This window comes from Frankia sp. BMG5.60, from assembly GCF_059428125.1.
The window spans coordinates 6735667-6792696 of sequence record NZ_CM182091.1 but is presented as its reverse complement, the minus strand read 5'-3'; the positions used below and the strand labels follow the sequence as shown (position 1 = coordinate 6792696).

The 57030-nt window shown below is 72.8% G+C and carries 53 protein-coding genes (1 of these 53 only partly in view); 30 read left to right on the top strand and 23 right to left on the bottom strand.

Annotated features, from left to right (window positions below):
• Window positions 1-137, bottom strand: the beginning of a protein-coding gene (locus AC5R91_RS27875; protein WP_495394246.1) for an NYN domain-containing protein. 1174 nt of this gene lie to the left of the window's left edge; the window shows 137 of its 1311 coding nt (coding positions 1-137); it begins with the start codon at window positions 135-137; its stop codon lies beyond the left edge, outside the window.
• 492 nt (window positions 138-629) lie between these two features.
• Here AC5R91_RS27875 and AC5R91_RS27870 point away from each other — a divergent pair, with 492 nt between their 5' ends.
• Window positions 630-2039, top strand: a complete 1410-nt coding sequence (locus tag AC5R91_RS27870) for a DUF4352 domain-containing protein (RefSeq protein ID WP_495394245.1) — start codon at window positions 630-632, stop codon at window positions 2037-2039.
• Between the two features lie 62 nt (window positions 2040-2101).
• Here the strand turns inward: AC5R91_RS27870 and AC5R91_RS27865 are convergent, their stop codons facing one another.
• The gene (locus AC5R91_RS27865; RefSeq protein ID WP_495394244.1) at window positions 2102-2497 is read right to left on the bottom strand and encodes an HIT family protein; all 396 of its coding nucleotides are present in this window, start codon (window positions 2495-2497) and stop codon (window positions 2102-2104) included.
• Window positions 2498-2576: 79 nt separating this feature from the next.
• Window positions 2577-2990: a VOC family protein gene (locus tag AC5R91_RS27860; RefSeq protein WP_495394243.1), complete on the bottom strand. Its 414-nt coding sequence runs from the start codon at window positions 2988-2990 to the stop codon at window positions 2577-2579.
• Window positions 2991-3328: 338 nt separating this feature from the next.
• Between AC5R91_RS27860 and AC5R91_RS27855 the strand changes: the two genes are divergently transcribed.
• Complete coding sequence (locus AC5R91_RS27855) at window positions 3329-5089, top strand: DEDD exonuclease domain-containing protein (RefSeq protein ID WP_495398077.1); 1761 nt, start codon at window positions 3329-3331, stop codon at window positions 5087-5089.
• Window positions 5090-5231: 142 nt separating this feature from the next.
• Here AC5R91_RS27855 and qcrB read toward each other — a convergent pair whose 3' ends face one another.
• Genes qcrB through ctaE form a run of 4 tightly spaced genes read right to left on the bottom strand, consistent with a single transcriptional unit; the run spans window position 5232 to window position 9701 of the window.
• Window positions 5232-6839, bottom strand: a complete 1608-nt coding sequence (gene qcrB / locus AC5R91_RS27850) for a cytochrome bc1 complex cytochrome b subunit (RefSeq protein ID WP_495394242.1) — start codon at window positions 6837-6839, stop codon at window positions 5232-5234.
• On the bottom strand, window positions 6836-8167 hold the full coding sequence (gene qcrA, locus AC5R91_RS27845; RefSeq protein ID WP_495394241.1) for a cytochrome bc1 complex Rieske iron-sulfur subunit: 1332 nt from the start codon (window positions 8165-8167) through the stop codon (window positions 6836-6838). Before qcrA ends, qcrB begins: the two co-directional genes overlap by 4 nt.
• Complete coding sequence (gene qcrC, locus AC5R91_RS27840) at window positions 8164-9057, bottom strand: cytochrome bc1 complex diheme cytochrome c subunit (protein WP_495394240.1); 894 nt, start codon at window positions 9055-9057, stop codon at window positions 8164-8166. Before qcrC ends, qcrA begins: the two co-directional genes overlap by 4 nt.
• Window positions 9058-9062: 5 nt before the next feature.
• Window positions 9063-9701 (bottom strand): aa3-type cytochrome oxidase subunit III, encoded by a 639-nt coding sequence (gene ctaE, locus AC5R91_RS27835; RefSeq protein WP_041939639.1) that lies wholly within the window; start codon window positions 9699-9701, stop codon window positions 9063-9065.
• Window positions 9702-10340: 639 nt separating this feature from the next.
• On the opposite strand from ctaE, the gene AC5R91_RS27830 reads away from it, so the two are divergent.
• Entirely contained in the window at window positions 10341-10916 is a 576-nt protein-coding gene (locus AC5R91_RS27830; protein WP_495394239.1) for a hypothetical protein, read from the top strand.
• A 155-nt stretch (window positions 10917-11071) separates the two neighbouring features.
• Here the strand turns inward: AC5R91_RS27830 and AC5R91_RS27825 are convergent, their stop codons facing one another.
• From AC5R91_RS27825 to AC5R91_RS27810, 4 genes are all read right to left on the bottom strand, one after another.
• Window positions 11072-11644, bottom strand: coding sequence for an SseB family protein (locus tag AC5R91_RS27825; RefSeq protein WP_495394238.1), 573 nt, complete (start codon window positions 11642-11644; stop codon window positions 11072-11074).
• Window positions 11645-11921: 277 nt separating this feature from the next.
• The gene (locus AC5R91_RS27820; RefSeq protein WP_495394237.1) at window positions 11922-12518 is read right to left on the bottom strand and encodes a DUF3501 family protein; all 597 of its coding nucleotides are present in this window, start codon (window positions 12516-12518) and stop codon (window positions 11922-11924) included.
• A gap of 118 nt (window positions 12519-12636) precedes the next feature.
• A complete protein-coding gene (locus AC5R91_RS27815) occupies window positions 12637-13077 on the bottom strand; it encodes a rubrerythrin family protein (RefSeq protein WP_495394236.1) in 441 nt (146 codons plus the stop codon).
• A complete protein-coding gene (locus AC5R91_RS27810; protein WP_495394235.1) occupies window positions 13064-13543 on the bottom strand; it encodes a Fur family transcriptional regulator in 480 nt (159 codons plus the stop codon). The genes AC5R91_RS27815 and AC5R91_RS27810 overlap by 14 nt, the downstream gene beginning before the upstream one ends.
• Before the next feature lie 388 nt (window positions 13544-13931).
• Between AC5R91_RS27810 and AC5R91_RS27805 the strand changes: the two genes are divergently transcribed.
• Both AC5R91_RS27805 and trpD read left to right on the top strand, forming a co-directional pair.
• Window positions 13932-14360 carry a hypothetical protein gene (locus AC5R91_RS27805; protein ID WP_495398076.1) on the top strand — a complete coding sequence of 143 codons (429 nt, stop codon included), beginning with the start codon at window positions 13932-13934 and terminating at the stop codon, window positions 14358-14360.
• Between the two features lie 74 nt (window positions 14361-14434).
• Window positions 14435-15598: an anthranilate phosphoribosyltransferase gene (trpD, locus tag AC5R91_RS27800; protein ID WP_495398075.1), complete on the top strand. Its 1164-nt coding sequence runs from the start codon at window positions 14435-14437 to the stop codon at window positions 15596-15598.
• Between the two features lie 149 nt (window positions 15599-15747).
• Here the strand turns inward: trpD and ctaF are convergent, their stop codons facing one another.
• The 3 genes from ctaF to ctaC are packed head-to-tail and all read right to left on the bottom strand — an operon-like array spanning window position 15748 to window position 18820.
• Complete coding sequence (ctaF, locus tag AC5R91_RS27795; RefSeq protein WP_495394234.1) at window positions 15748-16149, bottom strand: aa3-type cytochrome oxidase subunit IV; 402 nt, start codon at window positions 16147-16149, stop codon at window positions 15748-15750.
• Between the two features lie 14 nt (window positions 16150-16163).
• The gene (ctaD, locus tag AC5R91_RS27790; RefSeq protein ID WP_495394233.1) at window positions 16164-17846 is read right to left on the bottom strand and encodes an aa3-type cytochrome oxidase subunit I; all 1683 of its coding nucleotides are present in this window, start codon (window positions 17844-17846) and stop codon (window positions 16164-16166) included.
• The gene (gene ctaC / locus AC5R91_RS27785; protein ID WP_495394232.1) at window positions 17843-18820 is read right to left on the bottom strand and encodes an aa3-type cytochrome oxidase subunit II; all 978 of its coding nucleotides are present in this window, start codon (window positions 18818-18820) and stop codon (window positions 17843-17845) included. The genes ctaD and ctaC overlap by 4 nt, the downstream gene beginning before the upstream one ends.
• Window positions 18821-19066: 246 nt before the next feature.
• Between ctaC and AC5R91_RS27780 the strand changes: the two genes are divergently transcribed.
• Both AC5R91_RS27780 and AC5R91_RS27775 read left to right on the top strand, forming a co-directional pair.
• Window positions 19067-20215, top strand: a complete 1149-nt coding sequence (locus tag AC5R91_RS27780) for a cysteine desulfurase family protein (RefSeq protein WP_495394231.1) — start codon at window positions 19067-19069, stop codon at window positions 20213-20215.
• 174 nt (window positions 20216-20389) lie between these two features.
• Window positions 20390-20674: a sulfurtransferase TusA family protein gene (locus tag AC5R91_RS27775; RefSeq protein ID WP_495394230.1), complete on the top strand. Its 285-nt coding sequence runs from the start codon at window positions 20390-20392 to the stop codon at window positions 20672-20674.
• A gap of 79 nt (window positions 20675-20753) precedes the next feature.
• Here AC5R91_RS27775 and AC5R91_RS27770 read toward each other — a convergent pair whose 3' ends face one another.
• Both AC5R91_RS27770 and erpA read right to left on the bottom strand, forming a co-directional pair.
• Window positions 20754-21734, bottom strand: coding sequence for a carbohydrate kinase family protein (locus AC5R91_RS27770; protein WP_495394229.1), 981 nt, complete (start codon window positions 21732-21734; stop codon window positions 20754-20756).
• A gap of 271 nt (window positions 21735-22005) precedes the next feature.
• On the bottom strand, window positions 22006-22368 hold the full coding sequence (erpA, locus tag AC5R91_RS27765) for an iron-sulfur cluster insertion protein ErpA (RefSeq protein WP_495394228.1): 363 nt from the start codon (window positions 22366-22368) through the stop codon (window positions 22006-22008).
• A gap of 478 nt (window positions 22369-22846) precedes the next feature.
• Between erpA and nadA the strand changes: the two genes are divergently transcribed.
• The 4 genes from nadA to AC5R91_RS27745 are packed head-to-tail and all read left to right on the top strand — an operon-like array spanning window position 22847 to window position 26634.
• On the top strand, window positions 22847-24070 hold the full coding sequence (nadA, locus tag AC5R91_RS27760; protein WP_495394227.1) for a quinolinate synthase NadA: 1224 nt from the start codon (window positions 22847-22849) through the stop codon (window positions 24068-24070).
• Window positions 24070-24678, top strand: coding sequence for a DUF3043 domain-containing protein (locus AC5R91_RS27755; RefSeq protein WP_495394226.1), 609 nt, complete (start codon window positions 24070-24072; stop codon window positions 24676-24678). The genes nadA and AC5R91_RS27755 overlap by 1 nt, the downstream gene beginning before the upstream one ends.
• A 60-nt stretch (window positions 24679-24738) precedes the next feature.
• Window positions 24739-25704: an aldo/keto reductase family protein gene (locus tag AC5R91_RS27750; RefSeq protein ID WP_495394225.1), complete on the top strand. Its 966-nt coding sequence runs from the start codon at window positions 24739-24741 to the stop codon at window positions 25702-25704.
• Window positions 25705-25734: 30 nt separating this feature from the next.
• Window positions 25735-26634, top strand: coding sequence for an enoyl-CoA hydratase/isomerase family protein (locus tag AC5R91_RS27745; protein ID WP_495394224.1), 900 nt, complete (start codon window positions 25735-25737; stop codon window positions 26632-26634).
• A gap of 16 nt (window positions 26635-26650) precedes the next feature.
• Here the strand turns inward: AC5R91_RS27745 and AC5R91_RS27740 are convergent, their stop codons facing one another.
• Window positions 26651-27247 carry a TetR/AcrR family transcriptional regulator gene (locus tag AC5R91_RS27740; RefSeq protein ID WP_495394223.1) on the bottom strand — a complete coding sequence of 199 codons (597 nt, stop codon included), beginning with the start codon at window positions 27245-27247 and terminating at the stop codon, window positions 26651-26653.
• Window positions 27248-27291: 44 nt separating this feature from the next.
• On the bottom strand, window positions 27292-27777 hold the full coding sequence (locus tag AC5R91_RS27735; protein WP_495394222.1) for a nitroreductase family deazaflavin-dependent oxidoreductase: 486 nt from the start codon (window positions 27775-27777) through the stop codon (window positions 27292-27294).
• A gap of 729 nt (window positions 27778-28506) precedes the next feature.
• Here AC5R91_RS27735 and AC5R91_RS27730 point away from each other — a divergent pair.
• Entirely contained in the window at window positions 28507-29001 is a 495-nt protein-coding gene (locus AC5R91_RS27730; protein WP_495394221.1) for a hypothetical protein, read from the top strand.
• Between the two features lie 42 nt (window positions 29002-29043).
• On the opposite strand, the gene AC5R91_RS27725 is transcribed toward AC5R91_RS27730, so the two are convergent.
• Window positions 29044-29256, bottom strand: a complete 213-nt coding sequence (locus AC5R91_RS27725; protein WP_495394220.1) for a hypothetical protein — start codon at window positions 29254-29256, stop codon at window positions 29044-29046.
• Between the two features lie 331 nt (window positions 29257-29587).
• On the opposite strand from AC5R91_RS27725, the gene AC5R91_RS27720 reads away from it, so the two are divergent.
• The 6 genes from AC5R91_RS27720 to AC5R91_RS27695 all read left to right on the top strand — a co-directional run bounded on the left by AC5R91_RS27720 (window position 29588) and on the right by AC5R91_RS27695 (window position 34199).
• Window positions 29588-29758 (top strand): hypothetical protein, encoded by a 171-nt coding sequence (locus AC5R91_RS27720; RefSeq protein WP_009742877.1) that lies wholly within the window; start codon window positions 29588-29590, stop codon window positions 29756-29758.
• Window positions 29759-29774: 16 nt separating this feature from the next.
• Entirely contained in the window at window positions 29775-31337 is a 1563-nt protein-coding gene (locus AC5R91_RS27715; RefSeq protein ID WP_495394219.1) for a bifunctional adenosylcobinamide kinase/adenosylcobinamide-phosphate guanylyltransferase, read from the top strand.
• Window positions 31338-31404: 67 nt separating this feature from the next.
• On the top strand, window positions 31405-32169 hold the full coding sequence (locus AC5R91_RS27710) for a nucleotidyltransferase family protein (RefSeq protein WP_495394218.1): 765 nt from the start codon (window positions 31405-31407) through the stop codon (window positions 32167-32169).
• Between the two features lie 260 nt (window positions 32170-32429).
• On the top strand, window positions 32430-32585 hold the full coding sequence (locus AC5R91_RS27705) for a hypothetical protein (RefSeq protein WP_495394217.1): 156 nt from the start codon (window positions 32430-32432) through the stop codon (window positions 32583-32585).
• Complete coding sequence (locus AC5R91_RS27700; RefSeq protein WP_495394216.1) at window positions 32582-33178, top strand: DUF2867 domain-containing protein; 597 nt, start codon at window positions 32582-32584, stop codon at window positions 33176-33178. The genes AC5R91_RS27705 and AC5R91_RS27700 overlap by 4 nt, the downstream gene beginning before the upstream one ends.
• 205 nt (window positions 33179-33383) lie before the next feature.
• Window positions 33384-34199 carry a hypothetical protein gene (locus tag AC5R91_RS27695; protein ID WP_495394215.1) on the top strand — a complete coding sequence of 272 codons (816 nt, stop codon included), beginning with the start codon at window positions 33384-33386 and terminating at the stop codon, window positions 34197-34199.
• Here the strand turns inward: AC5R91_RS27695 and AC5R91_RS27690 are convergent.
• Window positions 34125-38399: a DUF4062 domain-containing protein gene (locus AC5R91_RS27690; protein ID WP_495394214.1), complete on the bottom strand. Its 4275-nt coding sequence runs from the start codon at window positions 38397-38399 to the stop codon at window positions 34125-34127. The two genes, AC5R91_RS27695 and AC5R91_RS27690, sit on opposite strands and share 75 nt — an antisense overlap.
• A gap of 291 nt (window positions 38400-38690) precedes the next feature.
• Here AC5R91_RS27690 and cobT point away from each other — a divergent pair, with 291 nt between their 5' ends.
• Entirely contained in the window at window positions 38691-39827 is a 1137-nt protein-coding gene (gene cobT / locus AC5R91_RS27685) for a nicotinate-nucleotide--dimethylbenzimidazole phosphoribosyltransferase (RefSeq protein ID WP_495394213.1), read from the top strand.
• Window positions 39827-40663 carry an adenosylcobinamide-GDP ribazoletransferase gene (locus AC5R91_RS27680; RefSeq protein WP_495394212.1) on the top strand — a complete coding sequence of 279 codons (837 nt, stop codon included), beginning with the start codon at window positions 39827-39829 and terminating at the stop codon, window positions 40661-40663. Before cobT ends, AC5R91_RS27680 begins: the two co-directional genes overlap by 1 nt.
• Window positions 40664-40679: 16 nt before the next feature.
• Here the strand turns inward: AC5R91_RS27680 and gcvT are convergent, their stop codons facing one another.
• The gene (gene gcvT, locus AC5R91_RS27675) at window positions 40680-41777 is read right to left on the bottom strand and encodes a glycine cleavage system aminomethyltransferase GcvT (RefSeq protein WP_495394211.1); all 1098 of its coding nucleotides are present in this window, start codon (window positions 41775-41777) and stop codon (window positions 40680-40682) included.
• A 141-nt stretch (window positions 41778-41918) separates the two neighbouring features.
• On the opposite strand from gcvT, the gene AC5R91_RS27670 reads away from it, so the two are divergent.
• The 4 genes from AC5R91_RS27670 to AC5R91_RS27655 all read left to right on the top strand — a co-directional run bounded on the left by AC5R91_RS27670 (window position 41919) and on the right by AC5R91_RS27655 (window position 47921).
• Window positions 41919-43520 (top strand): leucyl aminopeptidase, encoded by a 1602-nt coding sequence (locus tag AC5R91_RS27670; RefSeq protein WP_495394210.1) that lies wholly within the window; start codon window positions 41919-41921, stop codon window positions 43518-43520.
• A gap of 413 nt (window positions 43521-43933) precedes the next feature.
• Complete coding sequence (lpdA, locus tag AC5R91_RS27665) at window positions 43934-45316, top strand: dihydrolipoyl dehydrogenase (protein WP_495394209.1); 1383 nt, start codon at window positions 43934-43936, stop codon at window positions 45314-45316.
• A 145-nt stretch (window positions 45317-45461) separates the two neighbouring features.
• Window positions 45462-46907 carry a 2-oxoglutarate dehydrogenase, E2 component, dihydrolipoamide succinyltransferase gene (gene sucB / locus AC5R91_RS27660; RefSeq protein ID WP_495394208.1) on the top strand — a complete coding sequence of 482 codons (1446 nt, stop codon included), beginning with the start codon at window positions 45462-45464 and terminating at the stop codon, window positions 46905-46907.
• Between the two features lie 102 nt (window positions 46908-47009).
• Window positions 47010-47921, top strand: a complete 912-nt coding sequence (locus AC5R91_RS27655) for a TIGR01777 family oxidoreductase (RefSeq protein WP_495394207.1) — start codon at window positions 47010-47012, stop codon at window positions 47919-47921.
• Between the two features lies 1 nt (window position 47922).
• Here AC5R91_RS27655 and AC5R91_RS27650 read toward each other — a convergent pair whose 3' ends face one another.
• A complete protein-coding gene (locus AC5R91_RS27650; protein WP_495394206.1) occupies window positions 47923-49914 on the bottom strand; it encodes a serine/threonine protein kinase in 1992 nt (663 codons plus the stop codon).
• 375 nt (window positions 49915-50289) lie between these two features.
• Between AC5R91_RS27650 and AC5R91_RS27645 the strand changes: the two genes are divergently transcribed.
• From AC5R91_RS27645 to AC5R91_RS27625, 5 genes are all read left to right on the top strand, one after another.
• Window positions 50290-51054 carry a Type 1 glutamine amidotransferase-like domain-containing protein gene (locus AC5R91_RS27645; protein WP_495394205.1) on the top strand — a complete coding sequence of 255 codons (765 nt, stop codon included), beginning with the start codon at window positions 50290-50292 and terminating at the stop codon, window positions 51052-51054.
• A 41-nt stretch (window positions 51055-51095) separates the two neighbouring features.
• Window positions 51096-51827, top strand: coding sequence for a lipoyl(octanoyl) transferase LipB (gene lipB / locus AC5R91_RS27640; protein WP_495394204.1), 732 nt, complete (start codon window positions 51096-51098; stop codon window positions 51825-51827).
• Window positions 51824-52810: a lipoyl synthase gene (gene lipA / locus AC5R91_RS27635; protein ID WP_495394203.1), complete on the top strand. Its 987-nt coding sequence runs from the start codon at window positions 51824-51826 to the stop codon at window positions 52808-52810. Before lipB ends, lipA begins: the two co-directional genes overlap by 4 nt.
• Before the next feature lie 135 nt (window positions 52811-52945).
• A complete protein-coding gene (locus tag AC5R91_RS27630; RefSeq protein WP_495394202.1) occupies window positions 52946-53272 on the top strand; it encodes a hypothetical protein in 327 nt (108 codons plus the stop codon).
• 137 nt (window positions 53273-53409) lie between these two features.
• Window positions 53410-54240, top strand: coding sequence for a DUF4191 domain-containing protein (locus AC5R91_RS27625; protein WP_495394201.1), 831 nt, complete (start codon window positions 53410-53412; stop codon window positions 54238-54240).
• Between the two features lie 347 nt (window positions 54241-54587).
• Here the strand turns inward: AC5R91_RS27625 and AC5R91_RS27620 are convergent, their stop codons facing one another.
• Window positions 54588-55067, bottom strand: coding sequence for an RDD family protein (locus AC5R91_RS27620; RefSeq protein WP_495394200.1), 480 nt, complete (start codon window positions 55065-55067; stop codon window positions 54588-54590).
• A 182-nt stretch (window positions 55068-55249) separates the two neighbouring features.
• Here AC5R91_RS27620 and glnA point away from each other — a divergent pair, with 182 nt between their 5' ends.
• The gene (gene glnA / locus AC5R91_RS27615; protein WP_011606265.1) at window positions 55250-56674 is read left to right on the top strand and encodes a type I glutamate--ammonia ligase; all 1425 of its coding nucleotides are present in this window, start codon (window positions 55250-55252) and stop codon (window positions 56672-56674) included.
• Window positions 56675-57030: the final 356 nt, after the last annotated feature.

Below are 57030 nucleotides of genomic sequence, written 5' to 3'. Positions count from 1 at the left end.
CTCGCCCGCCGGGACGCCTTGAACCGGCGCACCGCGACGAGCGACGGCGGCACGTCGGACTCGGGTAGATCGGCGAGTGTCTGCGCGGCGAGCTCGATGACGTACTCCCGCACGGACGTCGGCAGCGGGCCCGTCACCGCCTGCTCCCAGCAGGGTCGGCCGCCGCGGACACAGTCCGGACGGACGGCGTCGAGGACACGACCGACGCAGCACCGACCATCCCGGCGGCGGGCCGGTGGGAGAGGTCACCCGGCGTGGTCGGAGCACCGACCGGGGCGGTCCGCGGTCCGGACGCGGGCAACGCGGGTTCAGACCGCGCGCGGGAATGTCCGTCAGCGTCCGGATGGCGCGGGAAAGCCGACGGGCCGCGTCTCCGACGGCGCCTCCGACCGGCCAGACAGCAAGGCACGTGGGGACTCCGGAGCCGACGGGAAGAACGATGAAGGTACAGCCTATCGAGAGAGCTCAGAGGGCTCACGCGGACCACCGGTGTGGGATCTAGGACCGGTGAGCCGCGCCGGGGCGGGCATTGTCTCACGGGAAAGCCGGCTTATGTAGCCTCGCGTGGTGCGTTCCCCAGCGTGCGATTTATTCCAAACGCGGCCCTGGCTGCGCCGGAGAGGACCATCGTGACCGACCAGAACCCCCCTCGCCAGCCCCCCGGCGGTGACGGGAGCCAGGAGACGTGGAAGCAGCCGAGCAATCCCTGGCACCAGCCCGCAGAGACACCGGGCGGCGGCGCGGCGTCCGGCCCGTCCGGCCCGTCCGGCTCGACACCCCCGCCGGCCCCGCCCTGGGGCACCGCCCCGGACCAGTCCGACGAGCAGACCCGGTTCGCCTGGTCCGCCGACACCCCCGCCGCGCCGGGCGGGACCTCCCCGAGCGGACCGCAGGCCCCCGGGCCCGCCACCGCCGGGCAGCCGTGGGCGACAGGATCGCGTCCCGGTGGGGAGCAGTCCTGGCCGCCGCCGCAGCAGCCCGGCGGCGGCTCCGCGGGCTGGGGGCAGCCCGACGTGGGGCAGCCCGGCGTGGCGCAGCCCGGCGTGGCGCAGCCCGGCGTGGGGCAGCCCGGCGTCGAGCAACCGGGCTGGGGGCAGCCCGGGGTCGGCCAGCAGGCACCCGACCACCACCAGGGCTGGGGGCAACCCGGTGGGGGGCAGCCGGGCGCGGACCAGCAGGGCTGGGGACAACCGGGCGGGTGGCCCCAGGGCGGCTACCCGCCCGGTGGCACGGGCGCCTACCAGGGTGGCCCGACGTACCAGCAGGGGCCGGGAGGCTACCCGGGCGCGCCGGGCCCGTACCAGCAGAACCCGCCCGGTGGCTGGCAGCAGGGCGGCGGCTGGCAGCAGGGCGGCGGCTGGCAGCAGGGCGGCCCGCCCCCTGCGCCGCAGCGGCGCCGCAACCCGCTGTTCGTGATCGTGCCGCTCGCCGTCGTCGCCGCGATCGTCGTCGGGGTGGTGATCGCGCTCGCGGTGGGGGGCGACGACTCGAACGATCTCTCCGCGCCGGTACCGGCACCGTCGTTGAGCGCACCCGGGCTGCCGGGACCGACGCCGGCCGTGCCGAGTGCCACCGCGACCGGGCCGATCGGCGTCTCGAACTGCGTCGCGGTTACCCCGCAGGGCGCGCCGGGGGCCGGCGCGGCGGCCATCGGCGGCTCGGGGACCGTCGTCGGCGAGGCGAACTCCTCCGTCAGCGACTTCGAGGCACGGGTGACCCTCAACAGCGTCTGCTCGACCACCGGCAAGGTGACCGAGTACGGCGACCCGCCGACCCAGGGTGCCTACTACGTGCTCAACGTGACGGTCGAAGTGAGCCGCGGGGACACGTCCGCCTCCCCGTCGGACTTCTACATCCAGACCCCGGACGGGACGCGCTACGACGGCAGCTACGACAACGTGGAGCCGCGGCTGTCCGCGTCGACGGTGAAGGCCGGCCAGAAGGTGCGTGGCAACGTCGTCATCGACGCGCCGCCCGGGCACGGCCTGCTGCACTGGGAGCCGCTGTTCGCGGTCAGCCCGGCCACGTTCCAGCTCTGAGCCCGCCCCGGGCACACCGGGTGAGGTGGACCATCGCCGGCTCCACCCCACCCGGCCGCGCGTCAGCCGACGGCGGCGCGGATCCGCTGCGCCACGGCGTCGAGCTCGGCCGAGTCGGGGTCGTGGTCGGCGAGCGTGAAGTCGATCTGCGTCTCGTTCTCGATGGGCAGCAGGTGCACATGCACGTGTGGCACCTCCAGCCCGGCGACGAGCGCCGCCACCCGCCGAGGCCGGAACGCGGCGTCGATGGCCCGACCGACCGTCGCGGCGGCGGTCCACAGCGCCGTCTGGACGTCGTCGGGCAGGTCGATCCAGTGGTCGATCTCGGCGCGCGGGACCACCAGCGTGTGGCCCGGCCGGATCGGCGCGATCGTCAGGAACGCCACCGCGTACTCGTCGGAGTACACGATGCGCCCGGGAAGCTCGCCGTTGATGATCCGGGTAAAGACGCTCGGCATGGCTCACGACCCTATCGACCCGGTCATCAGCCCGCCGACCGGTCATCGGGGGACCGGCCATCAATCAGTGGACCGGTCATCAGACGAAGGGCCGGGCGAAGCCGGTCGGTCCGGCCGTCATCACCCGGAACTCGTTGCCCTCCGGATCGGACAGGACGTACCCGCGCTCCCCGTCGTCGTCGTACCGGGAGACCCGGCGGGCACCGAGGGTCGACAACCAGCCGATGACCCGCTCGGCGTCGACCGCGTAGAGGTCGAGATGCAGCCGGCTGGGACCGCCGCCGCCGCGGGCTCCCGGCCGCAGCAACAGCTTCGGCCCCGCCCCGGCGGGATGACGCAGCAGTGCCGCGTCGTCGTCGCGCCGGTCCACCTCGTAACCCAGCGCAGCGGACCAGAAGCGCACCATCACGTCCACGTTCGCGCAGTCCACTGCGACCCGCCCCACCCGAATGCCGTTCGTTTCAAACCACGCCACCTGCGCATGATTTCGCATTCCAGGCGGGTTGGCCTGCCGAGTGGCCGCCGCGTGTCTCCGGCGTGGCGCCACAAGGGGCGCGGGAGAGCCCCGACGGGACCACAATGACACCCGCAGCGGGACCCACCACGTCCCTGCCGACGCCTCCCCCGCCTCCCGCGTCCCGAGTGCGGAACCCGACCCATGGCAAAACTGTCGGCGGCGGGGCTTACCGTGACGCCGTGCGCCCGGACCCCGCCCCCACCGACCACTCCCCCGCCGACCGCTCCGGCGCCGGCCCCGGTCTTCACGCCGGCCTGGCGCGGGCGGCCAGCCCGGCTGTCGAGTCCCCTCGGCCCCGCGCCGCCCCCGCTGGCGTGGGCGTGGCCGGTGGCGTCCCCGCGCACCGCCAGACCAGCCTCGACGACCTCGGCCGGCCGCTGTCCGATCTGACGTTCGTCGTGGTCGACCTGGAGACGACGGGGACCTCGGTGGCGACCGGTGAGATCACCGAGATCGGCGCGGTGCGGGTGCGCGGCGGCGAGGTGCTCGCGGAGATGTCCACCCTGGTCCGCCCGAGCGTGGGCATCCCGCCGATGGTCTCGGTGATCACCGGGATCACCGACGCGATGGTGGCGACGGCCCCCGCGGAGGCGGAGGTGGTGCCGACGTTCCTCGAGTTCGCCCGCGGTGCGGTGCTGGTCGCCCACAACGCGCCGTTCGACCTCGGCTTCCTTCGGGCGGCGGCGCAGCGCTGCGGCTACCCGCCGCCCGCCTGGGAGCATCTCGACACCCTGCGCATCGCGCGGCGGCTGGTCAGCCGCGACGAGGCCCCCGACTGCCGGCTCGCCTCGCTGGCCCGGCTGTTCCGCAGCTCGACCGAGCCCTGCCACCGCGCGCTGGCCGACGCCCGGGCCACGGTGGACGTGCTGCACGGGCTGTTCGAGCGGCTCGGCAACGCCGGCGTGCGCACGCTGGAGGAGCTGCACGAGTACAGCGCCCGGGTCTCCCCGGCCCAGCGACGCAAGCGGCACCTCGCTGACGCGCTGCCGACCGGTCCGGGCGTCTACATCTTCCGGGACGCCGACGGGCGGGCCCTCTACGTCGGCACCTCGCGTTCGGTCCGGTCCCGGGTGCGCACGTACTTCACGGCGAGCGAGCCCCGCACTCGGATGGCCGAGATGGTGGCGCTGGCCGAGCGGGTGGACGCCATCGGCTGCGCGCACGCCCTGGAGGCCGAGGTGCGGGAGCTGCGGCTGATCGCGGAGCACAAACCGCCGTACAACCGCCGCTCCCGCTTCCCGGAGCGCACCGTCTACCTCAAGCTCACCGACGAGCCGTTTCCCCGGCTGTCCCGGGTGCGCGCCGCCCGGGACGAGGCGACCTACCTCGGTCCGTTCGCCAGCACCCGCGGCGCCGACGACGCCGCCGACGCGCTGCTCGCCGCGGTGCCGCTGCGCCAGTGCACCGGCCGGCTCTCGCCACGCGCCCGCCGTCCCGCCTGCGCCCTGGCGGACCTGGGCAGGTGCGGGGCGCCCTGCGACGGCCGGGAGGAGGTCGCCGCCTACGCCCGCCACGTCGCCGCCGCCCGGGCGGCCATCACGGGCGATCCGGGGCCGGTCATCGCGGCGTCGACCCGCCACATCGACCGCCTGGCCGGCGACCGGCGCTACGAGGAGGCGGCCGTCCACCGCGACCGGATGGTGTCGTTCGTCCGCGCCGCGGCCCGCGGTCAGCGGCTGGCAGCGCTGACCCGCATCCCGCAGCTCGTCGCGGCGGCGCCGACCGCGCAGGCCGGCTGGGACCTGGCCGTGGTCCGTCACGGCCGGTTGGTGTCCGCGGTGACCGTGGCCCCCGGCATCGACCCGCGGCCCTGGGTCGACGCCGCGGTCGCCAGCGCCGAGACGGTGCAACCACAGCCGGGCCCCGCGCCGTGCGCCTCCGTCGAGGAGACCGAGCGGATCGCCCGCTGGCTGGCCGGTTCCGGCGTGCGGCTCGTGCGCCTCGACGGCGAGTGGAGCTGGCCGGCGGCGGGTGCCATCCGCGACGCGCTGCGCTACGCCGACGTGCACCGCTCTCCCGACAGCCCGGAGCAGGCGGCCGGCCGGCGCGCCGAGGGCCAGCGCCCCCGCCGCTGACCACCCCCGCTGCCACCCGTCGCCGCCGCTGACCGCCCCGGCGGGCCGGGAGGCGCGGCAAAGGCCGCGGGGCCGGCCCGCCTGTTCGGCGGACCGGCCCCGCGGCCGGTGTCAGCTCAGCGCTGAAGGGTCGATGCCTGCGTCAGTGCTTGCCGCCGCCGACCGGTGCGCTCGGACCGCCCGGACCGGTCTCCTTCTCCTCGACGAAGAAGCCGCTCACGGCCTTGCCGGCACGGCGGGCGAGGCCCTTGCCCTCGCCCTCCCCGTGGCCGTTCGCCGACGGCAGCGCGAACCGGTCGTTCGTGACCAGCGGGTGATCGGGTACCGGGGTCGGCTTCGGCCGGTGATCCTCCACGAACTCCCCGCTGGGGAGCTGGCGGATGATGCCGGTCTCGATGCCGTGGTGCTCGACCTCGGCGTCCTTCGCCTGCAGGGCGAGGCAGATCTTCTTGGTGATCGCGTACGCAATCGGCGGGACGATAATCAGGCCGATACGGCCGGCCCACGTCATCGCGTTCAGCGAGATGCTGAACGTCTTCGCGATGACGTCGTTACCACCCGAGATCCACAGGACCAGGTAGAAGCTGATCGACATCGCGCCGAGCGCGGTCCTGGTCGGCGCCTCCCGTGGCCGCTGGAGCAGGTTGTACGACTTGGTGTCGCCGGTGAACCTGGCTTCCAGGAACGGGTAGAGCGCCAGCAGCGTGAACAGGATGCCGGGCAGGACCGCCGTCGGCCAGAACACGGCCGGGACGGTATGGCCGAGACCGCGGAACTCCCACGGTGGCATCAGTCGGGTCGAGCCGTCGAGGAAGCCGATGTACCAGTCGGGCTGGGACGCCGAGGAGACCTTCGACGGGTCGTACGGACCGAACATCCAGATCGGGTTGATCTGCGCGAGGCCGCCGAGCAGGGCGAGCATCGCGAAGACCATCATGAAGAACCCGCCGGACTTCACCGCGAACACCGGGAACACCCGGTGGCCGACGACGTTGTGCTCGGTCTTGCCCGGACCGGGGAAGTCCGTGTGCTTCTGGTGCCACAGGATGCCCATGTGCGCGCCGATGAGGGCGAGCAGTACCCCGGGCACCAGCAGAATGTGGATCACGTAGAGCCGGGGCAGGAAGTTGTCGCCCGGAAACTCGCCGTTGAACACCAGGAACGACGCCCACGTCCCGATGATCGGGATGGACTGGGCGATCGAGGCGGCGATCCGCAGACCGGTGCCGGAGAGCAGGTCGTCCGGCAGCGAGTAGCCGGCGAAGCCCTCGAGGATGGCGAGGATCAGCAGGCCGACCCCGATCAGCCAGTTGACCTCGCGCGGCTTGCGGTAGGCGCCGGTGAAGAACACCCGGAACAGGTGGACGACGATCGACGCGACGAAGACCAGCGCGGCCCAGTGGTGGATCTGGCGGAACACCAGTCCGGCCCGGGTGTCGAAGCTGATGTCCAGCGTCGAGGCGTACGCCCGGCTCATCTCCACGCCCTTGAGCGGGACGTAGGAGCCGTTGTAGATGACCTCGGTGTTCGACGGGTCGAAGAACAGCGTGAGGTAGATGCCCGTGAGCAACAGGACGATGAAACTGTAGAGCGCGATCTCCCCGATCATGAACGACCAGTGGTCGGGGAAGACCTTGTTCAGGTTGCGCCGCAGCCCGGCCTGGGTGCCGAACCGCTCGTCGATGGCGCGGTTGGCCTTGCGGACCGGGGTCGGCCGCTTGACGAACTCCGGTGGGGATGCGGTTGTCATGAGCGCTCCCAGAAGGCGGCACCGACCGGCTCGTCGTAGTCACCGTTGCGGGCGTACAGGAATCCGTCGTCGTCCACGGCGATCGCCAACTGCGGCAGCGACCGGCTGGCCGGACCGAAGATCGCCCGGCAGCCGTCCAGCACGTCGAAGACCGACTGGTGGCAGGGGCAGAGCAGGTGGTGGGTCTGCTGCTCGTACAGGCTCACCGGGCAACCGGCGTGTGAGCAGATCTTGGAGTAGGCGACGTGACCGTCGACGGACCAGTTCTCCCGCCCCTTGCGCGGCCGGTCCACCCCCGGTGGCAGCCGGATGAGCAGCGTGGTGCTGTCCGCCTTGGTGTGCACGTCGGTCTTCGGCTTGTAGGTGGTCGTGCCGTCCGACTCGGTCACCGGGATGGCCGGGAAGACGGTCTCGATGCCGCCGATGGAGATGTCGCCGAGCTTGACCAGGCGGCCGTCCTCGGTGACCAGGCGCGCGCCCTTCACCCAGGAGGTGTGGTCGAGCTTCTTGCCCGGCTTGGAGTTGGTCAGGTTGAGCAGCGGCACCACGATCAGTCCGCCGAGCACGGTGCCGGCCCCCAGCAGGGTGCGGCGCAGCAGCGGGAAGCGGGCGAGACCGGTGTCGGCGAAGCCGGCGGTGATCTCCGCCTCGGTGACCGCGATCTCCTCCTTGGCGGAGGTGAACTCGTGGCGCTCCTGGACGGCCTGCTCGTGCGGCATCAGCCGCTTGGCCCACAGGATCATGCCGATGCCGAGGCCGCCGACGGCCAGGCCGAGCGCCGAGCCGAGGCACGGCGTGTAGTACGCCTGGTGCTTGTCACCGACGAAGTTCGTGATGACGAAGCCGACGGTGCCGACCACCGAGATCAGGAACCAGCAGGCGATCAGCCGCTCCGCCCGCCGCTCGGCGCGGCGGTCGACGTCCTCGGCGCGCGGCGGGCGGACGGTGACCCCGCCACCGCCGGCGTGCGTGCCGTAGGACGGCTGCGCCACCCCGGCGTCGCCGGTCCGCATCACCGTGGTCTCGGGATCGCGGGTGGAGTCCGTCTGGTGCGGCGGGGTGCCCAGGGCCTCCGGGCCGTCGGAGGTGCCGGCCGGGACGTCCGGTCCACCGGCCGAGATCCCCGACCCCCCGGCGGCGGCGCCCGACGTGTCAACAGGGTGCTTGGCCCGCTTGAAGATGCTGCTCATCGAATCCTGGTCCGACTTGTCTGCCGGTTCACCCTGGTAGCCCGCGTAGTGCACGCGTTCCTGGGCGGAGTCGCCCGGCTGGTCCCCTCCGCCCGAGCCCGCCGGCCCCGGCGTCCCCGGGCCCGTCTGGTCACTCATACCTTCTGCCTCGCTCCGATCCACAGGCACACGACGAGCAGGCCACCAATGCCTACCAGCATGGCCAGCAACCCTTCGGGCACCGGACCGTACTTACCGAGACTGAAACCACCGGGGCTCTTGGTATCGGTCAGGTGCTTGACGTAGGCCGCCACGGCGACGGCGTCCTCTTCGTTGATCTGACGGTCTCCGAAGACCGGCATGGACTCCGGCCCCGTGCGCATGGCCTCGACGATCTGCGTCGGGGTGGACTCGCTCAGCGAGGGCGCGAACTTGCCGTAGGTCAGCGGAGCACCCTGGGCGACGGCCTGGTGGCACTGCGCGCAGTTGGCACGGTAGAGCTCGCCGCCGTGGGACAGGTCGGCGTCGCTGAGGGCCTGGTCGGTGACCTTGGGCACCTCCGGGCCACCACCGAGGCTCGCGACGTACGCGGCGAGCTGGTCGATCTGCGTCGCCGAGTAGATCGGCGGCTTGCGGTCGGCCTGCGCGGCCGGGGCGGCCAGCGGCATGCGCCCGGTCGAGACCTGGAAGTCCACCGCGGCGGCGCCGACGCCGACGAGGCTGGGACCGGTGTTCGAGCCCTGGGCGCCGAGGCCGTGGCAGGTCGAGCAGCCCTGCAGATACAGGGCGCGGCCCTGCCGGACGGCCTCGTTGGCGTCCGCCGTCTGCGCGGCGTTGCCCGTGGGAGCCAGCATCGTCCACAGCACCCCGGTGGCCAGCAGGCCGAGCGCGAGGACGAGAGCGGAGGATCTCCGGCGCCGGCGCGCGGCAGGACCACGCTTGCGCGCGGACCGCTTCGTGGCGGCGACCGGCGTCGCGCCCTCGCTCGGCGCGGCGTCCGACGAGGTTTCCGACGGCATGTCCGACGGTGTGCCCGAGGTTTCAGTCATGTCGCTCACTGGAGGAGGTAGATGGTCGCGAACAGGGCGATCCAGACGACGTCGACGAAGTGCCAGTAGTACGACACGACGATCGCCGATGTCGCCTTCTCCGGCGTGAAGCGCCCAAACGTCGATCGGCCCAGCACCATGACGAAGGCGACGAGACCACCGATGACGTGGAGCCCGTGGAACCCGGTGGTCAGGTAGTACACCGAGCCGTAGGCGTGCGACGCCATCGTGAACTTGTTTTCGCCGAAGTACTCGTTCGCCTGGCCGCCAACGAAGACGAGGCCCATGATCAACGATGCCAGGTACCAGCGCCGCAGTCCGTGGACGTCACCGCGCTCGGCGGCGAACACCCCGAGCTGGCAGGTGACGCTGGACAGCACCAGGATCACGGTGAAGAACAGCGCGTACCCGACGTGCAGCTCCACGGGCCCGTGTTCGGAACCGGCGGGATCACCCGTCACGGGCGGCCAGTTGCCGCTGTTGACCGAACGGATCGTGAAGTACATCGCGAACAGGGACGCGAAGAACATCAGCTCCGACGACAGCCACACGACCGTGCCGACCGAGACCATCGAGGGACGGTTGGCCGTCGGGTGTGGTGGAGGAGCCTTCTCGAGGACGGGGGCTGAGGCCACGACGGTCATTCTGGCACGCGACGCTCCAGGCGCCACCGTAGGTTCGACGTTCGGTAGGACTACGACTCGTCGATGACCGGCCCGAGCCGCCGTGCGGACCACCCCACCCACCGCACAAATCGCTGCGCCGCAGCGGAAACCGCAGGTCCTCGGGCCGCTGCGGCGGGGGTCGAAAAAACCATGACTACCGGCGCCCTTTCGGCCGATGTTGCGTGCCTCACCCGTCGGACGTCCACCTCAGGAGCCGGGCCGCCCGGCATGGTGGAGCCGGGCCGGACGGCCCGGCCCACATGGCCGTCCGCGCGCCGCGCGACCACCGCAACCGATCGAAACGGCAGGTCAGCCTGCCTTCCGGGCGCCGCGAGCACCCGGGCGGCCACCGACGGCGGGCGGGTCAGGGTCGATCGAGGTGCAGGTCGAGACGCGCGAGGGGCAGGTCGGGACGCGCGAACGGCAGGTCGAGACGATCGAAGGGCTGGTCGGGACGAACGATGGGCGGGTGGACGATCGTGGGACGCGGCAGGACGATCGTGGGACGCGGCCGGGTTCGACCTGCGCCCGCCGCGGGCAGGCGGCAGTTGGAGAAACGGACAGCGAGCGGATCGCGTGCCCGCCAGGCCGGTGGTCGGAAGGAATTCGAGGTTCTCGATGCGATGGCCCTGGCGATCCGGGCGCGCCGCCCCGCCGAGCCTGGTCGACGACGGTTCGCTCGCCGTCCTCGCCTCGTCGTTCGATCCGGCCGCCGGTGAGGGGCCGGCGCTGGCCGCCCTGGCCGCCACGGGCCATCCACCCGGCACTCCCGTGTTCCTGCGCCACCTGTTCGCCCTCACCGAGCCCCTCGACACGCCCGGACTCCCCGACACGCCCGGACCCCCCGACACGCCCGGACTCCCCGACACGCTCGAAGCCGCCGGGGCGTCGAACTCCGATGGCGCTGCCGGCACTTCCTTGCCCTTCCAGGGGGCTCGGCGTCCGCTTCGTCCCTCCAGAACGGCAAGGGAAGCCGCGCTGCGGGCCGTGGTCGAGCGAGACGGCTACGAGGTCCGCTGGCTGGGCGACCGGCTCGCGGTGACCCACCAGGCGGTCCCGACGGTCCTGGCCGTGGCTCAGGAGAGGGCGCGGATGACGGGCCTGGAGATGCGGCTCCCCGTCATCTACCTCGGCTGGCAGGCGCTGGCCTCGCCACCCGCCGGCAAGACGCCACCCGCCGGCAAGACGCACTAGGCCGGCCCCACGCCCAGGCGGAAGGCGTGTGGCCGGCCAAGGGCCACGAGCGGGCCGCGGACCACGGTCCTCGACCGGGCGGGATCGGCCCCGGTCGAGGACGTCGGTCGGATGATCGAGCGGACCGCCCGAAGAGGTCAGGGCGGACATGGCGGTCAGGCTGACATGGCGGCGAGGGCCCGTAGGCCCTCCGCCGGCAGGGCGATCCCGGTTTCGGAACCCGGGTCGACCGCCAGCAACAGGTCATCGGACGGCCAGATCCGGCCGAGGGTCGCGATCTGCACCGTGCGGTAGCGGGCGACCTCGGGCAGGGCCTCCGTCAGGCGCTGCTCGGAGGTGAACGTCGGGACGAACTGGGTGCCGTCCTGACGCTCCGCAACGGGCAGTTGCAGGACCTCGCTCTCCTCGGACAGATCGGTGATCTCGTTGCCGAGGTCGGGCAGCAGGACGTCCGCGAGGGCGAGGTCACCGAGCGCGGAGCGCTCGTCCTCCCCCTCGGCCAGGCGGTGCAACGCGTCGAGCGCCGCCGCGCCCTGTTGGGACGCCCGGCCACCGGCCGTCGGCACTCTCCCGGCACCCCCGGCGGGCCCGGAGTCGCCGCCGGGCGCGCCGACGAGGTCCGGGTCGCGGCCAGAGACCCCGCGGGACGGGTCGGGAGCGCCACGGGACAGGTCGGGAGCTCCTGAGCCGGCGGACGCGAGGTCGGGACGTAGCTGGTCATCGGTCACGGGTGACTCCCTTGACGTGGATGAACGTGCTGACGTGACGTGCCGTAAGCCCTTCGCGTACCCGGTCGCGGGCGCCCCGAACGGATGACCCGCAACAAATCTCGCCGGCCGCCCGGACTCGCCCACCGACCTCACGCTTCCCCGGTTAGACCTACCCCGCATCGGTGGCCCGCATGAGGGACGTCGGCCCGTTTCGGGACGCGCACGGGCCGTGGAGGTCCGATCTCATGGGGCGCAGAACCCTGATCGGCAGGCCGAGAGGCCGGCTGGGGGTGGGTCAGGGGCGCAGGGCGAGGTCGGCGATGAGGGCTCGGCGGGTGGGGCCGGTCAGCGGGGTGGAGTCGTTGTACTCGGGGTGATCGACGACGAGTTCGGCGGGGACGTCCGGGTCACGGAACGCGTCGCGGAGCTCATCCGTCAACGCGAAGCGCACCATGTGCACCGAAACCGTCTCGGACGGGACGTCCGGGTCCTCGTCGAGGCCGGGGATCTCCTCCCCCACGACGCGGGTGCCGCCGATCTCCAGGGCCAGGCTGTGCTGCAGGCCGGCAAGGCGGCCGAGCTCCTCGCGCACCGTCTCGAGGACGTTGAGCTCGATGAACACGGTGGCGGTCAGGACGTGGCTGCCGGGCAGCAGGCGCGAGTACGCCTCGATCTCGTGGGCGACGTCGGCCGACGCCGTCAGCCGCTCGGTGTAGACCATCTCCTGCACCTGGTAGCGCAGGGTCTGCTCGTTCTCGAACTCGGCGAGGACGATGTCGCCGACCCGGACGCGGCGCTCGGCGCGCACGGGAAGCATCTGGCGGCGCAGCTGCGGGCGGCTCTCCGCGTACGCCTGGTGGTCGATGGTGATGTCGGCGACGGTCAGCGCCATGGCGCGGCCTCCTGTCCGGAAGCGTGGAGTGGGTGTCGTCGGGGGTAGAGCACGGCGATGGCCGGCTCCGGCGGAAGGATGCCCGGAGCCGGCCACCGACGTGGTGCGCAGGCGCCGATCAGGCGTCGGCGGTCTCCTCGGCGTTGAGGGCGTCGAGGGCCTTCTTGAACCGGCCGGCGTGGGTCTTCTCGGCGCGGGCGAGGGTCGAGAACCAGTCCGCGATCTCCTCGAAGCCCTCCTCGCGGGCGGTCTTCGCGAAGCCGGGGTACATGGCGGTGAACTCGTAGGTCTCGCCGGCCACGGCGCTGGCCAGGTTCTTGGCGGTGGAGCCGAGCGGCTCGCCGGTGGCCGGGTCGCCGACCTCGGCGAGGAGGTCCAGGTGCCCGAAGGCGTGCCCGGTCTCACCCTCCGCGGTGTCGCGGAACAGCGACGAGGCGTCGGTCAGACCCTCGATGTCGGCGCGGCGGGCGAAGTACAGGTAGCGCCGGTTGGCCTGGCTCTCGCCGGCGAACGCCTCCTTGAGGTTCTCGTGGGTCTTGGTGCCGTCAAGCTTCGGCATGAAGCGCTCCTTTGGCGTGGGTGTGCACTGTCGGGCCGGTCCCGCCCGCGGCGCGGGCCGGATCGGAGCCGTTCGCCTGACAGTCCGGACACATGCCCCGGAACTGCAGGTCGTATCCGGTGATGGCGAAGCCCGAGCGACGGGCGATCTCCGCCATCATTCCGTCCGGTACGGGGTGATCGATGTCGACCGCGCGGCCGCAGCCGTCGCAGACCGCGTGGTCGTGGCGGCGGGTGTTGGCGTCGTACCGGGCCGCCGCGCCGTCGCCCAGGTTGAGTTCCAGCGCCCGACCGGTCGACACCAGCAGCGCCAGGGTGCGGTACACCGTAGCGCTGCCGATCCGCGGCGAGGCACGGCGGACCCGCTCGTACACCTCGGCCGCGGTGGGATGGTCGTCGGCGGCCCGCAGGACCTCCAGAACAGCCATCCGTTGCGGGGTCAGTCGAAGATCAGCCAGGTCGGTCATGGATCACGCCCGTCGGTCGCAGCGGAACCCGCCGCCCGTCACTCCGGACGAACGCCCGGCGACGGTGCCGACGGAGGGCTCCACTGGTTGAGAACGACTCTCAGTATCACTGTTGTTCCCACCTTCTGGCAACCGTCCCGGGGCGCCGACGATCGAGGCGAACCCTCGCAGCGCAGTCCGTTCGGCGGGCCCCGGTGGACAAGGGCTGACGCGACCCCACGACCGGGTAATGTGCTGAGCGGATCGCATCGGTCATCCGGTCGTTTCCGATCGCTTCCGGTCGTCCGCCCCAGGGCGCCCCCCGGCGGGTCCGGTCTCGGCAGGATCGGCGGTCCGCCCCGGGCCGCCGGTCGGCGGTGGCCACCTGATGCGAAAGGCCGTGGACGCCATGAGCACCGTCCTCGTCTACGCCGACCGCGCCGACGTGCGCACGCGCGTCATCACCGCGATCGGTCGACTGCCCGCCGCCGACCTCGGTTCGCTGGAGTTCGTCGAGGCCGCCGACGCCGCCGCCGCGATCGACGTCGTCGACCACCACGAAGCCGACCTGTGCATCTTCGACGGGGAGGCCGCCCCCACCGGCGGCATGGGCCTGTGCCGCCAGTTGAAGAACGAGGTGGCCGACTGCCCGCCGACGATCCTGCTCGTCGCGCGCGCCGACGACCGTTGGTTGGCCACCTGGTCGCAGGCCGACGCCGTCGTCCCTCACCCGGTCGACCCCGGCCGGCTCACCGAGGCCGTCGTGACGCTGCTGCGCGCACGGGCCGGCGGCGCGGCGGCCCGACGGCCGCTGACGGGCGCCCAGCTCGCCGGATGACGCAGGTGACCATCGAGGCCGCCGTGCCACCCACTGAGGCACTGACTGGGTCGCCCGCCGTGCCGGCCGCCGCGATGACGAGCTGGCCGGAGCTGATCGGCGCCCTGCTCGCCCGCGAGTCCCTGGACTCGGCGCGGACGGCCTGGGCCATGGACCAGATCATGGCCGGCGCCGCCTCCCCAGCCCAGATCGCCGGGTTCGCGGTGGCGCTGCGGGCCAAGGGCGAGACGGCGGCCGAGATCGGCGGGCTGATCGCGGCGATGCTCGCCCACGCCGCCCCGCTGCGCATCCCCGACGAGGTCCGGGCACGCGCGGTGGATACCTGTGGGACAGGAGGCGACCGGTCGAACACGGTCAATCTGTCCACGATGGCGGCCCTCGTCGTGGCCGGGGCGGGCGTGCCCGTGATCAAGCACGGCAACCGGGCCGCGTCGTCCGCCTGCGGCTCGGCCGACCTGCTCGCCGAGCTCGGGGTCGCCATCGACCTGCCGCCGGCCGCGGTCGAGGCGTGCCTGCAGGCGGCCGGCATCGCCTTCTGCTTCGCCCGGATCTTCCACCCGGCGATGCGGCACGTCGGCGGCCCCCGCGCCGAGATCGGCGTGCCGACGGCCTTCAACATCCTCGGCCCGCTGACCAACCCGGCCGACCCGGGCGCGCAGGCCATCGGCGTCGCCGACGCCCGCCTCGCGCCGGTCGTCGCGCAGGTCCTCGCCGACCGCGGCACCCGGGCGCTGGTCTTCCGCGGCGACGACGGCCTCGACGAACTCACCCCGACGACCACCTCCACAATCTGGGTGATTCCCGGCCGCCCTGCCGGGGCCACTGCCAACGCGCCCGCCGGCACCCCTGGCACGCCCACCGGCGTGCCCAGGACCGCGGCCGCGGTCGGCGGCGGGACGGCCGGGGACTCGGCCGCGTCGCCGCGCCGCGAACGGTTCGACCCGCGTGACGTCGGCATCCACGTGCCGGACATCGCCGCCCTGCGCGGCGCCGACGCCCCCCACAACGCCGCTGTCACCCGGGCGCTGCTGGCCGGCGAGCCGGGTCCGGTCCGCGACGCCGTGCTGCTCGCCGCCGCGGCCTCGCTGGTGGCGGCAGCCGGCCCCACCGAGGCCCCTGTCACCGAGCAGATCGCCGAGGCGCTGCCCCGCGCCGCCCACGCCATCGACTCCGGCGCCGCCGCAGCGGTCCTGGCGCGCTGGGTGGACGCCAGCCAGGCTGCCGCAAACCCTGTCTAGTCGCAGCCGCTCCGCTCACCATTCCCGGCCCACCGGCACCGCTGCGTGAGGAGCGGAACACGCAAAGGGGCCGGCCGATGCCGAAGCATCTGCCGGCCCCGCTGGCGCAGAGTTCGCGGCCAGGCTCTGCCCGGACCGCGGGGTACGTCTCAGTCCTCGGGCACCGGTGGGTGCCAGAAGTTCTCGAACACGAGACAGGTCGCGAACACCACGACCATGGCCAGGCCGAGGACGAGCAGCCAGATCCCGAAGACGAGGCCCATGGCCGCCGTCACCGAGCTCGCGCCGATCAGGAACGGGTAGTAGCTGCCCGGCGTGAAGTGTCCGAGCTCGCCGGCGCCGTCCGCCACCTCCGCGTCCGGGAGGTCCTGCGGGCGCATGCCGATCCGGCGGCCGGTGAAGATGAGGTAACCGCCGACCAGCAGGCCCAACCCGGTGGTGAGCGTGAGCGCCGCAGTGCCGGTCGGGTCCTTCGCCCAGAACCAGTAGACCAGGGCCACAACCCCGGCGAAGACGCCGAAGAAGCTGAAGATGATGCCTTCCACCTTCATACGATCACCGTCCCCTAACCGATCTCGGGTGTCGCGTGGTAGTCGACCCGGCCCACCGTAGCCGGGAAGTGCAGGTCGAACGCGGGCCGCTCGGAGCGGATCCGCGGCAGCGTCCGGAAGTTGTGCCGCGGCGGCGGGCAGGACGTCGCCCATTCCAGCGAGTTGCCGTAGCCCCAGGGATCGTCGACGACGGCGAGCTGGCCCTTGCGGTACGAGTGCCACAGGTTGTAGATGAACGGCAGCGTCGACAGGGCCAACAGGAACGACCCCGCCGAGGAGACCGTGTTCAGGGTGGTGAAGCCGTCGGTCGGCGAGTAGTCGGCGTAGCGCCGCGGCATGCCGCGCAGACCCAGCCAGTGCTGCACCAGGAACGTGGCGTGGAAGCCGAAGAACACCGTCCAGAAGTGGATCTTGCCAAGGCGGTCGTTCATCATCCGGCCGGTGACCTTCGGGAACCAGAAGTAGGTGCCGGCGTAGGCGGCGAACACGACGGTCCCGAAGATCACATAGTGGAAGTGGGCGACGACGAAGTAGCTGTCGCTGACGTGGAAGTCGATCGGCGGGCTGGCCAGCAGCACCCCGGTCAACCCGCCGAACAGGAAGGTCACCAGGAAGCCGAGGCTGAACAGCATCGGCGTCTCGAAGGTGAGCTGCCCGCGCCACATCGTGCCGATCCAGTTGAAGAACTTGATACCGGTCGGCACCGCGATCAGGAACGACAGGAACGCGAAGAACGGCAGCAGCACCGCGCCGGTGACGTACATGTGGTGCGCCCACACCGCGATCGACAGGGCGCCGATGCCGATGGTGGCGAAGACGAGGCCCTTGTAGCCGAACAGCGGCTTGCGGGAGAACACCGGCAGGATCTCGCTGATGATCCCGAAGAACGGCAGGGCGAGGATGTAGACCTCGGGATGGCCGAAGAACCAGAACAGGTGCTGCCAGAGCAGCGCTCCGCCGTTCGCGGCGTCGAACACGTGCGCCCCGAACCGGCGGTCGGCCTCCAGTGCCAGCAGCGCCGCGGCGAGCACCGGGAACGCGACCAGCACCAAGATCGAGGTGACCAGGAAGTTCCAGCAGAAGATCGGCAGCCGGAACATCGTCATGCCGGGCGCGCGCAGCGTCAGGATCGTGGTGATCATGTTGACGGCGCCGAGGATGGTGCCGAGACCGGACACCGTCAGGCCGACGATCCACAGGTCGGAGCCCGCTCCGGGCGAGTAGATCTCGTTGTTCAGCGGCGAGTAGGCGAACCAGCCGAACGACGCCGCGCCGTTCGGGGTGAGGAAGCCGGCGATGACGGTCAGGCTGCCGAACAGGAAGAACCAGTAGGACAGCGCGTTCAGCCGCGGGAAGGCGACGTCCGGCGAGCCGATCTGCAGCGGCACCAGGAAGTTCGCGTAGGCGAACGCGATCGGCGTCGCGAACATCAGCAGCATCAGCGTGCCGTGCATCGTGAACAGCTGGTTGTACTGCTCGTTGGAGAAGTACTGCAGACCAGGCCGCGCCAGCTCCGCCCGCATCATGATGGCCAGGATGCCGGCGAAGAGGAAGAACGCGAACGAGGTCACGAAGTACATGACCGCGATGTCCTTGTGGGACGTCGTGCGCAGGTAGCCGAGCAGGTTCGTCCGCTTGGGTAGGTGGGGTTGCTCGGGCTCGGCGTGGCCGACGCCCGACTCTTGCACGAGGGTCACTGTCCGCTCCCGGTGGTGGCAGTGGTTGCGGTGCTGGCGGCGGCGGTCGTCGTCCCGGCCGACGTCGACGGAACAGCCGCGTTCTGCCGCTCCGTGATGAACCTGTCGTACTCGTCCTGCGGCACGACCTTCACGTAGAAGTTCATCCGGTCGTGGTCGGTCCCGCAGAGCTCGGCGCAGCGACCGATGAAGGTACCGGTCTTGGTCACGGTGAGCTCGAACTGGTTCACCCGACCGGGCACGACGTCCCGCTTGAACAGGAACTCGGGCACCCAGAAGGAGTGGATGACGTCCGGCGAGGTCTCGTCGAACCGGATGGACCGGTTCTGCGGCAGGACCAGCACCGCGGGCTCACCGGGCCGGCCGGTGACCTCGATCTGGTTCGGCCCCGTGTGGCCCTTGCCCGGATCGATGTACTTGAACTGCCAGTTCCACCGAAAGCCGATCACGTCCACCGTGACGTCCGGGTGGGCCGAAAGCTTCGTGACCTTCGACTCGTCGCGCGCGGTGAAGAAGAACATCCCGCCCACGATCACGACGGGTATGACGGTGTACAGAATTTCGACGGGCAGGTTGTAGCGGATCTGGCGCGGGAGCACGTCGCTGCGCTTGCGGAAGGCGACGACCGCGTAGAGGATCATGCCCCAGACGATCACGCCGACGATCAGCGCGGCGATCGCCGAGCCCTGCCAGATATTGAGCAGCCGCGGAGAGTGGTTGGTCACACCATCCGGGTAGCCGAAGTTGGGTTTGTCGCAGGCGGTCGCCGCGATCCCCACGACGGCGAGCGCGCCGACCAGGCGCAGGGGTCGGCGCACCGGCCGCGCCCGTCGCCCCCCGTGGGCGCCAGCCGTGCCAACCGCCTCGACCGCGTCGTCCGCGACCCCGCCCGCACCGCCGGAGTCAGCCGGCGTCGTCGGCGTGTCCTCGACATCCGCGACCGACGGCCGGGTCCGACCGAAGGATCTCCTCACCAGGTCCTGCCTCCCACGACTAGCGGCCCGCGTCGACGGGGCGGAGGCTGTCCGCCGCCATCCGCGAAGCCCCAGAAACGCCATGTCAACCCGGTCGATCCCTCCGGACGACATGCTGTCTTCGACACGCTGTAGATGGTGCGGCAGCAGCGTATCTCAGCGGCCCGGCAGCTTCTCGCCACAGGCCCCATCAAGGGCCTGTGACGCACGACCCCTCAGGGCCCGCCACGGCGTAGCGTCGCTCCCGTGTCGGCCTATCTCGACCACGCGTCGACCACCCCTCTGCACCCCGCGGCCCGGGAGGCGCTCGGGGTGGCGCTCCAGGACGGCTGGGCGGATCCGGCGCGGCTCTACCGGGAGGGCCGGCGCGCCCGGATGCTGCTGGACGCGGCCCGCGAGACCGTCGCGGGCGTTCTCGGCGCCCGGCCCGACGAGATCAGCTTCGCGGCGAGCGGGACCGCGGCGGCCACGCTCGCCCTGCTCGGCACGGCGTCCGCCCGCCGCCGCGCCGGCGATCTGATCATGGTGAGCGCGGTCGAGCACTCCAGCGTGCTGCATGCGGCGCAGCACCACGAACAGGCCGGCGGGCGGCTCCTCGAGGTGGGAGTCGACCGCTTCGGACGCGTCGATCCCGCGGCGTTCGCGCCGGTTCCCGGCACCGCCGTGGCCAGCCTCCAGCACGCCAACCACGAGGTCGGCACCGTCCAGCCGGTCGCCGAGGTCGCCGAGCGGCTGCACGCCGCGGGCATCCCGCTGCACACCGACGCCGCCGTGACCGTCGGCCGGGTGCCCGTCGACCTGGGCGCGCTCGGCGCGGACCTGCTGACCGCGAGCGCCCACAAGTTCGGCGGCCCGGCCGGGGTCGGCATCCTCGCGGTGCGCACGGGAACCCGCTGGCGCAGCCCCGGGCCGGCCGACGAGCGCGAGGGCGGGCGGGTGGCCGGTTACCCGGACGTCCCGTCGATCGTGGCCGCCGCCGCCGCGCTGGCCGCCCGCACCGCGGAAATCGCGGCGGAGGGCCCGCGGCTGGCCGGCTACGTCCGCGACCTGCGGCGCCGGCTGCCCGAGCTCGTCGACGGGGTGGAGCTGCTCGGCGATCCGGACCAGGCCCCGACCGTGCCGCACATCACCGCCTTCTCCTGCCTGTACGTCGAGGGCGAGGCGCTGCTGACCGAGCTGGACCGGGCCGGCATCGCGGTCAGCTCCGGGTCGAGCTGCACCTCCGACACCCTGACCCCGAGCCACGTGCTGGTCGCGATGGGCGCGCTGACCCACGGGAACCTGCGGGTGTCGTTCGGCCGCGACTCCACCCGGGCCGATCTCGACACTCTTCTCGACGTTCTGCCGGGCGCCGTGCGGGCCGTGCGGGCGCGCCTGGGAGCGGACGGGCTGTGACCGGACGGCACCCAGGATCCGGACGGCCCAGGACGACGCGACGTGCGGCCGGCCGGGCCGGGACGGCAGGCCCGGGGCGCCGGGCGACCAACGTCACCCGGATCCGCCGACGCCCGGCCCGGCCCGGACCGGCCAGTGAGCTGCCCGCTCAGGGCCTCGGGAGGTGAACAGACGATGACCACGGACGGGCCGGCGGACACCGGGAGAGACCCCGATCGGGGCAGCACCACGCCGGCGGGGACGGTGGACTCGCGTGGCCGGCGCTGCCCACTGCCGATCATCGACCTCGCCCGCGCGTTCGGCTCGGTACTGCCCGGCGGCACCATCACCCTCTGGGCGGACGACCCGGCAGCCGGCCCGGACGTGGCGGCCTGGTGCCGGCTGCGCGGTCAGGAACTGGTGGCGGCACGCGCGCTGCCGGCCGGCGGCGAGGAGTTCGTCATCCGCCGCCTCGCCTGAACGAGCGGCCCACGGCCCAGTCTGATCTGCCGGCCCAGCCTGATCTGCCCGATCTGCCTGATCTGCCTGATCTGCCGGGTCAGACCGCGGGCAGGTGCTCGGCGATCTGGGCGGCCGCGTCGGCGCCGTAGGCCTCGGTGATCCGCTTGAGCATGTCGGACGGCTCGGCCGTGTACTCCTGCGTGCCGACGGTCTCCAGCACCAGGGTGGCGAGCAGGCAGCCGACCTGGGCGGAGCGTTCGAGCGGCAGCTCCCAGGACAGCCCGGCGAAGAAGCCGGCGCGGAACGCGTCGCCGACGCCCGTCGGGTCCGGGGTGGCCCGGGCAGGCACGACGGGGACGCGGATCGGGTCGCTCTCCGGCGCCTCGATCACCACGCCGTCCTTGCCGTGGGTGGTGACCCGCACGCCGACCTTCGCCAGGATCTCCGCGTCGCTCCAGCCGGACTTGCTGGCCAGCAGCGCCTTCTCGTACTCGTTGCAGAACAGGTAGGCCGCGCCGTCGACGAGCTCGCGGATCTGCGGGCCCTCCAGCAGCGCCAACTGCTGGGACGGGTCGGCGGCGAAGGCGTAGCCGCGCTCGCGGCACTCCCGGCTGTGGCGCACCATCGCGTCCGGCGCGTTCGGGCTGATGATCACCATGTCCAGCCCACCGAAGCGGTCCGAAATCGGCCCGAGCTCGATCTCGGCGGCCTCGCTCATCGCCCCCGGGTAGAAGGAGGCGATCTGGTTGAGGTCCTCGTCGGTGGTGCAGACGAAACGGGCCGTGTGCGCGATCTCACTGACCCGGATGGTGGTGGTGTCCACCCCGTGCCGGTCGAGCCAGGAGCGGTAGTCGGCGAAGTCCTCCCCGACGGCACCGACGAGGACCGGGCGCAGGCCGAGCCGGCCGAGACCGAACGCGATGTTCGCCGCGGTCCCACCGCGGCGAATCACGAGTTCGTCAACGAGGAAGGACAGCGACACGCTGTGGAGCTGATCAGCGAGCAACTGCTCAGCAAACCGCCCCGGGAAGCGCATGAGGTGGTCGGTGGCAATGGAACCCGTCACGGCGATACGCACGATCGTGGAGCCTACCGGCACCTGTGGCGGCCCAGAACAGCCCCCGCCGCCAGCCGCGGCCAAACCGCGGACAGCGCCACGGAAGACGCGGGCGGCGGGGAAGGCGAAGAAACCCGGCCCGACCGTGGTGGGTCGAACCGGGCTTCTTCGTCAAGGCACTATCCGGCGGCGCCTACGGGAGCCGGCTACGACCTCCGTGCCGCTGGTGAGAGGAATGCACCAGGGCTGGCGGGCGGTCGCAGACGGCGGCCCGGGTCGGCCGCTCGATCGATCAGTGGAACGAGTCGCCGCAGGCGCAGGAGCCCTGTGCGTTGGGGTTGTCGATGGTGAAGCCCTGCTTCTCGATGGTGTCGACGAAGTCGATCGTCGCGCCGCCGAGGTACGGAGAGCTCATCCGGTCGAGGACGACCTTGACACCGGAGAAGTCCAGGACGGTGTCACCGTCGAGGGACCGCTCGTCGAAGAAGAGCTGGTAGCGCATGCCCGAGCAACCCCCGGGCTGCACCGCGATGCGCAGCTTGAGGTCATCCCGGCCCTCCTGCTCCAGCAGGTTCTTGACCTTGCCGGCGGCCGTGTCGGTGAGGATGACGGTCGAGGACTGCGTCGCGGTCTCCGTCGTGTCCTGAACGGTCATAAGGACTACTCCTGCCCTTGCTGGACGTGCCTGAGGTGCCAGGCATCACTGGTTCCGGTCGGGTACTGCGCTTCCGGTCGGTTGCATCCGGTCGGGTACTGCCCGCGGCAAGCCGAGTCGCCTCGGCCGACACCTCGGGCACGGCACAGCGTCTGCGCCGACGTTCATGCCCAACACCATGGGACGGGATCCGCTTCCCATCGTAGCGATGCCAACGGGGCCGGGCCATGGCACCGACCTGCGTGCCACGAGACGCCGATCACCTCCGGTCACCTTCGTGACCACGTTCACATTCGTGACCGGAACCGAGCCGAACAACCCGAACAAGCCGGCGACCGACCGGCGGAGCTCCACATACGATGGCTCCGGGGAGTTAGAGTCTCATCGACCATTCGCGGACGGCCCCGGCGGGAACGCCGGCCGGTCGGCGCGGACGACCAGGCGGCCAGGCTGCGGGCCGGTCGACCAGAGGAGCGCCATGACGATCAATCCGACCCTCGGGCGGGATCCGGCCCTCGCGCAGGTGGGCGTCACCCCGTCCCTGGGTGTCACCCCGTCCCCGCTGGCCCTGCTGCTGCTCGGCCGCGGGTCGGACCCGGCGAGCGAGCGTGGCGTCGACTGCCCCGGCGAGCTGCCGCCGGCCGCCGATCCCACCCTCGCGGCCCGCGCCGCCGCCGCGAAGACCGCGCTCGGTGACCGGGTCTTCATCCTGGGGCACCACTACCAGCGCGACGAGGTCATCGCGTTCGCCGACGTGACCGGCGACTCGTTCAAGCTCGCCCAGCAGGCCGCCGCGCGCCCGCAGGCCGAGGCGATCGTCTTCTGCGGCGTGCACTTCATGGCCGAGAGCGCCGACATCCTCACCGGCGCGCACCAGCGGGTCATCCTGCCCGACCTCGCCGCCGGCTGCTCGATGGCCGACATGGCCACCGCCGAGCAGGTCGAGCAGGCCTGGGACGACCTGCTCGACGCCGGCGTCGCCGCGGACACCGTCCCCGTCAGCTACATGAACTCCTCGGCCGCCATCAAGGCGTTCACCGGCCGGCACGACGGCACGATCTGCACCTCCTCGAACGCCCGGCGGGCGCTGGAGTGGGCGTTCGGCGAGCGCGGCGGGGCCCGCGTGCTGTTCCTGCCCGACCAGCACCTCGGGCGCAACACCGCCGTCGGCGAGCTGGGGATGACCGAGGCGGACTGCGTCGTCTACGACCCGCACCGGCCCGGCGGCGGGCTGACCCACCGCCAGTTGCGCGAGGCGAAGATGATCCTCTGGCGCGGGCACTGCTCGGTCCACGGGCGCTTCACCCGCGACAGCGTCGACGAGGTGCGCGCCCGCGTCCCCGGGATCACCGTCCTGGCGCATCCGGAGTGCCGCCGGGAGGTCGTCACGGCGGCGGACCTGGTCGGTTCCACCGAATACATCATCTCCGTCGTCGACGCCGCCCCGGCCGGCTCGGCGTTCGCCATCGGCACCGAACTGAACCTCGTGCAGCGGCTGGCGAAGCGGCACCCCGACAAGACCATCGTCTTCCTGGACCGTACGGTGTGTTTCTGCTCCACCATGAACCGGATCGACATGCCGCACCTCGTCTGGGCGCTGGAGTCACTCGTCCGCGGCGAGACGGTCAACCAGATCGCCGTCGACCGGGACGTGTCCACCTATGCCCGGAAGGCACTCGATCAGATGTTGGCTCTGCCCTGATGGCCCTGCTGAAGCGGCGTGGCTCCGCCGACTCCGAACCGCTCGCCGAGCAGGTCGAACTCGACGAGCAGGACTCGTCGGCCGACCCTCGGCGCACCGCGGCGAAGGGCCGGCCCACGCCGAAACGCTCGGATGCCCGGGCCGCCCGTGGCAACACCGCCGCGCCGACGGGCAAGGGCGCGAACCGCCAGGACGCCAAGTCCGCCCGCCGCCGGCAGAGCCAGGAGTACCGGGCGGCGATGATGTCCGGGGACGTCAGCCGGCTGCCGCCGCGCGAGCGCGCCCCGGAGCGGGTGCTGGCGCGCGACCTCGTCGACACCCGGCTCACCGTCGGCCCGTTCTTCCTGGTGGCCGCGGTCGTGTATTTCGTCGGCGGGCTGATCCCGAACGGCGTCGTCCGCCTCGCCGCGACCCTGCTGATGCTGCTCGGCATCATCGCGGTCGTCGTCGACTCGATCGTGCTTTCCTGGCAGGTGAGCCGTAAGGTCGCCGAGCGTTACCCGGACTCGCGGGTGCGGGTGCGCGCCTACGCCGCGCAGCGGGCCCTGCTGCCGCGTCGCTGGCGCCTGCCCCGCCCGCGGGTGTCCCGTGGCGACTCGCGGCCCTAGCCTTGAGGTGGGATGCGAGAGCCCCCGCCAGGGTGGGTGGACCCGTCGTAGGTTTGTGATGTGAAGCATCGGCGCCTGGGGCGCAGCGGCCTGTCCGTCAGCGAGATCTCCTACGGAAACTGGATCACCCACGGTGGTCAGATCGAGGCGGACGCGGCGACGGCCTGCGTGCGCGCCGCCCTCGACGAGGGCATCACGACCTTCGACACCGCGGACGTCTACGCGGGCACCCGCGCCGAGACCGTGCTGGGCGACGCCCTCGACGGCGTCCGCCGGGAGTCCTACGAGCTGTTCACCAAGGTCTACTGGCCGACCGGCCCCGGCGAGAACGACAAGGGCCTCGGTCGCAAGCACATCATCGAGTCCGCCCACGCCTCGCTGCGCCGGCTGCGCACCGACCACCTCGACGTCTACCAGGCGCACCGGTACGACCCGACGGTGCCGCTGGAGGAGACGCTGCGGGCCTTCGACGACCTGGTCCGCGCCGGCAAGGTGCTCTACATCGGGGTCTCCGAGTGGTCCGCCGAGCAGATCACCGACGCCGTGCGGATCGCCGGCGAGCTGGGCCTGGACCGGATCATCTCCAACCAGCCGCAGTACTCGATGCTGTGGCGCACCATCGAGGCCGAGGTCGTGCCCGCCAGTGAGCAGGCCGGCATCTCCCAGATCGTCTGGTCGCCGATCGCGCAGGGCGTGCTGACCGGCAAGTACCTGCCCGGCCAGCCGCCGCCGAGCGGCAGCCGCGCCACCGGCGGGCCCGGCGCGACGTTCATCGCCCGGCTGCTCAACGACGACGTCCTGACCGCGGTGCAGGACCTTCGCCCGATCGCCGCGGACGCCGGCCTGAGCCTGGCCCAGCTCGCCGTCGCCTGGGTGCTCCAGAACGACAACGTCGCCTCGGCGATCATCGGCGCCTCCCGGCCGGAGCAGGTGCGGGAGAACGTCAAGGCGGCCGGGGTGACCCTCGACCCGGCGTTGCTCAAGCGGATCGACGACGTGCTCGCCGACGTCATCCAGCGCGGCTGAGGCCGCCGCCGAACCCGATCGAGGTGACCGGTGAGCACAGCCGACCCGACCTCCGCCGAAGCCGAGTTACCCCCGCCGGCGGCGGGTGAGCTCGTCCTGGCCCGCGACGCCGGACCGGTCCGGTGGCTCACGCTGAACCGTCCCCATCGGCTCAACGCCCTGACCGCGGACTCCTACCGGGCGCTGCGGTCGGCGCTGGTGGCGGCGGACGACGACGATGCGGTGGCGGTGGTCGTGCTCACCGGCGCCGGGCGGGCGTTCTGCGCCGGCGCGGATCTCACCGAGCTCCCCGGCACCGACCGCGGCCGGCTCGTCGCCGACTTCGAGGCGCTCGTCCTCGCCCTCGCCGGCCTGTCCAAGCCGCTTGTCGCGGGGGTGCGCGGGGCGGCCGTCGGCCTGGGGATGACGATGCTGCTGCACTGCGACCTGGTGGTGGTCGCGGACTCGGCGCGGCTGCGGGCGCCGTTCACCGAGCTGGGGACGGTGCCCGAGGCCATGAGCTCGGTGCTGCTGCCGCGGGCGGTCGGCGCCCAGCGGGCCGCGGAGCTGCTGTTAACTGCGCGCTGGGTGAGCAGCGCCGAGGCCGTCGAGTACGGCCTGGCGATCCGCCGCTGCCCCGACACCGAGCTCGACGCCGTCACCGGCGAGCTCGCCGCGCGCATCGGCGCCTTCCCGGCGCCCGCGGTGGCGGCCACCAAACGCCTGCTGCGCGCCGGACCCGCCGAGCCCACGGCGGCGCCTCAGCCGGGGGCCGGACACCCGGCCGTCGAGCGCACGGGGATCGAGCAGGCGGGTAACGAGCAGGCGGGTAACGAGCAGGCGAGGAACGAGATTGCCCGCGCGGTGCTGCGCCGCGAGCTCGCCGAGGGGGCCGTCCTGCGCAGCCGGCTCGGCGGCCCACGGCGTCCCTCGGCCGCGGAGCGGGCGTGACGCGGCGGGAGCGGGATCAGGCGCCGGCGAAGGGTCGGCTGAACGCCGCGGTCAGCGCGGCCCAGGTCCGGTCCAGGTCGGAGCCCGGCAGGTACCGGCCGTCCAGTTCAAGGATGACCGTGCCGTGCGCCGCCGCCCACAGCGCCTGCGCGAGGTAGGGCTCCCCCGTGGCCCGGTAGAACGGCTCGCCCGCCCAGTCCTCCACCCCGGCGGTGATCTGGTCGCGGCGCAGCGGGCCGGAGGTGACCAGCCGGTAGAGGTTCGGATGCGCGCGGGCGTGGGCGCGGTACGCGGCCAGCAGGTCGCCGAGCACGCTCGTGGCGTCGGCGCGGTCGACGACGTCGTGCAGCAGGTCGCCGATCTCGACCAGGGCGGCGTCGACCAGCCTGGCCTCGAGCTGGTTCTTGCCGGCGAGGTGCTTGTACAGCGAGGGCGCGCGGATGCCCAGCAGCTCGCCGAGCCGGCGCATCGTCAGCGCCGCCGGGCCCTCCTTCTCCAGCACCTCCCGCGCGACCGCGATGATCTCGCCGACCCGCGGCGTGGGCGGCGCCAGTGCGGGCCGGGGCGCGACGGGCGCCAGCGGCAGCCCGCCCGGGCCCTGCGATGTCCCCAACCGTCCCCCTCTCGCGCCGCGCTGGGGCGACGAGGCGACCTCGGTCAGCGCGCGGTCAGCACGAAGACCGGATGGCGATGAGCGATCCGGCGGATCTCCTCGTCGGTGGACTCGGGCCCGATCCCGTCGAAGAAGGCGCCGACCTCGGCCTTCCATCGCTTCAGGTAGGCCCGCAGCACGGGGACGGTGTCCGCCGGGTCCAGCTCGTCGGCGTGGTAGAGCGTACGCGAGCGCCCCCGCAGCAGATGAAGCTCACCGCCCGCGGCGCGGACGTTGCGGACCCACTGCCCATGGCCACGCGCCGACACCAGGTACTGCCGCCCCTCGTGGGTCAGCAGGTTGACCGGGGTCCGCCGCGGCTGGCCGCTGGCCCGGCCGCGCACCTCCAGCACCCGGCTGCCCAGCACGCTCACGCCGGCCCGGGTCACCAGCGCCACGAGGCGGTTGGCCACGTTGCGGGTGAACCAGCCGGGCGCGCGGTAGTGCGCGCCGGTCGGACGGGACGACGCCTGGTCACGCTGCTCGGTCATGTGCCTGCACCTCCGGGACGGCAGATCAGCTAACACCGTTAGCCGCAGCGCCAGCTAACAACGTTAGCCGAGGGGCTGTCAACAGAGCCGACCACGTCAGCATCCGAGCGTCCGAGCCAGGGGAACGGGACGATCGGCCCCTTCAACCGCCGACTCGATCAGAACGTCGCCACCCAGGACTTGCCGCTCCGAGTTCGGCTAATTACTGTGAGACGCAGGCCGTAACGTAATCGGCCGCAGCACCAGGGATCCTGTAGCCGCCGCCCGCCACGATGGGCAATCCGCTGGTGGACCGCGAGGAGGTGAGTCCGTCGCGTCGTCGTGACCTGCTCGCCAGCGGGGTCCCCCTTGGTGCCAGCACCACCGAGGCCACGGGCCGAGCCGCCCAGATCTCCCGCGCCATCGCCGCGTCCACCCCCGACCCGCTCAGCGGCGCCCAGCTCCAGCACGGCGTTCAGCGCCTGGCAGCGATCTACTCCACAACCTCACACACCGAACTTCTCGGCCCGGTCGAGCAGGCGTGGGACGACGCCGAAGCACACCTCGAAACCCGGGTGTCCGGCGCCGGTCGTCGGGGACCTCGAACTTCTCGCCGGCCAGTACGCGTTCTATCGCGGCAGACTCGCCTTCGACTGCGGGGACGACGACGGCGCGCTGACATTCTTCATCCTCGCCGGGCAGCATGCCACCGCAGCCGGAGACTCTCTTCTTGTCGGATCGGTGGCAGCCATGCGTTCGGCCGTGGCCTTCTTCGGTCGCGAATTCGACACTGCGGCGCGCATCGCCACGCAGGCCCAGACAGGTGCACACCCGTACACCGTCCCGATACTGGCCTGCGCGCAGGCCCGCGCCTTCGCACTTACCGGGCGGCACGACGAAGCACGCTCCGCGCTCCGAGCCATGGGCGAGAACATCTGGACGGGCAAGCACATTCCGGGCCCCTCGCCCATCGAGGACGAAGCATATGAGGCGTTCAGTGCTGTCATCCTCGGCTACCTTGGCGAGGGCGAGGAAGCCGAACCACACGCCAGAAGATCGCTGACGATGCTCACCGGATCAGGGCGGCGCGTACAGCACCTTTCTCCGCGCTTTGTCAGTACCCCCCGACACCGACGATCACGCGGTTCCGCGGAACCGCGCCACGCCGCCGGCCCGGCTCCAGCGATGGCGGCCGGCACCACCGGCCATCGGATCCCGGCCACCATCTGCTGGCCAACCGCGTGACCATGAGCAGACCGGCATCGGGAGGTCAAGGCGCGGCACCGATCAGGTGACCGGGCGCAGGCTCATCGGGCCGTAGATCCGCCGTCCGGCGTCGAGCAGAGTGACCTGGACGACACCGGCCTCGAGCAGATCGCGCCACGTCTCCCCGATCCAGGTCTCGGCATCGCCCTGGCTGGTGAAGGATTCGGAGCTCGACGCGCCGCCGACCGTGGCGATCGCTCCGTCGTCGCCCTCGTAACGCCAGGTCCAGGTCATGCGTGGGTCCCTTCACCGGGGCGGCCGGGTCGGCCAGCCGCCTTGTGCGATCGCCCGATCGGTCGACCGGTGGACCCATCCAACCGTGTGCCCCGCGTCGGCGTGGCGCCCCGGATCAGCGCGCCGCCCGTCGTCGGCCTCGCCAGGGCCGATGCTCCGCGGTGGATCGGCCGAGTGGACCGGCGGTTCGGTGCCGCCCGCCACTGGCGCGCACGCGGGCACCCGCGTCAGGATGTCCACGACGCCGGTAACGTCTGCCCCGGCAGGACACGGAACGACGTGCGACGTCGAGCGCACATCCGGTACATCCGGTCGAGGAGGAAGAACCCGCGTGGGAACGACCGTCTACAACGCCGCAGCCTTCGCCGCCGAGTCCGCGGAGCACGATCCGCCCCTGACCTGGTGGGCTGCCGTGATCGTCACCTTCGTGGCCATCTTCCTGTTGGCGGCGGTGCTCGCGCTGATGACCCGGTGGGAGCGCAAGCGCCACCCGCACGTCTGAGCCGGACGCGGCGGCAGTGCGGATAACCCTGCTCGGCACGGGTTCGGCGGACGGTTGGCCGAACCCGTGGTGCGACTGCGCGTCCTGCGCCTGGGCGCGGGAGCACGAGGTGCGCGGGCAGACCGCCGTCCTCGTCGACGACGCCCTGCTGATCGACTGCGGGCCCGACGTGCCGCGAACCGCCGCCCGGCTCGGTGTCCGGCTTTCCGGCCTGCGCCATCTGCTGATCAGCCACGCGCATCCCGACCACCTCGGTCCGGAGAGCCTGATGTGGCGGTCGTGGTCGTCCGCCGCCGGTCGGCCGCTCGACGTCGTCGGGCCGCCCGCGGCGCTGGCGGTCTGCCGCGAGTTCCTGACCCGCTGGGAGGGGGCCGACCCGACCCGGGAGGGCTCCGCCCTGCGGTTCGTTACCGCCATGGCGTCGGCGGAGGATGCCGGGCCCACAGCCGAGACCGGGCCCACAGCCGAGACCGGGCCGACAGCCGAGACCGGGCCGACGGAGGAGCCGACGGCGCAGACCGGGCCGGCAGGGGCGCCGCTGCGGCTCGGTGTGGACGGCGCCGGCTACCTCGTCCGGCCGCTGGCCGCCCGGCACGGCGACGCGAGCATTGGCCCGGCGGTGCTCTACGACGTCACTGCGCCGGACGGCGGCCGGCTGCTGTACGGCTGCGACACCGCGGCACCGCTGCCGGCGGCCACCCTCGCCGCCGTCGCCGGCCGGGCCTACGACGTGGTGCTGCTGGAGGAGAACAACGGGGACCGGCCGGGCTTCGGCGAGCACCTCGGCCTCGACACCTTCGCCGAGGTCGTCGCGGAGTTGCGCCGGCGCGGCGCCGTGGTCGAAGGCACCCAGGTGCTCGCCGTCCACCTGAGCCACCGCAATCCCCCCGGCGACGAGCTGGACCGCCGCCTCGCCCTGCTCGGCGCGCAGGCGCCCGGAGACGGTGCCGTCCTCGACCTGGTGCCCCACGCCCCGCTCCCAGCCGTCCAGTCCCCGGCTCCCGCCCCGCACCTCGCACGCCGCGGCGCATCTCCGAGCTCCGCGACGCCCCCGCCGCACCGGGTGCTCATCACCGGTGGGGCCCGGTCGGGGAAGTCCGCCGAGGCGGAGCGCCGGCTGCTCGCCGAGCCGTCGGTGGTGTACGTCGCCACGTCGGTGCCCCTGGACCCCACGGCTCCCTTGGACGCCGAGTGGTCGGCGCGGATCGTTGCGCACCGCGAGCGCCGACCGGCGGCGTGGACGACCGTGGAGACCCTCGGTCTGGTGCCGCTGCTGCGCTCGCCGGGGCCGCCGCTGCTCGTTGACGGGATCGGGCTGTGGGTCGCGGCAACGCTCGACGACCCGGAGCTGGCGGCCCGCACGAGCGAGCTGATCGAGGCGTGGCGGCACACCCCGCGCCGCGTGGTCGCGGTCACCGACGAGGTCGGCTCCGGAGTGGTGCCGCCGACGGCCGCCGGCCGCCGCTTCCGCGACGCGCTCGGTCGCCTCAACGCCGAGCTCGCCGCCGCCTCCGACGAGGTCTGGCAGGTCGTGGCGGGCACGGCGATCCGGCTACGCCCCCGAGCCACGGACTCATAACCGTCAATGATGGGCTCGAGCCCCACCCGCCCCACTCTTTTTCCGATCATGCCTCTGACCTGGTTGAGTGCGGTTCGCGATCTGTCGCTTTGAGATCCAGCACTACTATGAAACGGTGCTGGTCAGGGCCTCGAAAGCTGGTTCGAGCCCCGGCTGGACGACCACATCACGGCTATGCGAACCACCTCCGCCTCGCCGAGGTACTTTTGGGCAGCGGCGACCCACGTCCAGGCCGCGACCTCAGAGCGTCCAGCAGCAAACGCATGGTGCCTTTCTGCGCCGTCCGGCGAGACGGGACCTGAGCCGTGCGGTCGTGGCTTTCTCTGGCGATAATGGCCATGTGACCGTCGACCTTCGTGACAGCCGGATCGCCGAGGTATGCCGGCGCTACGGCGTCGCCGAACTGTCCGTCTTCGGCTCGGTGGCTCGCGGCGACGACACCGACTCCTCGGACGTCGACCTGCTTCGGCCACCGGTACAGGGCGGCAGGATCGGGCTCCTGGATCGGCGCCAGGCCTCTGGCAAGGCGCTCGGTGAGCCAGGTCGGCTCCGACGCCGGAGCACTCAGCGTCCCGGCCGGCCAGCGGCGAACGGGCGCGTCCGCCGCCATCTGGTAGACGTCGAACGCCCGGTCCGGCCTGAAGTGTTCGGCGACGGCCCAGCGCACGGTCAGCAGCAGCGGACCCCCGACGCCACCTTCGTACTCGCGATCGGCAAGGGACGGCCAACCCCTCCACAGGAGCGGGGCGGACACGGTGTCGGCGAAATCGCAGACAATGGATCGGAAGCCGACCCCAGAGGTTCGAGGCCGGCCGCCCCACACCCGTCGTAGCCCCTCATCCTTGGGAAGAAACGACCAGGAGGCGAACAGCCGAGGAGGGGCGATGGAAACGTCGAGCCTTCTGGTCGTCTCCACCGATCCCACCCTCCTGACGCCGTCGGCCGACCTCGGAGCCGCGGCCGCCACGGTGACCTGGACCTTGCCTTCGAGAGGCTCCACGGCCGTCGCGCGGACCTGGACACCCAGGCCGGCAAGGTCCTTCCAGTCCCCCATGATTCTGTCTCGAAGGTTGTTCAGGACAGAGGTCGGGTATGCCATCCGCCGGGTCTCGACCAGGCCGGGGCTGGTTGGCGCACGAGGTCCGGTTCGAGTGTGAGATCGGCGAGACCGCCTTCATGTCGGGCCGGACGTCGGTCAAGGGCCTGCCGATCGCCGTCCTCGACTCGCTCATCGCGGCCTCGCGATGAGCGAGTCCGCCGACCGATTCGATCGCGTCGATTACCGTGACACCTACTCCGTTGCCCTGCCCAAGCCGATGGATGCGCCCGCGTTCTGCGCCCGCATCCTCGAAGCGGCACCGCGGTGGCTGGAGATGCTGCTGTCCGCGCGGGACGTCGTCGCCGGCCGCCTTGGTTTCCAGACGCAGGAACGAAACTACGGCCGCAGCGTCCGCCTTTCCGTCGGGGGAAAGTTCGGTCCGCTCGTCGTGCGCTCGATCGAGGCCGACCGTGTCGTCTGCGCGGGCTCCGACCCGCACCTGGCCTTCCGCGTGATCTTCGTGACACGCGAGGGCTTTGCTCCGCGCGGAAGCTTCACCACCGAGGTGCAGCTGAACGACACGCTTGGCCGCGCCTACTTCGCGGTGGTGAAGCCGTTTCACCGCCTGATCATCCCGTCGCTCGTCTCCGCGCCGTTCCCCAAGAATACGGTGACCGAATGGCCGCGATCTTCGCGCCCGGGGAGGGCGCGCAGAAGCCTGGCATGCTGGCTGAAGCTCCCCGACATCACGCATGACCTCGAGGCGACTTTTCTGTCCCGCTTAGTCCGAATCTCAGGGTAGGTCGGAAGGCTTCGCGTGTTGGACTCGACCCACCCCCCGATCCGAGCTGTGGGTGGTGCATTATGTGCGGATGCGTCAAGAATTACCGGAACGGTGTTGCGCGCGTTACCACTCGGACGGCGCCAAGTGCGAGAACCTGACCCGTCACGCCGACGGCTGGTGCCGCCTGCCCGGGTGCGAGGGCTTCGTGCGCCGATCGGCCGCAGTGGCACCGGAGATCACTGGTGGCTGGTCGGGTACGGCCCGGCAGATCGACGCACATCCGTCGATGCCCCTGGACCTCAGTCCGGACGAGGCCTACGAGATCGGAGTGTCCCTCCGGGCAAGGGACGCATTCCGTTTCCACCACGGAGGATCCGACGAGGCTGCCGAGGCGCAGATACGGTCGATACTTGAGGAGTTCCTGCTGCGGTCCGCTCGGACGGTGTCCGCGCGCGGGTTCATCCGGCTGGCCAGGGACGGGTACGTCCTCGTTTTGACCCCGGAGGGCACGGCCGTCACCGAGTACTCGACCGTGCACAGAGAACGCACCTGGGCTCAGGTCCGCGCAGGCGTGCCGTCGCGTTTCCGCCGGCGCCGGAGTGGTCGTGGATATCTACGCGGCGCGGCTGACGATCCGCCCGTACCGGGTGAGCCCTTGGTTCGGGTCGACGTCCCGTCGGCCATCGACCCGGCAACGGCGTACCTGTCCAGCCGGGCGCGAACCTCCTTCGACCGGATCTTCAAACTACGGAGCGCCACCGACGAGGAGCTCGACGACGAGATACGCAGGCGCCTCGCGTCCCTGCCAGGCGGGAACGTCGACCTCACCCGCGAGCGGCCCGGCGTCGAGATTGTCGTCGACGGGCTTCGATGGTTGGTCAGCGACGACGCTCGGGTGATCGTCGGAGTCGCCCGGGCCACGAGTTCCGCGGCCGTCGCGCAGACCGAGGTCGGGTCCCGCCGGTCAGAGGTCGAGGTCGTAGCGGTACAGCCCGGCCGAGCAGGCCAGGATGATGCCGCCGCCCAGCCCGGGCGGTAGCCAGACGCAGTCCCGGGCCCCCCCGTCGAAGCGCATCACGGCGGCGCAGGTCCAGGTCGTCGCGTCCCAGACCAGCAGCGCGCCGTCGCCGCCCGCCGTGGCCAGCCATGCCCCGTCCGGCGAGAACCGCGCGGAGCGCACGGTGTGCAGATGGCCGGTCAGCGTCACGACGGACGTGCCGTGGTCGACTCGCCAGACCCGCACGGTGTGGTCGGCCCCGGCGGAGGCCAGCAGCCTGCCGTCGGGCGAGAACGCGACTCCGAGGACGCTGTCGGTGTGCCCGGCGAGCTCGCGGCGCAGCCGGCCGGTCGCGGCCTCCCACAGCCGCACGATCCGGTCCGCTCCGCCCACGGCGGTCCAGCGCCCGTCCGGGCTGACTGCGCAGGCCTCGGCGGCGCCCCGGGACGCAGGTGGACCCGGCACGCCGGACGAGGCAGACGAGGCAGACGAGGCAGACGAGGCAGACGAGGCAGACGAGGCGAGCGGAATGGACGGGCCGGGCGGAGTGGACGAGCCGGTCGGGGCGGGAGGGGTGGCCAGGGGCGGCAGCGGGTGCCCGTTCGCGACGTCCCACCGCCGCAGCGTCCCGTCCATGCAGGTGGCGACCGCCCAGGTGCCGGTGGGATCGAGGGCGAAGCTGCTGATCTCGGCGTCGGCCGTCAGCGTCCCCGCGACGGCGCCCGCCACCGGATCCCACCGGCGCAGCGCGGTGAGCGTCTCGGGCACGAGCACCCAGGCCCCGTCGGGGCTCACCTCGACCCCGCGGGCCATCTCCACGGCACCGGCGACGGCGGTGCCGGTGAGCTCGCCGGTCGCCAGGTCCCAGGCGGCCGCGGTGCCGTGGTCGGAGTAGGCGACGACGCGCGGCGGAACGCCACGCTCGCGGGAGACCACGACGGCGCATCCGCGCATCGGCTCGTCGCGGCCGCCCGCGGACGGCTTCGGCAGGTCGACGTCAGTGGCCCACAACCGGATCACGCCGTAGCGGTCGGCGGCGGCCACCCAGGTTCCGTCCGGCGAGAGAACGCAGGTGCGGCTGCCGACCGCCCCCGACAGGTCGGCCCGATGACGCTCCGCAGCCGCATCCCACAGTCGGATCACGCCTTCCCGACTCGTCGTTGCCAGCAGCCGGCCGTCCGGGCCGACCGCGGCGCCCCGGATCGCTCCGGAGCTCTCCCGGATCGTTCCGATCGGGCGGCCCGCGGGCATCGACCACCGCCGGAACGTGCCATCCTGCCCCGACGATCCCAACCAGCCGCCGTCCGGCGCGACGGTCAGCGCCAGGACGGGTCCGCGATGGCCCGTGAGGATCGTCGCCTGCCGCCCGGTCGACGGGTCGAGGATGCGGATCACGCCGTCATCCCCGGCGACGGCGATCCAGCCGCCGTCCGGGGCCGGGACGCAGCAGCGCAGCGGCACGTCGGCGACGGTGACCGCGAGCAGGCAGGCCGTGCTGCGGGCATCCCAGCAGCGCAGGCTCCCGTCCTCGCCGACCGAGAGGACGACGGCACCGTCCGGCCCGAACGCGCAGGCGGTGACGCTTCCGACGTGGCCGCGGCGCATCTGCGACGAGGCCGGTCGGCTCGGCGGGACCGCCGGGCCGGGCTCCCCACGCCCGCCCGCCGACGACCCGCCTGCCGACAACCCACCCGCCCACAACACGGATCCGTCGTCCCACGCCCGCGGCACCGCCCAGGTCCGCACCGTGCCGTCCGCCCCGGCGGAGGCGACGGCGCGCCCGTCCGGCGCGAACGCGCAGTCGAGCACCTCGCCGTCGTGGCCCGTCAGCACCGCCTGGCCCCGCCCGTCCGGCACCTCCCACAGCCGCACGGTGCCGTCGTTGCCCGCGGAGACCAACATCCGCCCGTCGGGGGCGACGGCGAGCCCGTCGACCCAGCGGCGATGGCCGCCGAGGGTGCGCCGCAGCGCTGGATGCGGCTGGTCCGGACGCGACCACCGGTTGGTCAGCCGAGGCGTGGCGACGTGGGCCGCGAGGGCGGACCGGGCGTCGTCGAGATCGGGGCTGCCGTCGAGGCGGCTGAGCAGGACCGCGCCGAGGGAGTCCGGCGGGTCGGTCGGGGCGAGCAGGTGGGCGTTCTGCAGGACGGCGCGGCGCAGGGCGGCCAGCACCGGTTCGTCCGGCAGAACGGTCGCCGCAAGGGCGAGGTCGGCCTGGACGGCGACCGGGCCGAGCTGCGGGCGTTGCAGCTTGGCCAGCGTCCAGCGCAGATCCCGGATCAGCGCGGCGACCTCGGCCGTCCGGCCCGCACCGACGAGATGGCCGACGAGGTGGGTCCAGGCGTAGTCGGCGGACTCCGGCAGCAGCCACCACGGCTCGCTCGGCGCCACGCCCGGGCCGGCCGGGCCGGCCATGGCGGGCGGGGCGGGCAGGGCGGGCGGGGCGGGCGGGGCGGGCAGGGCGGGCGGGGCAGCCGGGGCAGGCGGGGCAGCTGGCGGCACCGTCGCCGGGGCGGCCGGGGCGGGCAGGAAGGTGTCGCGCAGCGCGTCGCAGAGCACGGCCTCGAACTCGCGCAGCCGGTCCTCGCCGACCCGGGCCCGCAGGTAGGTGCGCAGCACGTCCTGGAGCAGCAGCGCGGGCGGCGACCTGCGGTAGGCGACGACCAGGGAGAGGTCCGCCAACTCCTGGCAGAGGTCGTCGACCTCGTCCGGATCGAGATCGCCGGTGGCCCCCCAGTAGGCGTCGAGCACCCGGCGCGGGATCTCGACGTCCTCGGGGAAGACCGCGAGTTCCAGGTAACGCTCCAGGCGGTGCCCGGTCAGCAGGTCGAGGCTGGCCGCCAGGGTGGCCTCGACCGCCTCGGTGCGCTGCGCGGCCCGGCTGACGTCGAGCCCGGTCGGGCCACGCCGGCGCATCCGGCGCAGCACCCGCTCGGCGGCCCGCGTCGCGCTCATGCCGTCGCGGACCTGCCGCACGAGCGCGCGGTTGACCAGGCGCAGCAGCACCGGCCAGCGTCCGGTCACCCCCAGCAGCCGTTCGGCCGCCTCCGGCGCCTGCGTGCCGAGGTCGCGCAACAGCAGCGTCATGGCCTCGGCGGGGAGCATCGCCGGAATCTCGATCATCCGCGCCCGGGGCACGAGGTCACGCAGCCGGGTGGTGACGAACCGGACGGTGCCCGCCCCGCCCAGCAGGAACGGCTGCAACTGGGCCGGATTCCACACGTCGTCGACGACCAGCAGCCGGGACTCGTCCCCGAGCAGCGTCCCGAGGTGGAAGCCGGCCTGTTCTGGATCGGAGAGGGTCGGCCGGACGCCGCTGAGCGTCTCGCTGAGATCGTTGATCCGTTCCGCGAGCCGGGCGCCGTCCAGCGTCTCCCCGATGGTGACCCAGAGCAGCCCGCCGCCGAACGTCTCGGCGATCTCCGGTTGCCGGCAGACCTCCCGGGTCAGCGTCGTCTTCCCCATCCCGCCGGTGCCGTGCAGCACCACGGGTTCCCGGACGGCGCCGAGCCGGACTCCGCCCGCCACAGGCACGTCCCGCGCGGCGTCTCCCTCAGGTGCCCCGCCAGCGCCGCCCGCCCCGCCAGCGCCGCCGGCCGCGCTCGCGAGCACCTCGGCGAGCACGGCCGAGGTGAGTGCGGGACGGGGCACGAGGTCGTCCCGGTCACCGGGGAGCATCCACGGCCGGCGCTGACCGCCCCCACCCGGGATGCCCGCGACGCCGTCGGCCGGGGCCAGCCCGGAACCGCCCGTACGGACCAGGCGCCGTTGGCTCTCCCGCAGCTTCACCAGGGCGTCGAGGACGGCCGTCTCCAGATCGCCGGCACCGCGGAAATCCGCCGTGATGATGCCGGATTCGCGCAACCGACTTCGGAACGCCTTCTGGCGTTCCGCGTGGCTCTCGTCGACGAACTCACCGAACGGAACCTCGGCGAGATAGTCGAGCAGGAACACCAGGCGGGGCATCCCGGCCCGGGTTGCCGTGTCGAACTCCAGCTCGGTGTAGGACGTCTCGGGCCGGCCGGTCACCAGCGAGCCGTAACGAAACCCGATGAGCCCCAGGTAGACGTCGGAGGAAAGGACCGTCCGCACGCAGAAGTCGGCCGGATCGACGTCCCGCGCGCCGAAGTACTCCATGTCGATCACCCGGTCGCCCGCCAGCGCGACAGCCCGCTCGGCGGCGGCGACGAACGATCGCTCCCGCGGAAACCGACGCAGCTCCGCCGTATGACTCAGAAACACCCGCCGTTCGCGCGGGACCGGCAGCCCACCGCCGGCCGGACCCGAGCCGGATGCCCGAATCCGCGCCGAGAACGGATCAACCGGGAACGACATATGCCGCAACGTATCCGATCGACTCCGTTGCCCGCATCCTCCGCCGCTGCGCGTGGCCGCCCCGGGACGGTCCGACCGCGCCCGCCTCGACCCCGAGCCGCCGGCCGCTCGGCGCCACACCCACCCCGCGCCGGCATTGCCTGCCGCGGTGGAGACGGGGTGCCGGCTCCCCGAGACCGATCAGGTAGTAAGGACCTCGTGGATTCCCATGACGCTAGCGGCGTCGTTCCCGTCGTCCCGGTGTTGGACAGCGACGCGATGGCGGCGGCCCGGCGCCGGCAGGGCGAGCTGACCAAGCCGCCGGGCGCGCTCGGCCGGCTCGAGGAGCTGTCGATCTGGCTCGCCGGCGTGCAGGGGACCTGTCCCCCGCGGCCCTTCGAGCGGGTCCGGGCGATCGTGATCGCGGGCGACCACGGAATCGCCGAGCTCGGCGTGTCCGCGTTCCCCAGCGACGTGACGGCCCAGATGGTGGCCAACTTCGCCGCCGGCGGGGCGGCGGTCAACGTCCTCGCCCGCCAGGTCGGGGCCGCCGTGCGGGTCGTCGACGTCGCCGTGGACAGCCCGCGACCCACGACCGTGGGCGGAGTCGACGGCACCGCGCCGCCCGACCGCTACCGGGTGCGGCGCTCGAGCGGACGGATCGACCGGACGGACGCGCTGAGCGTGGCCGAGGCCGAGCGGGCGTTCGCCGTCGGCCGGCTCATCGCGGACGAGGAGATCGACGCGGGCGCGGATCTGCTCGTCCCCGGGGAGATGGGGATTGGGAACACGACGCCCGCGGCGACGATCGTCGCGCTGCTCTGCGACCGCGAGCCCATCGAGGTGGTCGGGCGGGGCACGGGCATCGACGACCGCCGTTGGATGGTCAAGACGGCCGCGATCCGGGATGCGATGCGGCGTGGGCGGCCGTTCGCCGGCAACGCGCTGTCGATGCTGCGGGTCGTCGGCGGGGCGGACCTGTTGGCGCTCGCCGGCCTGCTGGTGCAGGCCGCCGTGCGGCGGACCCCGATCGTCCTCGACGGCGTGATCGTCTGCGCCGCGGCGCTGGCGGCCGAACGCATCGCGCCGGGCGCCCGGCAGTGGTGGGTGGCGGGCACCCGCTCCCCCGAACCGGCGCAGGCGATCGCGCTGGGCGCCCTCGGGCTCACGCCGCTGATCGACGCCGGGCTGCGCCTGGGCGAGGGCACCGGGGCCCTGCTGGCGGTGCCGCTGGTGCGCGCCGCGCAGGCCACGCTGGCGGAGATGGCGACGTTCGACCAGGCCGGCGTGAGCGGCAAGTCCGAGGCCGGCGGCGGTCTCGACGCCACCGACGGCGCGGCGGTCGACGTCACGTGATGGTGGCGGCGAGAACCGCGTTCACGCTGCTCACGGCGCTTCCCCTGCGCGGGCCGGAGCGGCTGGACCGGCGTCTGGCCGGCCGGGCCATGGCGCTGGCCCCCCTGGTCGGCCTGTTCCTCGGGCTGGTCACCGCCGTGGTCGTGGTCGCCCTGCGGGTCACGACCGGGACGCCCGGCCACCGCAACCAGAGCCTGCTGCCCGCCGCGGTCGGCATCGCCGTCCTCGCGCTGGCCAGCCGGGGCCTGCACCTCGACGGCCTGGCCGATCTCGGCGACGGCCTCGGCGCGCGGCGGGCGCGCGGGCGGGACCGCGCCCTGGAGATCATGCGCGAGTCGACGATCGGTGCCTTCGGCGTCATCAGCGTCGTGTTCGTCGTGCTGCTGCAGGTCGTGGCGCTCAGCGCCGCCATCACCGTGCATCGCGGCACGGTCTCGATCCTCGTCGCCGTCATGACCGGGCGGCTCGCCGCGACCCTCGCCTGCGCTGGGCGCACCCCACCCGCCCATCCGGACGGTCTCGGCGCGCTCGTGGCCGGCACGGTCCGCACCCGGGACGCGGTGCTCGCCGTCGTCGGCGTCTGCGCGGTGGCGGCGCTGGCCGGCCGCCTCGACTTCGACGGCGGGGACGTCAGCCGGGCCGTCCGCGCCGTCGTCGCGGTCTGCCTCGGAACCGCCTTCTCGGTGGCCCTGCGCCGCTATCTGACCGGCCGCTTCGGCGGCCTGACCGGGGACATGCTCGGCGCGATCATCGAGCTCACCACCATGGTGACCCTGATCGTCATGGCCATGACCCTGCCGACACCCGCCGTGCACTTCCTGGGGCACCAGCGGTAGCGGCTGACCGCGGTCGCTACCGGGGTGAGGACTGGACGAAGGGGGGCCGCACGACCGTCATGGGGCTCGGGCGGCCGCGGACGTCGACGTTCACGGTGTCGCCCTCGGCGACACCGTGGTCCAGCAGCGCCAGGCCGATGCCCTGGCGCAGCGTCGGGGAGAAGGTGCCGCTGGTGACCTCGCCGACCGGCGCGCCGTCCACCGCGGTCACGGGCATGTGCGGCCGCGGAATCGCCCGCCCGGTCGACGTCAGCCCCCACAGCAGGCGCGCGGGCCCGGCGGCCCGCTCGGCGAGCAGCGCCTCCCGGCCCCAGAACCGCTCCTTGCCCCAGCCGACCGCCCACCCGGACCGGGCCTGCACCGGCGTGATCTGCCGCGACAGGTCCTGGCCGTGCAGCGGGTACCCCATCTCCGTGCGCAGGGTGTCGCGGGCGCCGAGACCGACCGGCGACGCGCCGAGAGCCTCCCCCGCGGCGAACAGCGCGTCCCACAGCGCCGGCGTGTCGTCCCAGCGGGGCAGCAGCTCGTAGCCGCGCTCGCCGGTGTACCCGGACCGGCAGACGATCACCGGGCGGCCCTTCCACTCCGCCTCGACGAAGCTCATGTACGCCCCGTCGGCGGGCAGGCCGAGGGCCGCCACCAGGGTCGGGGCCGCGGGGCCCTGCACCGCGAGCACCCCGAACCCGGTGTGCCGATCGGTGACGGACACGCCCGCGGGAGCGGCCTCGGCGAGACGGGCGACGACCTCGGCGTTGTTCGCGGCATTGGGAACGAGCAGGACCCGCTCGGCGGAGAAGAGGTAGGCGATCAGGTCGTCGACGACCCCGCCGTCCTCAGCGCAGCACAACGTGTACTGAGCCTGCCCGGCGGAGATCCGGCCCAGGTCGTTGCTCAGGCAGGCGTTGACGAACTCGGCGGCGCCCGCGCCGACCACCTCCGCCTTACCGAGATGGCTGACGTCGAAGATTCCCACCGCGCCACGGACCGCCTGATGCTCGGCGAGCACTCCGCGCCCGGCGTATTCGATCGGCATCTCCCAGCCCCCGAAGCCGGCCATCTTCGCGCCGAGATCGACATGACGGCCGTACAACGGAGATCGACGCAGGTCTGCCATGGCGGACAGCCTAGTGCCGCCGCGATCCGGATCGGTACGAGCGGCGATGGGGCGGCGATGGGGCGACGATGGGGCGACGAAGGACCGGTCGCGGCGCCCGGGGGGTCGTCCACCGTGCTTGTCGTTCAATACGCTCACCGCATGACCAGCATCGCGCCCAGCTCAGCAGCTCTAGTCGATCTCGAGGCGGATGCGGTGGTGATCGGCACCGCGATCGGCGAGAACGGTTTCCTGGTGGCCGGCGGCGGCGCCGAGGTGGATGCGGCGCTCGGCGGTCGGCTCGCCGCGGTGCTCACCTCGCTCGGGGCGACCGGGAAGGCCGGCGAGACCGTTCGCTTCGCGACCCTGGGGGCGCTGCCGGCGGCGACCGTCCTCGCGGTCGGGCTCGGCCCGCTGGAGTCCGCGTCTGCCCCCGCGTCCGACTCCCTGTCCGCCCCTCTGTCCGCACCCCTGTCCGCCCCCCTGGACGCGGAGGTGCTGCGCCGCGCGGCGGGCACGGCGGTGCGAGCGCTGGCCGGGACCGGATCCGTGGCGCTGGCCCTGGCCGCCGCGCCCGGCGCGATCACCGCGGAGTCGGTCCGGGCGGTGGCCGAGGGTGCGCTGCTCGGTACTTACACCTTCGACCGCCTGCGCACCACCTCGGCGAAGGGACTGCCCACCCCCGTCGGCGCGCTGACGCTCCTCGTGGACGACCGGTCCCTGTCGCTCGCGCAGGAGGAGATCGACCGTGCCGTGGTCGTCGCCGAGTCGGTCGTCCTGGTCCGGGACCTGGTGAACACCCCGCCGAGCCACCTCTCCCCCGCTCTGCTCGCCGACGTCGCCGTCGAGAAGGCGACCGCCGCCGGCGTCACCGTCGAGGTTCTCGACGAGGTGGCGCTGGCCGAGGGCGGCTTCGGCGGGATCATCGGGGTCGGGCAGGGTTCCGCCAACCCGCCCCGGCTGATCCGCCTCGAGTGGCGCGGCGGTGGCGAGGGCCCGGCGCTCGCGCTGGTCGGCAAGGGCATCACCTTCGACTCCGGCGGCCTGTCGCTGAAGCCCCCGACGGCGATGGAGTGGATGAAGACGGACATGGCGGGCGCGGCCGCGGTCCTCGCCACGGTCGTCGCCGCGGCGCGCCTGCGGCTGCCGGTCACGGTGACCGGTTGGATGCCCTGCGCGGAGAACATGCCGTCGGGCGAGGCGATCCGACCCTCGGACGTGCTCACGCTGCGCGGCGGCACCCGGGTCGAGGTGCTCAACACCGACGCCGAGGGCCGGCTCGTCCTCGCGGACGCCCTCGTGCGGGCGTCCGAGGAGGCACCGGATCTGATCGTGGACATCGCGACGCTGACCGGCGCCCAGATCGTGTCGTTGGGCCAGCGCACGAGCGGGGTGATGGGCCGCGACGGCGCCGTCGAGGCGGTCACGACGGCCGCCGCCGCGACCGGGGAGAGCGTCTGGCCGATGCCGCTGCCGCCGGAGCTGCGCAAGGGGCTGGACTCCACGGTCGCCGACATCGCGAACGTCCCGCCCGGCGGCAGCCGGGACGGCGGAATGCTGGTCGCGGCGCATTTCCTCGCCCACTTCGTGCCCGACGAGGTGAGCTGGGCGCACATCGACATCGCCGGTCCGTCGTGGAACGGCGGGCAGCCCTACGGGCACACACCCAAGGGCGGCACCGGTGTGATCGTCCGCACACTCATCCAGCTCGCAGAGAACCGCGCCGGTACGCCGTCGGGCGACGATCCCACGATCTCCGACTGACCGAACGCCGACTGACCGAACGCCGGCCGACGGCCGCCCGACCGCCGCCCGACCGCCGGCCGAACATCGGCCGAATGTCGGTCGAACGACCGCCCACTGACCGATCGGGTGGGTGGCAGAGCGTCGACAGCGGCCGCACCCCGCGCGATGCAGCACACTCGCCCATCCGAGCGGAAGGGGGCCCACGGCGTGAAAGACTGGGCTCGGACCGACGTGGTGTGGCGAGTCGTGGCCTGAAACGCCGGCCCGAAGGGCACGCCGACGCCGGCGTCCCCGGCCGTGCACGGCGACGATCGCCGCCGGCGCGGCCGGCCGTGTCACCGGCGTCGCGGGCACGCGACACCGGTGGGTACGGGTCACGCTCCCGGCATCACCGGCACAACCATAGAAGTCAACGAGAAGGGATCTCTGGCGTGGCGGATTCAGCGGCCGGTCCCGTCGACCTGGTCATCCTCGGTGGCGGCAGCGGCGGATACGCCGCCGCGCTGCGCGCCGCGGAGCTCGACCTGAGCGTCGTTCTGATTGAGAAGGACAAGCTCGGCGGCACCTGCCTGCACCGAGGCTGCATCCCAACCAAGGCGCTGCTGCATTCGGCGGAGATCGTCGACAACATCAATGAGAGCGAATCCTTCGGGATCCGCTCCACCTTCGACGGCATCGACATGGCGAAGGTCAACTCCTACAAGGACTCGGTCATCGCCGGCCTGTTCAAGGGGCTGACCGGCCTGATCAAGTCGCGCGGCATCGAGGTGGTCGAGGGGTTCGGCCGGCTCGCCTCGCCGACGTCCGTCGCCGTCGGCGACCGGGTGATCGAGGGGCGGCACGTCCTGCTCGCCACCGGCTCGTACTCGAAGTCCCTGCCCGGGCTGGACATCGACCACGACAAGGTCATCACCAGCGACGACGCTCTGACCCTCGACCACGTGCCGGCATCCGCCGTGGTCCTCGGGGCCGGCGCCATCGGCTGCGAGTTCGCCTCGGTCTGGCGCTCCTACGGCGCCGAGGTGACGATCGTCGAGGCGCTGCCGCATCTGGTGCCGCTGGAGGACGAGTCCAGCTCCAAGCTGCTGGAGCGCGCCTTCCGCAAGCGTGGTATCGCTCAGCACCTCGGCGCCCGCTTCGCCGGCGTGAAGACGACCGACCACGGGGTCACCGTGTCGCTGGAGAGCGGCACGACCATCGAGGCCGAGCTGCTGCTCGTCGCGGTGGGCCGCGGACCGGTCTCGGCCGGCCTCGGCTACGAGGAGGTCGGCATCGCGACCGACCGCGGCTACGTCCTGGTCGACCGCAACCTGCGCACGAACGTCCCCACCGTGTCCGCGCTCGGCGACCTGCGGCCGGGCCTGCAGCTCGCCCACGTGGGGTTCGCGGAGGGCATCTTCGTCGCCGAGCAGCTCGCCGGGCTCAACCCGGTGCCGGTCGACTACGACAACGTCCCGCGGGTCACCTACTCCCACCCCGAGGTGGCGTCGGTCGGGCTGACCGCCGCGGCGGCGAAGGAGCGCTTCGGCGACATCCGCACCGTCACCTACAACCTGGCGGGCAACGGCAAGTCGCAGATCCTCAAGACCGCCGGTGCCGTGACGTTGATCGCGGTCCCCGACGGTGCGGTGGTCGGCGTCCACATGGTCGGCGACCGGGTGGGCGAGCTCATCGCCGAGGCCCAGCTCATCACGAACTGGGAGGCCTTCCCCTCCGACGTCGCCCAGTTGATCCACCCCCACCCCACCCTGTCCGAGGCTCTCGGCGAGGCGCACCTGGCGCTGGCCGGCAAGCCCCTTCACGTCCACGGCTAGGGCGATCGTCCTGGGATCGGTCCGCGACCGGGTTCGCCCCGCGGCCCGATCCCGCCCAGGTACTCACGTTCACGCCAAAGCATGAGCGCCTCCGGCCGGCCGCTTGCGCGGTGCATGCCGGACGCGACGAAGGAGTCGTTCCAGCATGTCTGTATCTGTCACGATGCCCCGGCTCGGGGAAAGTGTCTCCGAGGGAACCGTCACCCGTTGGCTGAAGCAGGAGGGTGAGCGCGTCGAGGCCGACGAGCCGCTTCTCGAGGTCAGCACGGACAAGGTCGACACCGAGATTCCTGCCCCCGCCTCCGGTGTCATCAGCTCCATCAAGGTCGCGGAGGACGAGACCGTCGAGGTCGGCGTCGAGCTCGCGGTCATCGACGACGGCTCCGGCGGCGGTTCCGCCGCGGCCGCCCCCGCCGAGGCTCCCGCTCCCGCTGCGGAGCCCGAGCCCGAGCCGGAGCCCGAGCCGGCCAAGCCCGCCGCCGCGGCTCCCCCGCCCGCCCCGGCCCCGGCGCCGGCGCCGGTCCGCGCGCCGGAGCCGGCCCCGGTGCCCGCCCAGGCACCGACCGCGCCCGCCCCGGTGGCCACGTCCAACGGCGACGGCGGAATCGGTCGCTACGTCACGCCGCTGGTCCGCAAGATGGCCGCCGAGCTGGGCGTCGACCTCGCCGACGTGACCGGCTCGGGCCCCGGCGGCCGGATCACCAAGCAGGACATCCAGGAGGCGGCCCGCTCCGGCGCGGCCCCTGCGGCCCCGGCGGCTCCTGCGGCCCCCGCCGCCCCGGCAGCTCCCGCCGCGCCGTCGGCACCGGCCCGCCCCGCGGCGCCGGCCCCGGCTGCGAGCGGCACGGGCACCGCCACCCCCGCCCCGGTCCGCGGGCGCACCGAGAAGCTCTCCCGGCTGCGCGCCCTGGTCGCCAAGCGCATGGTCGAGTCGCTGCAGATCAGCGCCCAGCTCACCACCGTCGTCGAGGTGGACGTCACCCGCATCGCGCGGCTGCGGGACCGGGCCAAGGCCGGTTTCCAGGCCCGCGAGGGACTGAAGCTGTCGTTCCTGCCGTTCTTCGCGCTGGCGACCTGCGAGGCGCTGCGCGAGTTCCCGCAGCTCAACGCCAGCCTCGACGTCGAGGCGGGGACGGTCACCTACCACGGCGAGGAGAACCTCGGCATCGCCGTGGACTCCGAGCGCGGCCTGGTCGTGCCGGTCATCCACAGCGCCGGTGACCTCAACCTCACCGGTCTCGCCCGCAAGATCGACGATCTGGCCAGCCGGACCCGGGCCAACAAGATCTCCCCGGACGAGCTCGGCGGGGGGACCTTCACCCTCACGAACACGGGCAGCCGGGGCGCCCTGTTCGACACGCCGATCATCAACCAGCCGCAGGTCGGCATCCTCGGCACGGGGATCGTGACGAAGAAGCCCGCCGTCATCGACGACCCCGAGCTCGGGGAGGTCATCACCGTCCGGTCGGCGGTGTACCTGTCGCTGACCTACGACCACCGCATCGTCGACGGGGCCGACGCCGCCCGCTTCCTGACCTTCATCAAGCGGCGGCTCGAGGAGGGTGCCTTCGAGGCCGACCTGGGCCTCTAGGCGCCGTCGGTCTTCAGGCGCCGTTCGCCTTCAGGCGCCGTCAGCGGACACGGGCCGGTCGTCGCCTCGCATCCGAGGCGGCGACCGGCCACGATGGTCACCATGCGCATCGTGGTGACTGGGGCCTCGGGACTGATCGGTTCGGCGCTCGTCCCCGCCCTGCGCGGGGACGGCCACACCGTGACCACCCTGGTCCGGCGGACACCCCGCGCCGGCGGCGAGATCCAGTGGGATCCCGCCGCCGGTCGGCTCGACCCGGCGGCGCTCGCCGGCACCGACGCCGCCTTCCACCTCGCCGGCGCGGGCATCGGCGACCGCCGCTGGACCGACGACTACAAGCGCCTGCTGCGCGACAGCCGGATCGCCGGCACCGACCTGCTCGCCCGCACGCTCGCCACCCTCACCCCGCCCCCGCGGGCGTTCCTCTCCGGCAGCGCCGTCGGCTGGTACGGCACCTCGGCGGGCGGCGACGCCGGCCCGCTCGACGAGAGCGCCCCCGCTGGCGCAGGGTTCCTCGCCAAGCTCGTCGAGGACTGGGAGGCGGCGGCCACGCCCGCCCGCGGGGCCGGCGTCCGGGTCGTCACGCTGCGGACCGGGGTCGTGCTCTCCCGCCACGGGGGCAGCCTCGGCCGCCAGCTCCCGCTGTTCCGGCTGGGGCTCGGGGGGCGGCTGGGATCCGGCCGCCAGTGGCTGAGCTGGATCAGCCGCACCGACCACGTGGCGGCGTTGCGCCTGCTGCTCGCCGACGACTCGGTGGCCGGGCCGGTGAACCTGGTCGCGCCCGAACCCGTCACCAACGCCGCCTTCACCGCGGCGCTCGCGTCGGCGCTGCACCGTCCGGCGTTCGCCGCGGTACCCCGCCTCGCCCTGCGCGCCGCCCTCGGCGAGTTCGCCGACGAAGGCGTCCTCGCCTCCCAGCGGCTGACCCCCGCCGTGCTGACCGGGGCAGGCTTCCGCTTCACCCACCCCGACATCGACACCGCGCTGCAGGCGATCCTCACCGAGGACGCCTGAACTAGTTCCCCGTGAGGGGAATGCTCTCCGAGACCCGCCAGCCGGAGCCCGTGCGGATCAGCACGAGATCGTGGCGCTGCGGGGCCTTCGCCGGCTGGTGGGCGAGAAGCTGGCCGCGGGCGTCGAGGTAGTCGTAGGCGGCCAGGCGTTCGGTCACCCGCAGCACCGTGCGGTTCACCTGGTCGTCGCGGACCTGCAGAGCGAGGATCTCGCTGTGCAGCGGCGACGCGTGCGCGCCCTGGGCGACGACCTGCCGCATGAGCGTGACGTCCGCGTTGTAGGCGGGGCTGCCGGGAGCGTCGGACTGCCCCAGCAGGGACTCGTCTGCGTGCTCGAAGGCCCGGCTGCGGGCGGTGTTGAGCTCGTCCAGCACGGCACGCCAGATCTGCTCGGGCGACTGGTTCGCCACCGGTGAGGCGGTCGGGTCCCGGCCGGGCACGCCGGCCGCGGGCGACGTCGCCGGCTGCGGCGCGGGCGCCGCGGTATCGCTGGTGCCGTCCCCCGACGGGCTCGTCATGAGCAGCACGACGGCCACCACGACGACGAACAGGCCCAGCCCCGCGGTGACCGGCAGCAGCCAGCGCCGCCGCCGGGCGCCCGTCCGGCGCGGTCGACGGCCGGCACCCGCCCGACCGGCCCGACCGGCCCGACCGGGCGAACCCGCCGTCCCCGGCGGAGAACCGGGCGCCGCGGACGCACCGGGCCAGCCGCGGGTCCCGCGGGACCCCCCGGCCGCCGCGCCCGCGGCACCGGCGGCCGGCCGCGGCGGGCGGGCGGCGGGCCGCGACGCTCCCGGTGGCGCCTGCACCGGGCCCGCTCGGCCCGCGTCGGCCGGGGTCGTGCCGGCGCCGCCCCGGCCCGCGACGCGGGACGTCCGGCGGGCGGGCGTCGAACGCCGCGGCGGCGGGGGCAGGGAGTCGAGCAGCTCCGCCGCGTCGACGGCGGTGGCGCCAATGGTCGGCCGGCCGGGCGTGGGGCCGCCCGCAGGGGGCTGGTCGGCGTCGTCTCGCGGGCCCGGCCCGTCGCGCGGGGCGCGGGTGCCGTCCGGCCCCGGGTTCAGGCGGGCGCCCGCCAGCAGCCGCGGCCGGCCGTCGCCGTCCCCGTCCCCGTGTCCGCCGGGCTCCGGGACGCCCACCGTGCCGGCGGGGGGCTGTGGACGGTGCGGCGAACCGGGTGGGTCGGACGGCCCGGCCGGGGTGCGCCGCGGGCCGGGCGGCGGGGATTCGGCGGCGCGGGTCCGGCCCACCGGGGGAATCCGCGGCAGGGTCTCCGTGGGTGAGGGTCCCGCCGGGCGCACGGCCGTCCTCGGCTCGCCGTCGCCGGGCAGCCGCACGGGCAGGGGGGTGGCGCTGCGGGCGAGCGCGGCGGCGAGCTCGGCGGCGCTCGGGCGCCGGTGCGGCTCGTCGATCATGGCCGTGGCGACGGCCACCGCGACCGCGGCGGCATCCGGGCCCGTCGCCTCCCGCATCGCCCCCAGCAGCAGATCGGCGAGATCGTGCACGTCCGCCGAGGCCGCCTCGGGCGGGACGGGATCGGCCCGGGCGGCGTCGGCCAGCGCGGCGACCCCGAGGCCGGTCAGGACCGGGCGCCCGTTCGGCTCCAGCAGGATGTCCTCCCGTTCGAGCCGGCCGTGCACGATGCCGACCGCGTGCGCGGCGGCCAGCGCCTGCGCGACCGGCAGCCCGACGGTGACGACCTCGCCCGGATCCAGATCGCCGCGCAGCGCCAGCAGGCGGGCGAGACTGATCGCGCCGACGACCGGCTCGGTGATCAGCGCCAGCCCCTCCGCCGTGGGCAGCACCGCCACCACGGGATTGAGGTGCGGGTGCGCCAGCTCCGCCAGCGCGCGGGCCGCGCTGACCGCCGCGGAGCGCAGCACCGGGTCGGGGGCGAGACGCACCCGGCGCACGACGCACTCGATCCCGGACTGGTCGAACTGACCCGCCCAGAGCTCGCCGGAGCCCGCGTCCCGAAGCCGGGAACGCACGCTCACCCCCGGCACCTCGGGTGCCCCGCCGACGCGCCGCGCCGGCCTGTCCGCGGAATCGTCGGTGAAGGTCACAGGTAGCGACGCTAGGCTCAATTAGGGTGGGTCTGCAGTGTTCTTCGTCCGGTTGTGGATAACTTTTTACGATCACTTCTGGGGCGGCGCCCGCCCCCCTCCCGGTCCGGGTTGGGACATGCCTGGTCACGGCGGGTGCGGGCCGGCGCCGGGCGGGACTGCGCGGCGGACCTGCCGGGCACGGCCGGAAACCTGGCGGCGACGTGCGGCCCCCCGCGGCGGCGCGGATGCGCGGATGGCGGACAATCGCCCGAGACCGGGTCCGGAGGGCAGCGCCGCCGGCCGACAAGCCAGGGGGAGACCCGAGTGCAGATCCTCGCCACCAGCGGCGGTTTCCTTCCCGACGGCCGGTACGGCGCGAAGGTCGGGCCGATCCTGACCCACGCGATCGACCTGGCCGGGGCCGGCCCGCGGCCCCGGGTGTGCCTGCTGCAGACGGCGCTGGGCGACGACCAGGGCGCCTACGCCCGTGGCTACGCCGCGTTCAACCGCGACCGGCCCGACGTGCGGGTCTCGCACCTGGCGCTGTTCCCCATGCCGAACATCCCGGACATCCGCGGCCATCTGCTGGCCCAGGACGTGATCTGGGTCGGTGGGGGCAGTGTGGCGAACCTGCTCGCGGTCTGGGCGGTGCACGGCCTGGGCGAGATCCTGCGCCAGGCGTGGGAGGCCGGCGTCGTCCTCGGCGGCGTCTCGGCCGGCTCCCTGTGCTGGCATGTCGGTGGCACCACCGACTCGTTCGGCCCGGACCTGCGGCCGGTCACGAACGGGCTGGGCCTGCTGCCGTTCAGCAACACGCCGCACTACGACTCCGAGCCGGGCCGCCGCCCGCTGTACCAGCGTCTCGTCGCCGCCGGAACGCTGCCGGCCGGCTGGGCGACCGACGACGGCGTCGGGCTGCACTTTCGCGGCACCGAGCTGGTCGAGGCCGTCGCCGACCGGCCAGGCGTGCACGCCTGGCGGGTCGAGCGCGGCTCCGACGGCGCCGCGGTCGAGACCCCGGTGGTGCCCCGGCTGCTGCCCGGTGCGCCCGGCGGCGACGACGCGCCGGGCTCGGAGTCCGCCGGCTGACGGAATCCGGCCCGGCGCGGCGCGGGCGTAGTCTGAGTGGCGTGGATGTTCTGAGGCTTTCCGTGGTCCCCTACCGCGAAGCGTGGGACATGCAACGATCCCTCGCCGAGGCCCGAGTGGCCGACGAGGTGGACGACACGCTCATCCTGGTGGAGCATCCCAGCGTCTACACTGCGGGCCGGCGTACGCAGCCCTTCGAACGGCCGCTGGACGGCACCGAGGTCGTCGACGTCGACCGCGGCGGCAAGATCACCTGGCACGGCCCGGGGCAGCTCGTCGGCTACCCGATCGTCAAGCTGCCTCGTCCGCTGGACGTCGTCGCCTACGTGCGCGCGCTGGAGGAGGCCCTCATCGACTCCTGCGCCGAGCTGGGGCTGGCGACCTGCCGAGTCGACGGCCGCAGCGGCGTCTGGACGACGGATGGCCTGCGCAAGGTCGCCGCGATCGGCGTGCGGGTCCGGCAGGCGGTGACCACCCACGGCTTCGCGCTGACCTGCTCGTCGGATCTGGGCGCCTTCGGGCAGATCGTCCCCTGCGGCATCACCGACGCCGGGGTGACGAGCCTGTCCGCCGAGCTTGGCCGGGCGGTGACCGTCGCCGAGGCCCGGCCGGTCGTCGAGCGGCACACCCTGGCCGTGCTCACCCGCTACCTCGGGGGGCGCAACCTCGGCGATCGCATCACCGCGCGGGTCGAGCCGGCCGACGCGCCCCCGGCGTCCCCGGCGCGGCCGCAGCCGCAGCCCGGGACCGAGCGGATGGAGCTGGTCGGATGAGCGCGGTCGCCCCCGAGGGACGTCCCCTGCTGCGCCTGGAGGCGCGCAACGCGCAGACGCCGATCGAGCGCAAGCCGCCGTGGATCCGCACCCGGATGCGCACCGGCCCGGAGTACTCCGACGTCAAGGGGCTGGTGCGGGCCGCCGGGCTGCACACGGTGTGCGAGGAGGCCGGCTGCCCGAACATCTACGAGTGCTGGGAGGACCGCGAGGCGACCTTCCTGATCGGCGGGGACGTCTGCACCCGGCGGTGCGACTTCTGCCAGATCGACTCGGGCCGTCCCACCCCGCTGGACCGCGACGAGCCGCGGCGGGTGGCGGAGTCCGTGCGCACGATGGGGCTGCGCTACGCGACCGTCACCGGCGTGGCCCGCGACGACCTGGCCGACGGAGGTTCCTGGCTGTACGCCGAGACGGTGCGCCAGATCCACGCGCTGTCCGCGGATACCGGGGTCGAGGTGCTCATCCCCGACTTCGGCGGGCGGGCCGACCAGCTCGACGAGGTCTTCGGCGCGGCCCCCGAGGTCCTCGCGCACAACCTCGAGACGGTGCCGCGGATCTTCAAGCGCATCCGGCCGGCGTTCCGCTACGAGCGCTCCCTCGACGTGCTGCGCCAGGCCCGCGCGGCCGGCCTCGTCACGAAGTCGAACCTGATCCTCGGCCTCGGCGAGACCACCGAGGAGATCCACGAGGCCATGCGGGACCTGCGCGCAGCCGGCTGCGAACTACTCACTGTCACCCAGTATCTGCGGCCCACGCCCCGTCACCACCCGGTGGAGCGTTGGGTGCGCCCGGAGGAGTTCCTCGACTGGGAGCGCGTCGGCGTCGAGCTTGGCTTCTCCGGCGTCATGTCCGGGCCGCTCGTGCGCTCGTCCTACCGGGCCGGCCGGCTCTACCAGCAGGCGATCACGGCTCGTGGCGAGAGCCACACAGCGATGTCCGATCTCCCCGAAAGTGTGCTGGAAACCTCTCACACGCAGTGACGAGCACGCTGGTGGGCATCCCCCGGACGGGCTAGGCTACTCATCGTAGCGTCACCCCCTTGTCACGAGGGGGGTCTCTCTCTGGCCCATCATCGAGGTGTGCGCCCACGACCGTGCCGGGAGGTCGTTCCCATCGTGCTCCGTTCACTGCTCAGCGTCCTCGAAGAAGCAACTCTGCTCGTGCTGCCGCATGGCGGACAGAAGACCGCGCGGCACAACGCCTGGCGCGCAGCCGCCGACCTGCACGTCACATCGGGTTACCGGTGGGTCGACCCGGTGTCGGTGGCCCCGATCGCACCTGCACCCGCGCCCGCACCGAGACCCGACGTGTGCGCCAGCATCCCGGGCACCGAGGGCGCCGCACGGGTCTCCCGCCTGGCCGGCCTGGGCGGCGGCGCGACCACTGCCCGCATCGGCGCGGCCGTCCGCGGGCTGCCGCGGGTCGTCGCCGCCCAGAGCTGATTCCCCGGCCGGCGGGCCGCCCCGCCCGCAGCCAGGACCGCGGGGATCGGACAGACCGAGCAGATGGTCGCGGCGGATGATCCCGGCGGACGCGACAGCCGCACTGTGGCGAGCCGCGAGGCCGTAGGCTCGCGGTCATGGCACTGAGGAAGCAGCCGAGGGACACCGCGGGATCGTCGACCCCCGCGGCGGCGGGCAGGAACGCGGCAGCGGGCGGGAAGAACGACGGGAGCCGGGGCGGCGCCTCGGGTCGCGGTGGCGGTGCGGGCCGCGGCGCCGGTGCGGGCGCGGGCGGCGCCGCGGACGGGACCGGTTTCGCAGCCCGTCTCGCGCAGTTGCGGGTGGTCTTCAAGATCACTCGCCAGCGCGATCCGCAGGTGCTCTGGTTCACCCTGGCGGCCTTCTTCGTCCCGCTCGTGATCGGCCTGCTGCTCGGCATCTTCGTCGGGCCGCTGTACGTGTGGATCCCCATCGCCATCCTGCTCGGCGTCGTGGTCGCCCTGAACGTGTTCAGCCGGCGCGTCCAGCGCACCGCCTACGCGGAGATGGAGGGCAAGCCGGGAGCCGCCGCCGGCGTGGTCGAACGGATGCGCGGCGACTGGCGGATCACTCCCGCGGTCGGCGTGAACCGCCACCAGGACGTGGTGCACCGCGTCGTCTCCCGCGCCGGAGTGGTGATCATCGCGGAAGGCCGCGGCCGCGGGCCGCGGGAACTGCTCGTGGCGGAGAAGCGCCGCATCCGCAAGGTCGTCGGCGACACGCCGGTGACCGACATCATCGTCGGCACCGGCGAGGGCGAGACGCCGCTGCCGAAGCTCCAGGGCACGCTGATGCGGCTGCGTCGGACCCTGCGCCGCGGGGAGGTGGACGCCCTCGACCGCCGGCTGCGCGCCTTGGGCGGCGCGACCCTGCCGATCCCGAAGGGCCCGATCCCCCGCAACGTGCCCCGGGGCGGCCGCCTGCGCTGACACGCGCTACCGGCACCGACCACCCCGCCACTGCCCCGGGCCGGATCGCGGCCGGCCCCCATACCGATCGGCCCCCCGTACCGATCGGACCTATGCGGTCAGGCGAGTACGTCCTATCTACTCGGGGTCGCAGCCGATCAACGTTGAGTGGTTGTGTGGTCGTACCCACCCCGCCGTCGACGAACGCTGCTGGCCGGTAACGGCCGGTTGCGGTGTACGGGAGGCGTCTGCGGTGCGATGCGGACGATCGCGGGTTTGGACCGTGCAAAACGCACTGCAACCAGCCCCGCCCAGCTTCGGGGACCTGGTTCGGACCTGTTGGTTCCAGGTGACAGAGTCCGCCGGCTCTAGGTGACAGAGTCCGCGCGAGTGGGGTCCCGCACGACCACGGTCCCGGCCGCACGGTCGTGCAGGCCGCGCTGGTCGCGGTCCCAGATGAACACGGGCACCAGCAGGGCCAGCAGCAGGGTGCGCACCCCGACCCAGGGCCAGGACTGCCGGCCGCGGTCACGCAGCCGGATCACCCGCATGCCCAACAGCCGCATGCCGATCGTCTGGCCGCCGGTGCTGACGAGGATGAACTCCTCCAGCAGGAACACCAGGTAGATCGCCAGGCCGCGGACGTCACCGGCAGAGCCGAGCCCGGCCAGATACAGCACGCCGACGATCAGGTTCGCCACGACCGCGTCGATGAGGTAGGCCCCCAGCCGAGGCCCGAAGCCCACGACCGAGCCGCGACCCTCCGCCGGCAGCCCCAGCCGGACGCCCGGCGGCGTGTCCCGGGGCAGACCAGGCCCTTCGAGCCAGCCTCCAAGTGCTCGTCCCACGGCGCAAGCTTATCCGCCGCACCGAGCTGCACCCAACAGTTCACCAAGGGTGATAAAGTGCGCTCCTGTAACACAAACGAAACGACTTCGTGATGTCGCGGGTCCGCCGGGGCATGACCGAAGACACATCGACAAGCCGTAACCTACAGGCTTGATGAGCGTGACGGGACGCTGGAGGTCGAATGTTCACAAAAGCCGAGGACGTGCTCCGTTATATCCGCGACGAGGACGTGCAGTTCATCGATGTACGATTCTGTGATCTGCCCGGAATCATGCAGCACTTCACTATTCCGACGCAGGTCTTCGCCGAGTCGGTGTTCACCGACGGGTTGATGTTCGACGGCTCCTCGATTCGAGGCTTCCAGGCCATCCACGAGTCCGACATGCTGTTGCTGCCGGACCCGCAGACCGCCTTCGTGGATCCGTTCCGTGAACACAAGACCCTCGCGATGACGTTCTTCATCCACGACCCGATCACGAAGGAGCAGTACTCCCGGGATCCGCGGAACATCGCCAAGAAGGCGGAGACGTACCTGCGTGGTACCGGTATCGCCGACACGGCCTATTTCGGGCCCGAGGCGGAGTTCTACATCTTCGACGACGTCCGCTATGACTACAACCCCTACGGGTCGATGCACCAGGTCGACTCGGTCGAGGCCGCCTGGAACACCTCCCGAAAGGAAGAGGGCGGCAACCTCGGCTACAAGCCCCGCTTCAAGGGCGGCTACTTCCCGGTCCCGCCGACCGACCATTTCACGGACCTCCGCTCGGAGATGACCCGGGTCCTCTACGAGACCGGCATCACCGTCGAGATGCAGCACCACGAGGTCGGCACCGCCGGACAGGCGGAGATCGACATCCGCTACGACACGCTGTTGAAGACCGCGGACAACCTGATGCTCTACAAGTACGTCATCCGCAACGTCGCCCGTAGCCGGGGCAAGACCGTCACCTTCATGCCGAAGCCCCTGTTCGAGGACAACGGCTCGGGCATGCACGTGCACTCCAGCCTGTGGAAGGACGGCGAGCCGCTGTTCTACAGCCCCAACGGCTACGGCGGCCTGTCGGACACGGCGCGTTACTACATCGGCGGCCTGCTGCACCACGCACCGGCGCTGCTGGCGTTCACCAACCCGACCACGAACTCCTACCGCCGGCTGGTCCCCGGCTACGAGGCACCGGTCAACCTCGTCTACTCGGCGCGCAACCGCTCCGCGTGCTGCCGCATCCCGCTCGGCGGCGACTCGCCCAAGGCGAAGCGCGTCGAGTTCCGCGTCCCGGACCCGAGCTGCAATCCATATCTGGCCTTCGCCGCGATGCTCATGGCCGGCCTGGACGGCATCCGCAACAAGATTGATCCGCCGGACCCGATCGACAAGGACCTCTACGAGCTCCCGCCGGACGAGCTGGCCGCGGTTCCGCAGGTTCCCGGCTCGCTGGAGAAGGTGCTCGACGCGCTCGAGGCGGACAACGATTTCCTCCGCGAGGGCGACGTCTTCACCACCGATCTGATCGAGACCTGGCTGGAGTACAAGCGACTCAACGAGGTCGACGCCATCCGGCTCCGGCCGCACCCGTACGAGTTCACCCTCTACTACGACATCTGACCGACAGCGTCACCTTCGCCGCCGGCCGGGTCGAGAAACCCGGCCGCGCGGCCGGGGCACCGCGCGCACCGGCCGAGAACCGGCGGAGATTCCCGCCGACCGCCTCTCCAGGCCCCGTTCCAGCAGCGCCGGAGCAGGCCTCCCACATGGTCGCGGGCACCCGCCGAGCGAAATACTCCGCGCTGCCCGGGCGGGACCGGGAAAATTGGCGCCCACCACCTTGGGACGGCCGGCCGAACGGCTTCGGCGAACCAATGCCCTGGTCGGGCCGCCAATACCATCCGTGACGCACCAGAGACGAAGAATTAACAATCACGGAACGAGGCGGTAACGGGGCCCGACGAAGCTCCGACCGA

Coding starts and splice junctions, on each gene's coding strand:
- AC5R91_RS27865 (WP_495394244.1), bottom strand. CDS start 2,497: ATGCCGAGCGTCTTTACCCGGATCATCAACGGCGAGCTTCCCGGGCGC.
- AC5R91_RS27860 (WP_495394243.1), bottom strand. CDS start 2,990: ATGCGAAATCATGCGCAGGTGGCGTGGTTTGAAACGAACGGCATTCGG.
- qcrB (WP_495394242.1), bottom strand. CDS start 6,839: ATGACAACCGCATCCCCACCGGAGTTCGTCAAGCGGCCGACCCCGGTC.
- qcrA (WP_495394241.1), bottom strand. CDS start 8,167: ATGAGTGACCAGACGGGCCCGGGGACGCCGGGGCCGGCGGGCTCGGGC.
- qcrC (WP_495394240.1), bottom strand. CDS start 9,057: ATGACTGAAACCTCGGGCACACCGTCGGACATGCCGTCGGAAACCTCG.
- ctaE (WP_041939639.1), bottom strand. CDS start 9,701: ATGACCGTCGTGGCCTCAGCCCCCGTCCTCGAGAAGGCTCCTCCACCA.
- AC5R91_RS27830 (WP_495394239.1), top strand. CDS start 10,341: ATGCGATGGCCCTGGCGATCCGGGCGCGCCGCCCCGCCGAGCCTGGTC.
- AC5R91_RS27820 (WP_495394237.1), bottom strand. CDS start 12,518: ATGGCGCTGACCGTCGCCGACATCACCATCGACCACCAGGCGTACGCG.
- AC5R91_RS27815 (WP_495394236.1), bottom strand. CDS start 13,077: ATGCCGAAGCTTGACGGCACCAAGACCCACGAGAACCTCAAGGAGGCG.
- AC5R91_RS27810 (WP_495394235.1), bottom strand. CDS start 13,543: ATGACCGACCTGGCTGATCTTCGACTGACCCCGCAACGGATGGCTGTT.
- AC5R91_RS27805 (WP_495398076.1), top strand. CDS start 13,932: ATGAGCACCGTCCTCGTCTACGCCGACCGCGCCGACGTGCGCACGCGC.
- trpD (WP_495398075.1), top strand. CDS start 14,435: ATGACGAGCTGGCCGGAGCTGATCGGCGCCCTGCTCGCCCGCGAGTCC.
- ctaF (WP_495394234.1), bottom strand. CDS start 16,149: ATGAAGGTGGAAGGCATCATCTTCAGCTTCTTCGGCGTCTTCGCCGGG.
- AC5R91_RS27775 (WP_495394230.1), top strand. CDS start 20,390: ATGACCACGGACGGGCCGGCGGACACCGGGAGAGACCCCGATCGGGGC.
- erpA (WP_495394228.1), bottom strand. CDS start 22,368: ATGACCGTTCAGGACACGACGGAGACCGCGACGCAGTCCTCGACCGTC.
- nadA (WP_495394227.1), top strand. CDS start 22,847: ATGACGATCAATCCGACCCTCGGGCGGGATCCGGCCCTCGCGCAGGTG.
- AC5R91_RS27755 (WP_495394226.1), top strand. CDS start 24,070: ATGGCCCTGCTGAAGCGGCGTGGCTCCGCCGACTCCGAACCGCTCGCC.
- AC5R91_RS27735 (WP_495394222.1), bottom strand. CDS start 27,777: ATGACCGAGCAGCGTGACCAGGCGTCGTCCCGTCCGACCGGCGCGCAC.
- AC5R91_RS27730 (WP_495394221.1), top strand. CDS start 28,507: ATGCGTTCGGCCGTGGCCTTCTTCGGTCGCGAATTCGACACTGCGGCG.
- AC5R91_RS27725 (WP_495394220.1), bottom strand. CDS start 29,256: ATGACCTGGACCTGGCGTTACGAGGGCGACGACGGAGCGATCGCCACG.
- AC5R91_RS27705 (WP_495394217.1), top strand. CDS start 32,430: ATGCCATCCGCCGGGTCTCGACCAGGCCGGGGCTGGTTGGCGCACGAG.
- AC5R91_RS27700 (WP_495394216.1), top strand. CDS start 32,582: ATGAGCGAGTCCGCCGACCGATTCGATCGCGTCGATTACCGTGACACC.
- AC5R91_RS27680 (WP_495394212.1), top strand. CDS start 39,827: ATGGTGGCGGCGAGAACCGCGTTCACGCTGCTCACGGCGCTTCCCCTG.
- gcvT (WP_495394211.1), bottom strand. CDS start 41,777: ATGGCAGACCTGCGTCGATCTCCGTTGTACGGCCGTCATGTCGATCTC.
- AC5R91_RS27670 (WP_495394210.1), top strand. CDS start 41,919: ATGACCAGCATCGCGCCCAGCTCAGCAGCTCTAGTCGATCTCGAGGCG.
- sucB (WP_495394208.1), top strand. CDS start 45,462: ATGTCTGTATCTGTCACGATGCCCCGGCTCGGGGAAAGTGTCTCCGAG.
- AC5R91_RS27655 (WP_495394207.1), top strand. CDS start 47,010: ATGCGCATCGTGGTGACTGGGGCCTCGGGACTGATCGGTTCGGCGCTC.
- lipA (WP_495394203.1), top strand. CDS start 51,824: ATGAGCGCGGTCGCCCCCGAGGGACGTCCCCTGCTGCGCCTGGAGGCG.
- AC5R91_RS27625 (WP_495394201.1), top strand. CDS start 53,410: ATGGCACTGAGGAAGCAGCCGAGGGACACCGCGGGATCGTCGACCCCC.
- glnA (WP_011606265.1), top strand. CDS start 55,250: ATGTTCACAAAAGCCGAGGACGTGCTCCGTTATATCCGCGACGAGGAC.